Origin of the sequence: Fusobacterium perfoetens ATCC 29250 (assembly GCF_000622245.1) — a bacterium.
GTDB classification, from domain to species: Bacteria; Fusobacteriota; Fusobacteriia; order Fusobacteriales; family Fusobacteriaceae; genus Fusobacterium_B; species Fusobacterium_B perfoetens.
In genome coordinates, this window is the sequence record NZ_JHXW01000015.1 from 1 (window position 1) to 46914 (window position 46914).

The 46914-nt window shown below is 25.5% G+C and carries 44 protein-coding genes, 1 tRNA gene, 2 rRNA genes and 1 riboswitch; of the genes, 38 read left to right on the forward strand and 9 right to left on the reverse strand.

The window, feature by feature from the left end; translation table 11 throughout:
• Window positions 1-127 (forward strand): 23S ribosomal RNA (locus T364_RS0106225); the annotation flags it as partial.
• 46 nt (window positions 128-173) lie between these two features.
• A 5S ribosomal RNA gene (gene rrf, locus T364_RS0106230) occupies window positions 174-290 on the forward strand.
• A 428-nt stretch (window positions 291-718) separates the two neighbouring features.
• Here the strand turns inward: rrf and T364_RS10590 are convergent.
• Window positions 719-1057 (reverse strand): HU family DNA-binding protein, encoded by a 339-nt coding sequence (locus T364_RS10590; RefSeq protein ID WP_051532672.1) that lies wholly within the window; start codon window positions 1055-1057, stop codon window positions 719-721.
• A 172-nt stretch (window positions 1058-1229) separates the two neighbouring features.
• On the opposite strand from T364_RS10590, the gene T364_RS0106240 reads away from it, so the two are divergent.
• From T364_RS0106240 to T364_RS0106270, 7 genes are all read left to right on the forward strand, one after another.
• The gene (locus T364_RS0106240; RefSeq protein ID WP_027128817.1) at window positions 1230-1949 is read left to right on the forward strand and encodes an HAD family hydrolase; all 720 of its coding nucleotides are present in this window, start codon (window positions 1230-1232) and stop codon (window positions 1947-1949) included.
• A gap of 13 nt (window positions 1950-1962) precedes the next feature.
• On the forward strand, window positions 1963-2460 hold the full coding sequence (locus T364_RS0106245; protein ID WP_027128818.1) for an NUDIX hydrolase: 498 nt from the start codon (window positions 1963-1965) through the stop codon (window positions 2458-2460).
• Entirely contained in the window at window positions 2460-3128 is a 669-nt protein-coding gene (locus T364_RS0106250; RefSeq protein ID WP_027128819.1) for a M48 family metallopeptidase, read from the forward strand. Before T364_RS0106245 ends, T364_RS0106250 begins: the two co-directional genes overlap by 1 nt.
• A gap of 60 nt (window positions 3129-3188) precedes the next feature.
• Window positions 3189-4289, forward strand: coding sequence for a response regulator transcription factor (locus T364_RS0106255; RefSeq protein ID WP_027128820.1), 1101 nt, complete (start codon window positions 3189-3191; stop codon window positions 4287-4289).
• A 249-nt stretch (window positions 4290-4538) separates the two neighbouring features.
• Entirely contained in the window at window positions 4539-5486 is a 948-nt protein-coding gene (gene hpfH / locus T364_RS0106260; RefSeq protein ID WP_035945468.1) for a (2S)-3-sulfopropanediol dehydratase activating enzyme, read from the forward strand.
• 34 nt (window positions 5487-5520) lie between these two features.
• Window positions 5521-8040, forward strand: a complete 2520-nt coding sequence (gene hpfG, locus T364_RS0106265; RefSeq protein WP_027128822.1) for a (2S)-3-sulfopropanediol dehydratase — start codon at window positions 5521-5523, stop codon at window positions 8038-8040.
• A 24-nt stretch (window positions 8041-8064) separates the two neighbouring features.
• Entirely contained in the window at window positions 8065-9213 is a 1149-nt protein-coding gene (locus T364_RS0106270) for an iron-containing alcohol dehydrogenase (protein WP_027128823.1), read from the forward strand.
• Between the two features lie 121 nt (window positions 9214-9334).
• Here the strand turns inward: T364_RS0106270 and T364_RS0106275 are convergent, their stop codons facing one another.
• The 3 genes from T364_RS0106275 to T364_RS0106285 are packed head-to-tail and all read right to left on the reverse strand — an operon-like array spanning window position 9335 to window position 13109.
• Window positions 9335-10381, reverse strand: a complete 1047-nt coding sequence (locus T364_RS0106275) for an alanine racemase (protein ID WP_027128824.1) — start codon at window positions 10379-10381, stop codon at window positions 9335-9337.
• A 14-nt stretch (window positions 10382-10395) separates the two neighbouring features.
• Window positions 10396-11169 carry a RelA/SpoT domain-containing protein gene (locus T364_RS0106280; protein WP_027128825.1) on the reverse strand — a complete coding sequence of 258 codons (774 nt, stop codon included), beginning with the start codon at window positions 11167-11169 and terminating at the stop codon, window positions 10396-10398.
• Window positions 11169-13109 carry an SIR2 family protein gene (locus T364_RS0106285; protein WP_027128826.1) on the reverse strand — a complete coding sequence of 647 codons (1941 nt, stop codon included), beginning with the start codon at window positions 13107-13109 and terminating at the stop codon, window positions 11169-11171. Before T364_RS0106285 ends, T364_RS0106280 begins: the two co-directional genes overlap by 1 nt.
• 115 nt (window positions 13110-13224) lie before the next feature.
• Between T364_RS0106285 and cls the strand changes: the two genes are divergently transcribed.
• The 18 genes from cls (at window position 13225) to T364_RS10600 (ending at window position 28746) form a co-directional block, all read left to right on the forward strand.
• On the forward strand, window positions 13225-14670 hold the full coding sequence (cls, locus tag T364_RS0106290) for a cardiolipin synthase (RefSeq protein ID WP_027128827.1): 1446 nt from the start codon (window positions 13225-13227) through the stop codon (window positions 14668-14670).
• A gap of 13 nt (window positions 14671-14683) precedes the next feature.
• Complete coding sequence (locus T364_RS0106295; RefSeq protein WP_245596641.1) at window positions 14684-15430, forward strand: PHP domain-containing protein; 747 nt, start codon at window positions 14684-14686, stop codon at window positions 15428-15430.
• A 52-nt stretch (window positions 15431-15482) separates the two neighbouring features.
• Window positions 15483-15559, forward strand: a tRNA-Arg gene (locus T364_RS0106300).
• Window positions 15560-15805: 246 nt separating this feature from the next.
• Entirely contained in the window at window positions 15806-16369 is a 564-nt protein-coding gene (locus tag T364_RS0106305) for a hypothetical protein (protein WP_027128829.1), read from the forward strand.
• Window positions 16369-17082: a DNA repair protein RecO gene (gene recO, locus T364_RS0106310; RefSeq protein ID WP_027128830.1), complete on the forward strand. Its 714-nt coding sequence runs from the start codon at window positions 16369-16371 to the stop codon at window positions 17080-17082. Before T364_RS0106305 ends, recO begins: the two co-directional genes overlap by 1 nt.
• Window positions 17079-17552 carry a PTS sugar transporter subunit IIA gene (locus T364_RS0106315; protein WP_027128831.1) on the forward strand — a complete coding sequence of 158 codons (474 nt, stop codon included), beginning with the start codon at window positions 17079-17081 and terminating at the stop codon, window positions 17550-17552. The genes recO and T364_RS0106315 overlap by 4 nt, the downstream gene beginning before the upstream one ends.
• A 12-nt stretch (window positions 17553-17564) precedes the next feature.
• A complete protein-coding gene (gene nrdR, locus T364_RS0106320) occupies window positions 17565-18020 on the forward strand; it encodes a transcriptional regulator NrdR (protein ID WP_027128832.1) in 456 nt (151 codons plus the stop codon).
• A 17-nt stretch (window positions 18021-18037) separates the two neighbouring features.
• Window positions 18038-18970, forward strand: a complete 933-nt coding sequence (gene fmt, locus T364_RS0106325; RefSeq protein ID WP_027128833.1) for a methionyl-tRNA formyltransferase — start codon at window positions 18038-18040, stop codon at window positions 18968-18970.
• Window positions 18971-18984: 14 nt separating this feature from the next.
• Window positions 18985-19836, forward strand: coding sequence for a bifunctional methylenetetrahydrofolate dehydrogenase/methenyltetrahydrofolate cyclohydrolase FolD (gene folD / locus T364_RS0106330; RefSeq protein ID WP_027128834.1), 852 nt, complete (start codon window positions 18985-18987; stop codon window positions 19834-19836).
• 103 nt (window positions 19837-19939) lie between these two features.
• A complete protein-coding gene (locus tag T364_RS0106335; RefSeq protein WP_027128835.1) occupies window positions 19940-20410 on the forward strand; it encodes an ACT domain-containing protein in 471 nt (156 codons plus the stop codon).
• Between the two features lie 9 nt (window positions 20411-20419).
• Complete coding sequence (gene accB, locus T364_RS0106340) at window positions 20420-20866, forward strand: acetyl-CoA carboxylase biotin carboxyl carrier protein (RefSeq protein ID WP_027128836.1); 447 nt, start codon at window positions 20420-20422, stop codon at window positions 20864-20866.
• A gap of 33 nt (window positions 20867-20899) precedes the next feature.
• Complete coding sequence (locus tag T364_RS0106345) at window positions 20900-22189, forward strand: hemolysin family protein (protein ID WP_027128837.1); 1290 nt, start codon at window positions 20900-20902, stop codon at window positions 22187-22189.
• The gene (locus tag T364_RS0106350; RefSeq protein WP_027128838.1) at window positions 22183-22851 is read left to right on the forward strand and encodes a DUF502 domain-containing protein; all 669 of its coding nucleotides are present in this window, start codon (window positions 22183-22185) and stop codon (window positions 22849-22851) included. The genes T364_RS0106345 and T364_RS0106350 overlap by 7 nt, the downstream gene beginning before the upstream one ends.
• Window positions 22820-23707 (forward strand): tetratricopeptide repeat protein, encoded by an 888-nt coding sequence (locus tag T364_RS0106355; protein WP_147386031.1) that lies wholly within the window; start codon window positions 22820-22822, stop codon window positions 23705-23707. Before T364_RS0106350 ends, T364_RS0106355 begins: the two co-directional genes overlap by 32 nt.
• Window positions 23697-24212, forward strand: a complete 516-nt coding sequence (locus T364_RS0106360; RefSeq protein WP_027128840.1) for an adenine phosphoribosyltransferase — start codon at window positions 23697-23699, stop codon at window positions 24210-24212. Before T364_RS0106355 ends, T364_RS0106360 begins: the two co-directional genes overlap by 11 nt.
• A 25-nt stretch (window positions 24213-24237) precedes the next feature.
• Window positions 24238-26412, forward strand: a complete 2175-nt coding sequence (locus T364_RS0106365) for a RelA/SpoT family protein (protein WP_027128841.1) — start codon at window positions 24238-24240, stop codon at window positions 26410-26412.
• A gap of 15 nt (window positions 26413-26427) precedes the next feature.
• Window positions 26428-27582 carry a tRNA guanosine(34) transglycosylase Tgt gene (gene tgt, locus T364_RS10595; RefSeq protein ID WP_051532673.1) on the forward strand — a complete coding sequence of 385 codons (1155 nt, stop codon included), beginning with the start codon at window positions 26428-26430 and terminating at the stop codon, window positions 27580-27582.
• A 54-nt stretch (window positions 27583-27636) separates the two neighbouring features.
• The gene (locus T364_RS10600) at window positions 27637-28746 is read left to right on the forward strand and encodes a YibE/F family protein (RefSeq protein ID WP_035945471.1); all 1110 of its coding nucleotides are present in this window, start codon (window positions 27637-27639) and stop codon (window positions 28744-28746) included.
• A 162-nt stretch (window positions 28747-28908) separates the two neighbouring features.
• On the opposite strand, the gene T364_RS0106380 is transcribed toward T364_RS10600, so the two are convergent.
• Window positions 28909-31263 carry an aminotransferase class I/II-fold pyridoxal phosphate-dependent enzyme gene (locus T364_RS0106380; RefSeq protein ID WP_027128842.1) on the reverse strand — a complete coding sequence of 785 codons (2355 nt, stop codon included), beginning with the start codon at window positions 31261-31263 and terminating at the stop codon, window positions 28909-28911.
• 141 nt (window positions 31264-31404) lie between these two features.
• Between T364_RS0106380 and T364_RS0106385 the strand changes: the two genes are divergently transcribed.
• From T364_RS0106385 to nhaC, 5 genes are all read left to right on the forward strand, one after another.
• On the forward strand, window positions 31405-32001 hold the full coding sequence (locus T364_RS0106385; protein ID WP_027128843.1) for a DJ-1/PfpI family protein: 597 nt from the start codon (window positions 31405-31407) through the stop codon (window positions 31999-32001).
• A gap of 163 nt (window positions 32002-32164) precedes the next feature.
• Window positions 32165-32695, forward strand: a complete 531-nt coding sequence (locus tag T364_RS10605) for an FKBP-type peptidyl-prolyl cis-trans isomerase (protein ID WP_051532676.1) — start codon at window positions 32165-32167, stop codon at window positions 32693-32695.
• Window positions 32696-32715: 20 nt separating this feature from the next.
• On the forward strand, window positions 32716-33144 hold the full coding sequence (gene rpiB / locus T364_RS0106395; protein WP_027128844.1) for a ribose 5-phosphate isomerase B: 429 nt from the start codon (window positions 32716-32718) through the stop codon (window positions 33142-33144).
• Window positions 33145-33161: 17 nt separating this feature from the next.
• Complete coding sequence (locus T364_RS0106400; RefSeq protein WP_027128845.1) at window positions 33162-33500, forward strand: histidine triad nucleotide-binding protein; 339 nt, start codon at window positions 33162-33164, stop codon at window positions 33498-33500.
• A 326-nt stretch (window positions 33501-33826) separates the two neighbouring features.
• Window positions 33827-35293 (forward strand): Na+/H+ antiporter NhaC, encoded by a 1467-nt coding sequence (gene nhaC, locus T364_RS10610; protein WP_051532674.1) that lies wholly within the window; start codon window positions 33827-33829, stop codon window positions 35291-35293.
• Window positions 35294-35321: 28 nt separating this feature from the next.
• Here the strand turns inward: nhaC and T364_RS10615 are convergent, their stop codons facing one another.
• Window positions 35322-35972: an EAL domain-containing protein gene (locus T364_RS10615; protein ID WP_051532675.1), complete on the reverse strand. Its 651-nt coding sequence runs from the start codon at window positions 35970-35972 to the stop codon at window positions 35322-35324.
• 13 nt (window positions 35973-35985) lie between these two features.
• A complete protein-coding gene (locus tag T364_RS0106415) occupies window positions 35986-36375 on the reverse strand; it encodes a GrdX family protein (RefSeq protein WP_027128846.1) in 390 nt (129 codons plus the stop codon).
• A gap of 251 nt (window positions 36376-36626) precedes the next feature.
• Between T364_RS0106415 and T364_RS0106420 the strand changes: the two genes are divergently transcribed.
• Window positions 36627-37976, forward strand: coding sequence for an alanine/glycine:cation symporter family protein (locus tag T364_RS0106420; RefSeq protein ID WP_027128847.1), 1350 nt, complete (start codon window positions 36627-36629; stop codon window positions 37974-37976).
• A gap of 40 nt (window positions 37977-38016) precedes the next feature.
• Window positions 38017-38097: riboswitch (ZMP/ZTP riboswitch) on the forward strand.
• A 53-nt stretch (window positions 38098-38150) separates the two neighbouring features.
• Window positions 38151-39815 carry a formate--tetrahydrofolate ligase gene (locus T364_RS0106425; protein WP_027128848.1) on the forward strand — a complete coding sequence of 555 codons (1665 nt, stop codon included), beginning with the start codon at window positions 38151-38153 and terminating at the stop codon, window positions 39813-39815.
• A gap of 310 nt (window positions 39816-40125) precedes the next feature.
• On the opposite strand, the gene T364_RS0106430 is transcribed toward T364_RS0106425, so the two are convergent.
• Complete coding sequence (locus T364_RS0106430) at window positions 40126-40299, reverse strand: 4Fe-4S binding protein (RefSeq protein WP_027128849.1); 174 nt, start codon at window positions 40297-40299, stop codon at window positions 40126-40128.
• Between the two features lie 313 nt (window positions 40300-40612).
• Between T364_RS0106430 and T364_RS10620 the strand changes: the two genes are divergently transcribed.
• A complete protein-coding gene (locus tag T364_RS10620) occupies window positions 40613-41209 on the forward strand; it encodes a 3'-5' exonuclease (RefSeq protein ID WP_035945473.1) in 597 nt (198 codons plus the stop codon).
• 14 nt (window positions 41210-41223) lie between these two features.
• Complete coding sequence (gene recQ, locus T364_RS0106440; protein ID WP_027128850.1) at window positions 41224-43143, forward strand: DNA helicase RecQ; 1920 nt, start codon at window positions 41224-41226, stop codon at window positions 43141-43143.
• A gap of 125 nt (window positions 43144-43268) precedes the next feature.
• On the opposite strand, the gene mnmH is transcribed toward recQ, so the two are convergent.
• Window positions 43269-44303 carry a tRNA 2-selenouridine(34) synthase MnmH gene (gene mnmH / locus T364_RS0106445; protein WP_027128851.1) on the reverse strand — a complete coding sequence of 345 codons (1035 nt, stop codon included), beginning with the start codon at window positions 44301-44303 and terminating at the stop codon, window positions 43269-43271.
• A 319-nt stretch (window positions 44304-44622) separates the two neighbouring features.
• On the opposite strand from mnmH, the gene T364_RS0106450 reads away from it, so the two are divergent.
• Together T364_RS0106450 and T364_RS0106455 are read left to right on the forward strand one after the other, a co-directional pair.
• A complete protein-coding gene (locus tag T364_RS0106450; RefSeq protein WP_027128852.1) occupies window positions 44623-46299 on the forward strand; it encodes a phosphoenolpyruvate carboxykinase (ATP) in 1677 nt (558 codons plus the stop codon).
• A 335-nt stretch (window positions 46300-46634) separates the two neighbouring features.
• Window positions 46635-46914, forward strand: a 280-nt coding sequence (locus T364_RS0106455) for a hypothetical protein (RefSeq protein WP_027128853.1), incomplete at its 3' end; no start/stop codon positions are given.

A 46914-nucleotide genomic window follows, 5' to 3' on the forward strand; every position in this document is an offset into this window, starting at 1 on the left:
AGCGGGAAACTGACTTTAAGATAAGTACTCTATAGACAACTTCGAGACTAGGAGTTAGATAGGTTGGGAGTGTAAGTGAAGTAATTCATTAAGCGGACCAATACTAATAAGTCGGAATCTTAATCAAGAGAAATTACTATGTAGTATTGAGTGTTTAAAAACTCAAAATATAAGTTGGCAAGAAAAGCTACGAGGGTACACCTAGTAACATACCGAACCTAGCAGTTAAGCTCGTAAACGCTGAAAGTACTTGGGGGGCAGCCCTCTGGGAGGATAGGAACTTGCCAACTTTTTTTATTTTTTGAAAAAATAAAAAAAGAAAATATAAAATATTTAGAAATTAAAAAGTTATTATGAAAGAGTTATACAATAATTTATATTTTTTATTAATAGTATTTAATACAAAGTAATAAATGTAAAAATTAAAATAAGATTTAAAAAAATGAATTTATATTTTGATTGAAATATAAAAAATAGAGTAAAAGGATTTATCAAAGTTTGCTAAGTTTTAAAAAATATATAAAGTATAATATAAAAATAAAAATTTTAATATAGATTTGTGATAAAAAATTAATAAATAAAATATTTTAAAAGTAGAAAAAATTAAGATTAAGAAAAAAAAGAACTGAGTAAAACATTTTTTGAAATGTTACTCAGTTTTTTTTATAACTTTAAATTTTTTAATAAAAATTATCTAAGTTAAAGATAGAATTATATTTTATTTATTTTTTGATTTACGAGTTCTTTTTTTAGTAATTTTTTCTTGTTCTTTAGTGAAGTCATCAATTCTTTTATTGAAAGTAGAAGCTGGTTTAAAATTAATTCTATATTTTGTTTCAGTCATAATCATTTCACCAGTTTTAGGATTTCTACCTTCTCTACCTTTTAAAATTCTTTTTTCAAAATTTCCAAATTTTCTTAAAATAACAAGGTCATCTTTTTCCATAGCCACCTTCATAGTTTCCATAAATAATTCTACTTGTTGTGCTGCTACAGAAAAACTTTCAATATTTCCCAATTCTTGATAAAGAGCAACAAAATCTTTCTTTTTCATCATAATATAGTTTTCCTCCCATTAAAAAATAATAAAAAAAATCAAAAAGTATTTTTTTAGAATATAATATCATATTTTAATGAAAAAAAAAAGAGAAAAATTAAAAAAACTTTATAATCATGAGTTTATATGATAAAATAGTAAAAAATATATTCATAAGAAATGAGGAGGGTTAATGATAGGGGCTTTTTTTGATATAGATGGTACTATATGTAGAAATTCACTTTTAACAGAACACTTTAAAAAGATGATTAAATATGAATTAATTGACCCTTTAGTTTATGAAGGAAAAGTTAAAGAAACTTTTAGATTATGGACTGAGAGAGTAGGAGATTATGATGGATATTTATTAACTCTTACAGAAAGTTATGTAAATGCTATGATTGGAATTTCAGAAAAAGATAATGAGTTTGTATCAGAACAGGTAATGAAATTGAAAGGAAATAGAGTTTATAAATATACAAGAGAAAGAATAAAATGGCATAAAGAGCAAGGACATAAAGTAATTTTTATATCTGGAAGTCCTGATTTTCTAGTAAGAAGAATGGCTGAAAAATGGGGAGCTAATGATTATCAAGGTTCGATTTATCATATAAAAGATGGAAAATTTTCTGGTGAAATATCTCCTATGTGGGATTCTAAAAATAAAATTAAAAGTTTAAATAAATTTTGTGAAAAATATGATATTGATTTAGAAAAAAGTTTTGCTTATGGAGATACTAGTGGTGATTATTCAATGTTGAAATCTGTTGGGAATCCTATAGCAATTAATCCATCTAAAGAATTTTTAGATAAAATAAGAAATGATAAAGAAATTGCACAAAAGGTAAAAATAGTAATAGAAAGAAAAGATGTAATATACAAAGTTAATATAAATGTAGAAACTATAGATTAATTTGGGAGGAATAATGGAGGAATTTGTATTTTTAAAACCAAGAAAAATGAAACATCCAGTTAATGGGATGACTTTAGAATACTTAGAGAAGCAAAGTGCAATAGCAGCACTTTTAGTTTCTAATGATGGGAAAAAAGGATATTTTGTAGAACAATTTAGACCTGGCATTAAAGAAAATTCTTTAGAAGTTATAGCAGGACTTATAGATGAAGGTGAAGTACCAGAAGATGCTTTATATAGAGAAGTAAGAGAGGAAGGAGGATATTCTAGGGAAGATTATGATATTATTTATGAGGAAAAGAAACCTTTAGCAATATCTCCTGGATATACTGAAGAAAAATTGAGTTTATATATTTTAAAATTAAAAGATAAAGCAAATCAAAAAGAATTAAAGTTAGATGAAGGAGAAGATTTAACAGGAAAATGGTTTGATTTTGACGAAATTTTAGAGAAATCTCAGGATTTCAAAACTTTTTATTTAGTAAAAATATATAAATATTTAGGAAAATAATGAATAAATTAAAATTACCAGATAGTTTAAAAGATATTGAAGTAGTTATTAATAGAAAAAAAATAAAAAATATAATAATAAAAATAGATGATGAGTGTAAAATAAAAATTTCCTTACCTTTTGGAGTACCAAATAATTATGTAGAAAAAATTATTGAAAAAAGGGAAAAATGGATATTAGAAATAATTAGTCAAAAGAAAAAAATAAAAAATAATTTTGATGAAAATTTTATTTATTTAGGAAAAAGTTATCAAATACAAATAAATAATTCTATGGAAGAATTTTGTCAATTAAAAAATGGAAAATTTTATATAAATATTCAGAAAAATTCTTTTGAAAATAGAAAAAAATTAATTGATAAGTGGATATGTGAAAATTTTTATGATTTAATGATAGAGTTAACTATGACTATAGGAGAAAAAATAGGATATACTCCAATTAAAATAAAATTTAGAGATATGAAAACTAGATGGGGTTCTTGTAATTCTATGAAAAAAAGTATTACCTACAATCATCAGTTGTATAAGAAATCTATTTATTTTATAGAATATGTTGTATTACATGAGTTAGCTCATATTCCATATCCTCATCATCAAAAAACTTTTTGGGAATTTATTGAAAAAATTATGCCTGATTGGAAAGAAAGAAAAAAATTAGGAAATATTTGATAAAATTTTGTTAAAAAAATAAAAATATAATAAAATTGAAAAATTTTATTAGGAGGTTTTATGAAACCTAAAAATATGGGACAAATAAATTTTTTTACTGAAATGTCAGAACATCAAATTTCAGCACAAGAATTTTTTGGAAATGTTTTATTAGAATCAATTAAGAGAAATTTTGGGTTAAAAAAAATAGTTATTTTCTTTTTTGATGTTCAAGGAAAATTTTTATCTTTGATAAATTCAGAAGATACTAAAAAAAATGATACCAAACATCCTTATAAAGAATTTGTATTAATAGATATTATAAGACATATAATATTTCAGGATGCTGTAAGAGATAAATTAACTTATTTTGATGTAACTCCTAGAATATATAAATCAACAGACATTATAAGTAAAAGTGACTATAATAAATCTTCATATGTAGAGTTTTTGGAAAAGAATTTTAATGCACATTATAGTTTAACAGTACCTTTTGGAATAAATGCTTATATTCAAGTAAGTTTTTTTAAATCTTATGATGAGGGAGATTTTTCAGAAGAAGAAACAGAAGAATTAAAAAAGATATATGTATATATAGCAAATTCTTATAAAAATTTTAAGAAATATGAACAAGCTAAAATAATAGCTAATATTCAAAATGAAATAATAGCACGTGGAGAAAAGGCATATTTAATTACAGATGATTTTATGCATATTTTAAGTTATAATGAGCTTGCTAAGGATTATTTAAAAGATATATTTGGAGAAGCTGTTACAGAACAGATAAATAGTGAAATTCCTTGTTATTGGTTACCTTTTTTATTAGGAGATGATATGTCTAATGATGAAAAGGATATTAAGACAAGAATTATAAAAAATTGTATATTTAAAATTTATACATATAATCAAACTTACTCAAATGGAATTGTAGATAAATATCATTGGATAACTATTTCTCAAAAAATACCTATTAAAAAAGAGTTTAGTTCTTCAGAAGATAAATTAACAAAAACAGAGGAAAGAATAGTAGAATTATTACATAAAGGATTAACTTATAAAGAAATATCAAATGAATTAGTAGTAAGTTATCACACAGTGAAAAAGCACATTCAAAATATTTATACAAAATGTGGAGTAAATAGTCGTTTTGAATTATATAAATGGATAGAAGAAAGAGAATAAAAAATAAATAAAAAAGTAAAAATCCTATTAGATTTATCTAATAGGATTTTTTTGATTATTTTTTACTCAAAAAACGAATATAAATTACTCTCTAAAAAACGAATAATTAATATAAGGAATATTCCTTATATTAAAATAGTATCAATGGCTACTTGTGTGTAAAAATAATAGTTGCTAAAATATTATTGACAATGTGTTATTTTATAAAACAATATAAAATACTAGAAAAAATATTTGGGAGGAATATTTGTGCAAGAGGGAATAGTTTTTAATATCCAAAGATTTACAATACATGATGGTCCTGGATTAAGAACAGAACTTTTTTTAAAAGGTTGTCCTTTGAGATGTGATTGGTGTAGTAATCCTGAAAGTTGGAGTATTAATATACAACCAGGAGTTTATAAGAAAAAATGTATCTCTTATAAGAAATGTGCAGAATGTGAGACAGCTTGTCAAGAAAAAAATGTTCTTAAGTTTTATAGAGGAAAACTTATAGAAATAGATAGGGAAAAATGTTCTAATTGTATGAAATGTACTGATGCCTGTCCTTCAGAAGCTATAAAGCAATGGGGTAAAAAGATGTCAGTAGAAGAATGTATGGAAATAATTAGAAAAGATAAAGGATATTATGAACGTTCTGGTGGAGGAGTTACAGTTTCAGGTGGAGACCCTTTAGTTCAAAGTGATTTTGTATTAGAACTTTTTAAAAAATGTAAAGAAGAAAATATTCAGACTTGTTGTGAATCAACATTTTATTCTGATTGGAAAAATATAGAAAAACTATTACCATATACAGATTTAATAATATCAGATATAAAATTTATGGATAGAGAAAAGCATAAACAATATACAGGAGTATATAATGATTTGATTTTAGAAAATTTAAAAAAATTGTCGAAAGAAAAATCAGAAATTATATTGAGAATACCTGTAATACCAAATATAAATGATGATATGGAAAATATAAAATCAACAGCAGATTTTATTTTAAATGAAATGAACAATTCAGTTAGAACTTTACAATTATTAAGTTTTATGAGATTGGGTGAAGAAAAATATACTTCTTTAGGTATTCCTTATAAAATGGAAAATGTAAAAATAAATAGACGAAGTTTTCAAAAAAAAGTAAATGAAATAGCTAAGTATTTTAATGAACGTGGAATTCATTGTTTAGTAGGAACAAAAGAAAAAGAATAAAATAAATTTAAGATAAATAAAATGGAGGTAAATTATGGCAGAGATTCATACAACTGCAAGTGGTGTAGAAAAATTTGATCATATTTATTGTTTAGGATATCAAGTTAATCATGAAGATTGGTCTCCTTTTAAAAGAGTAAATTATTTAAGACAAACTTTTTTAGATCGTTCTTATGATGTTGATGTAGACCGTTTAAGATTAGTTACAGAAGCATATAAAAAACATGAAAAAGAATCTAAAAAATTACAATGTGCATATGCTTTTGAAAATATATTATTAAATACAAAATTATATATTTATCCAGAAGATTTAATTTTAGGGGAAATAGCAGCTCCAGCTAAAGCAGCTCCTATTTATCCAGAATTTTCTGTAGATTGGATAATAGATGAAATATTACATTCTCCTTTTGAAGAACGTGCTCATGACCAATTCTATATAAGAAATGATGAAGAAAGAAAAGAAATTGTAGAATTATGTAGATACTGGCAAGGAAAAACAGTTGAAGATATAATTAACTCAAGATTAGAAGAGGAACAAACTAAAGGGTCACAATTAGGTAAAAAAATATTTCAAACAAATGTTTATCATTATGCAGGAGTAGGACATTTAGCTATTGATTATGGAAAATTAATGAAAGTTGGATATAATGGTTTAATTAATGAAGCTAAAGAAAAATTAAATAAATTAGATAAAAAAGACCCTTATTATGGAGACAAAAGAGATTTTTACAATGCTTTAATAATTATGCATGAAGCTGCTAAAAAATATATATTAAGATATGCAAATCTATCTGAGGAATATGCTAGTAAAGAAGAAAATTTAGTTAGAAAACAAGAATTAGAACAAATGGCTAAAAATTGTTATGAAATAGCAGGAGAACCACCAAAAACTTTTTGGCAAGCTTTACAATTATTTAATATAGCAACAACATTGATTCAAATTGAAGGAAATGGACATTCAATTTCTTACGGACGTATGGACCAATGGTTATATGAATTTTACGAAAAAGATATAAATGAAAAAAGAATTACAAAAGAATTTGCTTTAGAACTTCTTGAAGTTCAATATGTAAAAATGAATAATCCAACAAAATTAAAAGATAAAGGAACAGTAGTAGTTCGTAATGGACGTGGTTTTGGAGGAGAAAGTCTTACTATAGGTGGAGTAGACCGTGATGGAAATGATGTAACAAATGATTTAACAATTTTAATGTTAGAAGCTTCTGCACATACTCGTATGATGAATCCATGGGTTTGTGTACGTATGCATGAAAATACTCCTTATGAATTAAAAGTAAAAACTGTAGAATGTATTCGTGCTGGTTATGGACATCCAAAAATTTTTAATGATACAAGTGCAATAAAAGCCATGTTACGTAAAGGAATGACTTTAGAAGAGGCTAGAGATTATTGTGTAGTGGGATGTGTTGAACCAGATTTACCAGGAAAAGAATATGGATGGCATGATGCTGCTTATGTAAATACAGCAAAAATGATGGAAATGGTAGTAAATGGAGGTCGTTGTTTAGACTGTGGACCACATTGTATGAGATGGGCTAAATGTGGTGCTTTAGGAAAACAATTAGGACCAAACACAGGTTCATTAGAAACATATAAATCTTTTGAAGAAGTATTAGAAAGTGTTGATAAACAATTTGCTTATTGGACTGACCAAATGTGTAGTAGTATGAATATTATAGATTTAGCTCATAGAGAGAGAAAACCATTACCATATGTATCAGCATTTTATGAGGACTGTATAGAGAGTGGTAAAGATTTAACAGAAGGAGGAGCTAAATACAATGGAATAGGGCCACAAGCTAGTGGAATAGCAACTTGTGCTGATAGTTTAGCAACTATTAAACAACTTATGTTCGATGAAAAACGTTTTACAGGAAAAGAATTATTACAAGCTATTAAAGATAACTGGGTAGGACATGAAAAATTATATGCTTTAGTAAATAGTTCAAAAGTTCATCACTATGGAAATGATGATGACTATGCTGATGATTTATTTAAATTTATGTTTGAATGTTATTGTTGTCATATAAGAGGAAGAAAAACTACACGAGGAGGAGAATTTAGTCCTGGAGTTTATTCAGTAAATGCTAATGTTGGAATGGGATTATTTACAAATGCTTCTTTAGATGGAAGAAAAGTAGGAGAAGCAATATCAGATAATATGGGGCCTGTTCATACTGATGGAGGTTCACATGATATAAGTGGACCTACAGCTATAGTAAACTCAGTAGCTAAGGTAGACCATAGTCTTGCAAGTAATGGAACATTATTAAATCTGAGATTCCCTCAAGAAGCAGTAGCAGGAATAGAAGGTAGAGATAACTTAATAAGTTTTATAGAAGAATATATTTCTAAAAAAGGAATGCATGTTCAATTTAATATAATGAGTTCTGCAACAATGAGAGCAGCACAAAAGAAACCAGAATTATATAAAGATATGTTAGTTCGGGTGGCTGGATACAGTGCTTACTTTGTAGAATTAGGAAAACCATTACAAAAAGATTTAATTCAACGTACAGAATTACATTTTTAATATAACTAAGGAGATGGAATATTTATGAAAGATTTTGGATTTAAAATACCTCAAAATATAGAATTTGGAATTGGAAGTTTAAAAAAACTTCCTAAGATTTTAGAAGAAAGTAGATCAAAAAATGTTTTATTAATTTCAGACAGAGGACTTGAGAAATTAGGAGTAGTAGCAAAAGTATCGAATATAATAAAAGAAGCTGGAATAAAATGTACAGAATTTTTAGATGTAGTACCTAATCCAACTGTAGATGTAGTTAATGAAGCAACAGAAATATATAAAAATGTAGAAGCAACAAGTATAATAGCTTTAGGTGGAGGAAGTCCTATGGATGTAGCTAAAGCTGTAGGAGTATTAGCAAATTTTGGTGGAAAAATTACTGATTATGAAGGAAATCATAAAGTTCCAGGAAAAGTAGTTCCAATTATAGCAATACCAACAACAGCAGGAACTGGAAGTGAAGTAACAGCTTCTGCTGTAATAACTGATGAAAGTCGTAATTATAAGTTTTCAGTATTTAGTTATGAAATTTTACCATCATATGCTGTATTAGATCCAGAATTAATAATGACAGCTCCTGCTTCAATAGCTGCTTCTTGTGGAGTAGACGCTTTAATTCATGCTATGGAGGCTTATATATCAAATAATGCTACACCTTTTTCAGATGCAATGGCTGAGAAAGCTATGGAATTAATAGGAAGAAATCTTCGTGCTTTTGTAGCTAATAGACAAAATGTAGATGCAGCATGTGCAATGATGTTAGGTTCTACATTTGCTGGAATTTCTTTTGCTTGGGCAAGATTAGGAAATGTTCATGCAATGAGTCATCCAGTAAGTGCTTATTTCCATGTACCTCATGGAGTAGCAAATTCAATATTACTTCCAACAGTATTTGAATATAATGCTTTAGCTGATAGAGGACGTTATGAAGTGATTTATAACTATATATGTGAAGGAAAAGAAAAAGTTAAAAACTTTAAACCACAAATGTTAGTTGATGAAATAAGAAAATTAAATAATGACTTAGGAATTCCTAAATCATTATCAGAAGTTGGAGTTACGGAAGATATGATACCAGCAATGGCTGAAGATGCTATGAAGAGTGGAAATATTCCAGCTAATCCTCGTCAAACTTCTCTAAAAGAAATTACTGAGTTATATAAAAAAGCTCTATAATTAAAAAGTTAAAAAGGTATATTGAAATAAAAAAGAACTACTGTTTATAAAATTAAGCAGTAGTTCTTTTTATATTGTAAGAGAATACTATTAAATTTATAGTACTTAACAATTCTTATTATTAAATTAAAATTCTAGGAATTTTATTAGATAAGATAGATAAAACTTCACACATATTCATTTTTAAATAATTTCTAGTTGAAGAAAAATCATAATAAAGTTGTACAGAATCATTTATACAAACACTATCATCAACTTCTATTAAAGTAGTATCCATCATAACAGAAATAATTTTAAATTGACGATTATTAATTAAAGCAAATGAACCTTCATTTATTTTTAAAAAACCATCACCATATCCTATTTTAATAATAGCTACTTTTGATAAAGTCATAGGTAGATTTTTTTTTAAATTGTAAGTAAGATATTTTAAAGAAGAAATATCTCTTATATTTATTATTTTTCCTTTTAAAGAAAAAACTTTTTGTAAATTATTTTCAAAAGCTCCTTCTTCATAAAAACCAAAAACAAACATACCAGGTCTTAAATGGGTAGATATTGGAATACTTCCATATCTTGTAATACCTAAACTATTTTGAAGATGTATCATTTGAAAATTATCTTTACCTAATTCTTTTACTATTTCAGTGAAGTTATTTATAATCTTTATTCCATCTTCATATTCAACAGAAAAAAGATGTGTAAAAATTCCAGAAAATTTTAAATTAGATTTAATTATTAAATTTCTTAAAACATCTATATTTTTATAAAAAATTCCGTTTCGTCCAAAACCAAAATCTATTTTTAATTGAATTTGATTTGAAGAAATTCCAGATTTTAAATATAGAGATAAATCTTCTAAAGAATTTGCTGAAATTAAAAGTTGAGAATTACTAATAATTTCTTTTAGATAATTAGATTCTATAGATTCAAAAATTAATATCTTAAAATTTTTATCATAATTTATATGTTTTAAAATTTCTAAAGCTTCAAAAATTCTAGCAACAGCACAAATATTTATTTTATATTTTAAAAGTAATTTAGATATTATTTTTATATCATGTCCATAAGCGTTAGCTTTAATAACAGGAATAATATCTTTATTATATTTAAGTTTTAATAAATTTATATTGTGGATAAAATTTTTTTCTGAAATAAAAATATTCATAATTACTCCAAAATCTATTTAAATTTATTATCAAGCTCTCTATCAGAAAAAGGACCAAACCCTTCACTAACAGTAGGTTTTAAATTTTTTATAAATGTTCCCATTTCATCAGCACTACCTACAATTCTATTAAATATACTTAAATATTCATTTAAAATGGGATTATTTAAATCATAAGGATATCTGATAATATGGTCTATTTCACTCCAAGCTTCTTCAAAAACAGTTCTAACTTGCATTTCAGTATAAACAATATCATCAATTTCTTCAATATAATTTTCTATTAAATAGTGAACAGAACGATAACCATGCTCTCTTATTATTAACTCACAGTTAAGATTAGCTAAAGTTTTCTTCAATAATTCAGTATTATAATCTCCTGGTCTAACATTTACTTGAGGTGTCTCAGCAACATCCCAATTACTTAAAATCTCTTTGTGAACTTCAATCCAATCTTCTTTAAAAAGATGAAGAACTCTGACCCCAATAAGGTCAGTAATAATTTTTTTATAGTTGTTAACATTTATATTTTTTTCATTATATTTTTTACCCTTTCTAATTATTTTTTCTATGAGATGATATGGTTTTTTAACTCTTCTTCTAACTGAATGAACAGCTTTAGAATCTATTAATTCAAAAGTAAATTCATCAGCCTTTTTTTCTAAAAAGGGAATGATTTTAATATAATCATCATAAATTTCCTCTAAATCTTTCCATTGAAGTCCAGTAGCTAAAAAAGTTTCTTCACTAATAGAAAATTCTTTCAGAAATTTATCTTTATTAAGCATTAAATTTCACCTCTTAATTTTTTTAGGTAAATAGTACAAACTTTTCTTTTACCTATAATTTTATCTTCACTAACATCTTTTTCAGAAACAGGAGATTTTAAAATAATTGTTTCTTCAATTAGATTTTTCTTATCTAAATGATGTAAACGTTTAAAAGTAACTTTATCTTGACTATGTAAATAAGATTTATCAACCTCATAATCACACCAAGTTGAAATAGATTCTTTTTTTAATAGAAGTTCAAGGTTAAGTAAATAGAAAATATTTTCTATATCTTCTAATTTATTCATTTGTATTTTTAAATTTTCTTCTTTAGCAGTAGTAAATAATGAGTAGATAGTTTTTATTTTAACAACTTCAGAAATATTATTTAAAATAATTTTTCCAGATAAATTTTTAAAAGAAAATTCCATAGGTATTCCAGAGAATAAAGACTCTAACATTTTTAAAACTACAATAGTTCTTCCAAGAGTAGTGGAAGAAGAAATTTCATAATAGAAGTAATCACTTGTAACTTTAATTGTTTCAGGAGTATCATTTACAATACTAACTCTTAACTTAAAATCTCTACTTTTAATTTCCAAAAGAGAAATATTATTTTCTTTATTAGAAAGAACTCTTATAAAACAATTACTAAAAAATTCTCCTATTTTCATCTCAGCATTTCCAACAATTCCAATATCATCAAAAGAAATATTTTCAGGTAAATTAGTAGAAATTATAGGAAATTTATTAAGAGATAGTGATGAATATTTTTTCTCTAATCCTGTCTCTAAAGAAAATTCATTATTTTCTAATATTATATCTTTAGGAATATATTTTTCTTTTTCTTCTTTTGGATTCTCACTAGAAATATTATCAAATAAAGAAAATTGAATTTCTTTATTTACTTCCTCATCAGAAGTTTCAAACTCTAGAGTATTTTCTATATTATTTTCAAATTCAGAAGTATTGTCTTTTATTTTAGTTTCGATATTTTCTTCTTTTTTTTCTTCAAAAAATAACTTATTTTTTATTTCTTCTGTGAAAGTTGGGGCTTCTACTACAGTTTTTTCAAATAAATTAGATTGAGCTTCAGGAATAATTTCTGTATTTTCTTCTTCAAGATTAATTTCAACATTATTATCTTTTGATATATTTTCAATAGTTTCTTCTTTTATTTCAGATTCTAAAGAATCATCTATATTATTAAAACAATTATAAAGTTTTTTTATAAATTTAGAAGAATCATAATTTAGAACTTTAATATTATATTTTTTTATAAAATCTAAAACTCTAGAGTTTATAATAGGTTCATCTGTAACTAAATATATATCTTTTAGTAAGTTTGGAAAATCTCCAAATATAAATTCTAGTATTTCAAAGAAATCAGAATCTCTTAAATCAAAAGCACAGATAATATTTGTTCTTAGTTTTAAATCATAACGAATACTATTAAAATAATTTTTATAGAAAGGAAGAACTTTTAATTTTTTTAAATCTTGACTTGTAATAATACAAGTATCAATAGAATCTAATTCGCCTAAAGGTTTATAAAGTTTTGTTTTTCCGATAGCAAAGGTATCTTTATCAAATGGAGAAAGTTTTTTTATTCTTTCATTATTATAAAGTAAATTATCATAGTTAATATTAAGAATTGATGAAATTCTATCTTCTTTTATAAGAGATTCAAGGTATTGAATATTCATATCTTTTTCAAAATAAAGAGATTGAATATTTTTAAATATATTTTGTTTTGTAGATACAACTTTATCTACAAAAATTTGAGATACCTCTAATAAAGAATTTTTTTCTATATCATCAATATTTGAAAAATTAAAAGTTTCTATAAGAAAATTAGATAATTCATTTCTACTAGGGTAAGAATCTAAATTTTTATAAAAATTTTCTGTTATTAAATTTATTTTTTTTTCTAGTTTTATATTTTCAAAAAAGTCCATATTTTACCTCTTAAAATTATTCTTTACATAATAAGTATATACTAATTTTCTGAAATTCTCAATTAAAATTTTGAAAAAAAGTGATATAATATAGAAAAAAAGGAGAGTAAAGAATATGTTACATATACTAGGAGAATCACTTTTTTATATAAATATTATATTTGCTCTGATAGTTATTTTCTTTGAAAGAAAGAGACCTATGTATACTTTACTGTGGATAACTCTTCTTTTATTAACTTCATATTTAGGTTTTTTAGCCTATTTATTTTTTGGATTAAAATTTTATAAAAAAAGAAAAGTTACAAAATTTTATTCAAGAACTTTTTTTAAAGAGTTATATCAAACAGATGGATATAAATTAAAACTTGTAGAAAAAAGAAATCAAATGATAAATTATATAAATAATACAGTTGGAAGTAAGGTAACTTATTATAATAATGTTTTTTTTTATAAAGAAGGAAATAGTTTTTTTAAAGATATGTTAGAAGATATAAAAAATGCTAAAGAAAGTATTAATATGGAATTTTTTATTTTTAGTGATGATGAATTTGGAAAAATTATATATGATGAATTAGAAAAAAAATCTCTTGAAGGAGTAAGTGTAAAAATTATAGTAGATGGTGTAGGAACTAGATGTCTAACAAGAGCAAGAAAAAAATCTTTAAAGAAAAATAATATAGAATTGAAAGTATTTTTTCCATCTACTTTTCCTTTTATAAAAATTGGAAATATAAGAGCTAATTATAGAGACCATAGAAAAATATGTATAATAGATAGTCTAATATCATATACAGGTGGATTTAATATAGGAAAAGAATATATAGGAAAGGGAAAATTAGGAAGTTGGAGAGATACTGGAGCTAGAATAGAAGGAGAGGCTTCAATAGATATTGAAAGAGAATTTTATATAAATTGGAGTTTTTTACAAAAAAAACATTTAGATTATGCAGAAACAGATAAAATCCTTAGAAAGAAAATAAACAAAGTTCATGAGAATTTAAAAAAATATGATGTAAATGGGGTACAATTAGTAAGTAGTGGACCGAATTATGAAACAAGAACAATTAGAGATTGTTATATTAGAATGATAATGGAAGCTAAAAGAAGTATCTATATAGAAACTCCATATTTTGTGCCAGATGATTTTCTTTTAGATTGTTTAAGAATGGCTTTAAAATCAGGAGTAGAAGTAAAAATAATTATACCTTTTTATCCAGACCACCCATTTGTACAATGGGCTAATCAGAACTTTTCAATAGAAATGTTAAAAGAGGGAGCAGAAGTATATAAATATAAGGAAGGATTTTTACATAGTAAACTTTTAATAATTGATAATGAAATTCTTTCTTTTGGTAGTGCAAATTTTGATTATAGAAGTCTTTATCAAAATTTTGAAATGAATTGTATAGTTTATGATATAGAATTGATAGGATATTTAAGAGAAGTATTTTTTGAAGATATTTCAAAAAGTGTAAGATTAACTAAAGATAAAATAAATAATAGAGGAAAAATAGAGAAAATAAAAGAAGCAATTTGTAGATTAATGTCCCCAATTATTTAGTTAGGAGGAGATTATGGAATTACAAAAATTAAATGAATTTTTTAGAGAATTTTATGTAGAAAAAAATAGTAAAGAAAAAGTTATAGATTTGCATATACACACTAATTATTCAGATGGATTTATAAGTTGTAAAGCATTAGAACATCATTTAAGAGATAAAAGTTATTTATTAGCAATAACAGATCATAATGCTATTGGTGGAAATATTATGCTTAGAAAAATGGGGATAAATGTAATTCCTGGTATAGAATTAGGTTGTGTTGATGGTTTTGAAATGTTAGTATATTTTAAAACAGAAGATGATTTAATATATTTTTATAAATCTTTTGTTGAACCAAATAAAAATAAATATAGAATGGCAAAAACTCATCAAGATATTCATTATTATTTAAGAGCATTAGAGAATTTTAAATGTTATAAATCTATACCTCATATAGCTGGTCTTGCTCAAAAAAATTTTTTAAAAAATAAGGATTATATTTATAATGTTATTGCTAGAGTTGATGCTATTGAAATACATAATCATGCTCTTCCAAATTTTAGAAATTTAATAGCTGAAGATGTACAAAAGAAATATGAAAAAGAATTAACTTTTGGTAGTGATGCTCATTTTATGGAAGAATTAATAAAATTTTCTAAACGTATAAATCATTTAGAAAAAAATAATTTATTTAGAGAATATTCATCTAAAATAAAATTAATAAGTTGGTTAGGTAGAAAACATTTAGCTTATGGGATAAAAGGAATGTTAGAAAAATAAAAATAGAGACTTGCAATTTTTTATAAATATTGTATAATAGAAAATGGAAAAAGATTCTGTAGCTCAGTTGGATAGAGCGACGCCCTCCTAAGGCGTAGGCCATGCGTTCAATTCGCATCAGAATCGCCATATAAAAAAATTAAACTGGTAGAAATACCAGTTTTTATTTTAGAAAAAATAAAAAATATAATAAAAGTATTTTTTTATAGTGAATTTTATACAAAGATAAAAATAAATAATTAATATTTTTTTAGTAAATAGTATTAAAAAATCAATATTTTTCTTTACAAATCAGCTTAAATATAATATAATTGTATATCAAATATAAATTATAAATTAGTACTAAATTTTAGTAAAAAATAAAAAGGAGAAAACATGAAAAGAGTAATCACTTTACTTTTTTTTATATTTATTTCAGTTTTTAGTTTTTCAGAAGATTATAGGGATATAAATAATATTAAAACTTTAAAAATGTTAGTTAATGAAAAAAATTTTAATAATAATAAGTCAACTGAAAAAACTTATGATATTTTATACAAGTTGCCAAATATGTTAAAGAAAACTATGTTAGAACCTAAAAGTCATAAAGGAGAAATTTTTATATATAAAGATAATAAGAAAATAGTATATTTACCAATATTTAACCAGCTAATAGAAGAAAATAATGTAGAAGAGGAAAATTATATTGTAGATACAATAACTTTTTTTCAAAAAAAATATAAAAATGATTCTGAATTTAAAAAAATATATAATACTAAAAATAAATTTCAAGTGAAAAAAGAAAATTTAAATTTAAATATTTTAAAAATGGAAAACATAGAAGGATATAGATTACCTGTTGAGATAAAAATTTATGATAAAGATATTTTAATAGCTCATTTAAAATTATCAAATATAACAATAAATAAAAATATTTCTGAAAGTGAGTTTAAAATTTAATGACAGAATTTATAAAGGTAGAAGGAATAATTATTAAAAAGAAAGATATAAATGATTCAGATAGATTACTTACAGTATTCACTAACTCATTAGGAAAACAAAATATTATTTATAAGGGAATAAACAAAAGTAAAAAAAGGGATAAAAATGCTTCAGATATTTTAAGCTATTCTAAATTTATTCTCTATAAAAAAGGTGAAAATTATATTGGGAGTAATATAGACTTAATAGAAAATTTTGAAAATATCAAAAAAGATATGGAAAAAATAGGAATTTCATTATATATATGTTTTATTTTAATAGAAGTTTTAAGATTTGGAGAAAGAAATAGTAAGCTTTATGATTTGTCTTTAAATAGTTTAAAATATATTAATAAGGAAACTGAGAAAGAAAAATACTATTTATTGCTAGTATATTATCTTTATAAAATTTTAGTAGAAGAAGGATTAAATTTTAATTTAGAAGAAGGTAAATATTTTTCTATTAAAGAGGCTTATTTTGGAAAAAAATTAAAAGAGGATAGTATTTTTTTAAATGATTTTCAAGTAAATATAATTCAAAAAATTTATTATGGAAAAATTAAAGAATTATTAAAAGAAAAATTGAAAGTAGAAGATATAAAGAGTGTACTTGAATTATTTGAAAATTATTTTAATTATCATTTGGAAGAAAATTTAAATTTTAAGAGATATATTTGGGAGGAAAAAGAATGATAGATATAGTTAGAATAACAGACTATATGAAAGAAGATTTAATTGAACTTCAATTAAAAGGGAAAACCAAAGACAGCATATTAGATGAACTAGCAAGTTTATTAACAAAATCACCAAATATTACTACAGATAAAGAAAATATAAAAAAAGCTTTATTTGAAAGAGAAGAGCTTGGTAGTACAGGGATAGGCAAAGGAATAGCTATTCCTCATGCAAAAACTGAAAATGCTGAGCATTTAACAATTGCTTTTGGAATTAGTAAAGAGAAAATAGACTATAATGCTATTGATGAAGAACCTGTAAGAATATTTTTTACTTTTGCTTCCCCTTTAAAAGACAATAGAATATATTTAAAAGTTTTAGCAAGAATTTCAAGATTAATAAGGAGTGAAAATTTTAGAACTAAATTATTAAATTGCAAAACTCCGACAGAAGTAATAAAATGCATCTCAGAAGAAGAAGCTATTTAAAAGGAGGATTATATGAAATGTCCATTTTGTAATAGTGGTGATACAAAAGTTGTAGATAGTAGGGAATTTATAAATGGAAATTCTATCAAAAGAAGAAGAGAGTGTTTGGTTTGTAAAAAAAGATTTACAACTTATGAAAAAATAGAAGAGAGAGCTCTTTATGTAATAAAAAAAGATAATAGTAGGGAAAAATTTGATAGAAATAAAATAATAAGAGGATTGACTATAGCAACAAGTAAGAGAAATATTAGTAGAGATGAAATAGAAGAATTTGTTTTAAAAATTGAGAGAAAATTACAAAATTCTTTAGAAAGTGAAATTAGTACTAAGTATGTAGGTGAACTTGTAATGGAAGAATTAAAAAAATTAGATGAAGTTGCCTATGTAAGATTTGTATCTGTATATAAAGAATTTAAGAACATAAAGGATTTTATAGAAATAATAGAAGATATTAAAGGAAATAAATAGGAGGTAAATAAAAATATATGAGAATCTTATTTATGGGAACTCCAGAATTTGCAGTACCAAGTTTGGATGTTTTAGTAAAGTATCATGAAGTAATAGGAATTTTTACTAAAGTTGATAAAATAAATAAAAGAGGAAAAAAAATAGAATACTTACCTGTAAAACAATATGCAATAGATAAAAATATTCCTATATATCAACCAGAATCTTTAAAAACAAAAGAAATTCAAAATATTATAAAGGAACTAAATCCAGAATTAATTGTAGTAGTGGCTTATGGAAAAATAATTCCAAAAGAGATAATAGAAATTCCTAAATATGGAATTATAAATGTTCATTCTTCTTTACTTCCAAAATTTAGAGGAGCAGCCCCTATAAATGCTGCTTTAATAGAAGGAGAAGAAAAATCAGGAGTAACTATAATGTATATTGCTGAAGGATTAGATACAGGAGATATTATATTATCAAAAGCAACAGAAATTACAGAAGAAGATGACTTTTTATCTTTGCATGATAGATTAAAAGAGATAGGAGCTGAAGTTTTAAAAGAGGCTGTAGATTTAATAGGAAAAGGTCAAAATGAAAGAATACCTCAAGATGAGGAAAAAGCGACTTTTGTAAAACCATTCAAAAAAGAAGATTTAAAAATAGATTGGAATAATTCAAAAGAAAAAATATTTAATTTTGTAAGGGGGCTTAGTCCTATTCCTTGTTCATGGACTTACCATGAAGATAAAATATTAAAAGTATATCAAGTAAAAAAACAAGATAAAATTTATGAAAATGGAGAAATAGGGGAAGTAGTAGATAAAGTAAAAGGAAAAGGACCAGTTGTAAAAGTAAAAAATGGTTCTATAATAATTACAAGTGCAAAACCTGAAAGTAAAAAAATATTATCAGGAGCTGACCTTTTAAATGGTAATTTTGTAAAAATAGGCGATATATTAAAATAGGAGTTGACTTATTTATGACTATACTAGATGGAAAAAAACACTCAGAAGAAATATTAAATGATATAAAAAATCAAGTTGAAGAGTTAGAAAAAATAGGAAAAAGAAAGCCAGGACTTGCTGTAATAATAGTTGGAGAAAATCCTGCTTCAAAAATATATGTAAATTCAAAAGTAAAAGCTTGTGAAAAAGTTGGGATATATAGTGAAAAAATCACTTTACCAGAAAATATTACACAAGAAGAAATTTTAAAAGAGATAGATAAATTAAATAATAGTGAGAAAATAGACGGTATTTTAGTACAATTACCTTTACCAAAACATTTAGACGAAGAGAAAATTTGTAATGCTATATCTACAAAAAAAGATGTAGATGGCTTTAAGGCAGAAAATTTAGGGAAATTAGTTTTAGGAAAAGAAGAAGGATTAGTTCCTTGTACTCCACAAGGTATTATGTATCTTTTAGACACTATTAAAGACATAAATTTATATGGAATGAATGCTGTAGTTATAGGAAGAAGTAACATAGTTGGAAAACCTATAGCATCTTTTCTTATAAATAGAGGGGCAACAACAGTAGTTTGTAATAGTAAAACTAAAAATATAGAAGAAATTATAAAAGAAGCAGATATTATTATTGCTGCTTTGGGTAAAGCAAAATTTGTAACAGAAAATATGGTAAAAGAGGGTGCTATTGTTATAGATGTAGGAATTAATAGAATAGACGGAAAATTATATGGAGATGTAGATTTTGAAAATGTTTCAAAAAAATCTTCATATATAACTCCTGTACCAGGTGGAGTAGGGCCAATGACTATAGCAATGCTTTTAAATAATACTATAAAAGCTTATAAAGGAAAGGGGGTATAAAATGGCTAGACCAGGAAGACCAAAAAAAAATCAAACTATTGAAGAAAAAAATATTGAAATAAGAGAAAATAAAAAAAATAAATTAAATAAAAAAGAAAAAAGTATTGATGAAAAAATAAAAGAAGTTCAAAAAGCTGATAAGAAAGAATATTATATAGTTGATAAAAGAATATTACCAAGTTCTATAAAGAATGTACTTTTAGTAAATGATTTAGTACAAAATGAAAAAATGTCAAAATATGAAGCTATAAAAAAAGTAGGGCTTAGTAGAAGTACTTATTATAAATATAAAGATTATATAAAACCATTCTTTGAGGGGGGACAAGAAAAAGTCTTTAGTATTCATTTAGCTTTAAGAGATGAACCAGGGATACTTGCTAGAATTTTAGATGTAATAGCAAGTCATGATATGAATATATTAACAATAATCCAAAATATTTCTATTGATGGTATTGGAAGAGCTACCATATCTGTTCAAACTAATCAAGATACTTTAAGAAAAGTTGAGGGAGTATTAGAATTAATAAGTGAAATAGATGGAGTAAAAGAATTAAGAATAATAGGAAGTAATTAAGGAGATATAATGGAAAATATAAGTTTAGAATTAATAGAAATGTTGGCAAAAAAAATGAATGAAAGAGAATTAAATGAAATTACTTTAGAAAAAGGTGATGAAAAAATTACTTTAAAAAAAGAAATAAAATATATAACTAAAGAAGTTATAAATGATAAACCAATTTCTAAAGAAAAAAAGGGAAATGTTGTTTCAACAAAAACTTCTGAAGAAAAAGCAAAAGGAAATATAGTAATAGCTCCAATGTCAGGAACATTTTATAGATCACCAGCTCCTGGAGAGCCTCATTTCGTACAAGAAGGAGATGAAGTAAATAGTGGTGATGTTGTATGTATTATAGAGGCTATGAAAATGATGAATGATGTAATTTGTAAGTATTCAGGAAAAGTAGTAAAAATTTTAGTAGAAAATGGAGAGATTGTACAAAAAGGAGATAAACTTTTTGTTATAGAATAGCTCTAAATTAATTTTAAGGAAGGTGTAGATATATTGGACACGTATCGGGATTTGATTTTATTAGCAATTTTAATTATGTTATCAGGTTTTTTTTCTGCTTCAGAAACAGCTTTAACAGCTTTTTCTAGTATTTATTTAGAAGATATTGTTGAAAAAAGCCCTAAAAAAGGGGAGTTATTAAAAAGGTGGTTAAAAAAACCAACAGATATTTTAACTGCATTATTATTAGGGAATAATATAGTAAATATTTTTTCAACATCATTAGCAACAGCTTTAATAACTAAATTTTTAACTAATAGAGGAACAGAATCACAAGGAAGAGCAGTTTTAATTTCTACATTAGTAATGACTTTAGTTATATTAATATTTGGAGAAATAACTCCAAAAATAATAGCTAAAAATCATTCTACTTTAATTTCTAAAAAAGTTATTGTTCCAATACATATAATGACAAAAGTATTTAAGCCTTTTATTATTATATTAACTTCAATTTCTAAACTTTTAAGTAGATTAATGGGAATTGAAATAAAAGATAATGCAGTAACAATAACTGAACAAGATATTATTTCATATGTAAATGTTGGAAAAGCTGAAGGTGTAATAGAAAACGAAGAAAAAGATATGATAGAATCAATTGTAACTTTTGGAGATACTTTAGCAAGAGAAGTTATGACACCTCGGACAGCTGTTTATGCTTTTGATGGTGAAGAAAGAGTAGAAGATATATTAGATAAAGTTATAGAAAAAGGATTTTCAAGAATACCTGTTTATAATGAAGGAATAGATGATATTATAGGTATTTTATATGCTAAAGATTTATTAGTAGCTATGAAAGAAGGAAAGAAAGATTCAAAGGTTAAAGAATTTGTCAGAAAAGCTTTTTTTATTCCAGAAACAAAATCTGTTTTGAGTATACTTGAAGATTTCAAAAAAGACCATGTTCATATGGCTATAGTTGTAGATGAATATGGAGGAACAGTTGGAGTAGTTACTATAGAAGATGTGATAGAAGAAATTTTTGGTGATATAAGAGATGAGTATGATTTAAATGAAAAAGATACAATAAAACAAATATCAGAAAATACATATGAAGTGGACGGAATGATAGATGTAGAAGAATTAAATAAAGAGTTGAATATAAATCTTCCAGAATCTGATGATTATGACAGTTTAGGTGGTCTTATTTTAAATGAATTAAATGAAATTGCCAAAAAAGATGATATTATAAAAATAGAAAATATAGAATTAAAAGTTTTAGAAGTAGATAAAGTAAGAATTTCTAAAGTATTATTACATATAGGAGGAAAGGAAGAGGAATGTTAAAAGTTATAAGAACCTATTTTTATGCTGGAATGATAGTACTATTGCCTATATTTTTTACTATATATATTATAAATTGGCTTATAAATATAGTAATAGGATTAACTTTAGATTCTTTTATGGTATCAATTATAAATAATATTATTAAAACTTTAGGAGTAGAACAAAATGATAGAATAGTTTTAGTGATATATTTGGTATATTTATTAATGATTTTAGTTTTTATACTTTTAATTGGATTAATAACAAAAAATATAGTAGGAAAAAGACTAAAAAAGAGAATGGATGATTTAATTTGTAAACTTCCTATAATAAAACAAGTCTATTCTACAATGTTGCAAATAGTTGCATTAGTATCATCAAATAAAAATTCAGGATATAAAAAAGTTGTTTCAGTAGAATATCCTAAAAAGGGAATATATAGTATTGGATTTTTAACTGCTGAAAAAAATGAAGCAATTACTAAATGTTATGGAAAAGAAGTTTATAATGTTTTTATTCCAACATCACCAAATCCTACTTCTGGAATGTTTATTTGTGTACCAATAGAAGATGTACATGAATTAGATATGAGTGTAGAAGATGGTGTAAAATTAATTGTTTCTGGAGGAGTTATAGCTCCAGGGATAGAATATGATTTGGACGAAAATGATGATGAGAAATAAAATTATTTGTATATTAACTTTAATTACTTTAGGGTGTAGTTCATATAATAAAAGAGAAAATATAAATAATAATCTAGAAAAACCTGAGTATGTTCTCTTAAAAGGGATAAATTTAAAACAAAAAGGAGAGTATTCAGAAGCTTTAGTAATTTTTGAAGAAATTTTAAAAGAAGATTCTAAGAATAAAGTTCTTTTAGAAGAAATAGCAGAATCATACATAAAATTGGGAGATTATAAAAAAGCTGTATTTTATTATGAAGAAGCTATGAGATACAGTGAGAGGGATGTTAGATTAATAAAAAATTTAGCATATACTTATTATTTAGATAAAAATTATAAAAAATCTTTAGAATATTTAGAAAAGCTATATGAAAAAGAAAATGATATAGAAACTAAAAAATTAAAAGTTTTTCTTTTGACAAAAAATAATTTTGAGATTTCAAAAGAATACTTTAAGGAAATAGAAAATCAAATAGAAAGTTTTGATATCGATTTTTATAATATGTATATAAAATTTTTGGATGAAAATAATTTAGATAAGGAAATCCAAAATATATTAAATAGTTTTCCAGAAAGATTTTATTCAGATTCAAAAGCTATGGATTTTTATTTTCAATTAAAATATAAATATTCTAATAATTATAATGAACTTGAAAAAGAATTAAAAAAATATATAGTTATAAATAATAATAGAGAAATTGGAGATAATATTTATATCTTATTAGGGGAGATAGAATATAAATTAAAAAATTATAATGAATCAAAAAATATTCTTAAGTTTGTTTCTAAAGATGGGAAACAAGATAAGAAATATTTAGAGCTAATAAGGAGTTTAAATAATGAAAATAGATTATAAAAAATATGTTACAGCTATAGAAAATTTTCCAATAGAGGGAGTTACTTTTAGAGACATAACATCATTTATACAAAATGGAGAAGCTTTTAAAAATGCAATAGAGGAATTTTCTGATTTTGCAAAAAAAAAGAAAGCTGATATAATAGTTGGACCAGAGTCAAGAGGATTTATGTTTGGATGCCCAGTAGCTTTTAATTTGGGAATAGGTTTTGTACCTGTAAGAAAACCTGGAAAATTACCAAGAGAAGTTATTTCTTTTGATTATGATTTAGAGTATGGAAAAAATACTTTAGAAATGCATAGAGATGCTATAAAAAAAGGACAAAAAGTTATAATAATAGATGACTTATTAGCAACAGGAGGAACTACATTAGCTACTATAAAATTAGTGGAAGAATTAGGTGGAGAAGTAGTTGGAATTTGTTATTTGATAGAATTAAAAGAAGAATTTAATAGTAGAAAAAAATTAGAGGGATATGATGTATTTACTTTAATAGAATACTAATTTTTTTCTATGAAAGAGGGTAAATATGGATTATTTGAAGGAACTTCTAGAAGAAATAGAAAAACAAAAACTTGATGTAGACATAGAAAAAATAAAACTTGCTTTTTCATTGGCTGAAGAAGCTCATATTGGGCAATTTAGACAGTCTGGAGAAAATTATATATTACACCCTGTACAAGTTGCCAAAATAATTATTAGAATGAGAATGGATACAGATTCAATTATAGCTGGAATTTTACATGATATAGTTGAAGATACTCTTATTACTTTAGCTGATATAGAATATAGTTTTGGAAAAAGTGTGGCCAATTTAGTAGATGGTGTTACTAAATTAAAAAAATTACCTAATGGAACAAAACAACAAGATGAAAGTATCAGAAAAATGATTCTAGCTATGTCTAAAGACATAAGAGTTATTATTATAAAATTAGCTGATAGATTACATAATATGAAAACTTTAAATTTTGTGCCAGAGGAAAAACAACTTAGAGTATCTAAGGAAACTTTAGCTATATATGCTCCATTAGCTCATAGATTAGGAATGGCTAAAATAAAATCTGAATTGGAAGATTTATGTTTCTTATATATCTATCCTGATAAATATGTAAAAGTAAGAGATTTTGTTAACTCTAAAAAAGAAGAGAGAGATGAATATATAAAAGGTGTAGAAAATACAATAAAAGAACTATTAGATAAATCGGGGATAGAAGGAAATATAAAAGGAAGATTTAAACATTTTTATAGTATTTATAAGAAAGTTTATGAAAAAAATAGAAGTTACGAAGATTTATATGATTTGATGGGGATAAGAATTATTGTTAAAGATGTAACCACTTGTTATCATACTTTAGGAGTAATTCATGAAAAATTTAGTCCTGTTCCTGGAAGATTTAAAGATTATATAGCAGTTCCAAAATCTAATAACTATCAATCCATTCATACAACAATAGTTGGGCCAGAAGGAAAATTCGTTGAAATACAAATAAGAACAGAAGAAATGGATAGGATAGCAGAAGAGGGAGTTGCTGCTCACTGGAGTTATAAAGAAAAAGTAAAAGTTGGAAAAAAAGACAAAGTTTATTCATGGCTTAGGGATATAATCGAATTAAACAAAGAAGCTGATAGTGCTGAAGATTTTGTTACTTCTATAACAGGGGATATTATAGAGGAAACTATATTTACATTTTCTCCAAGAGGGGATATTTTAGAATTAAAAACAGGTTCTACTCCAATAGATTTTGCTTTTGCTATTCACTCTGAAGTTGGATGTAAATGTATAGGTGCTAAGGTAAATGGTGATATAGTACCACTTGATTATAAATTAAAAAGTGGTGATAGAGTAGAAATAATCACATCTAAAAATGCTAAAGGTCCTGGAAATGACTGGCTTGATATAGTTGTTACACAAGGAGCTAAAAGTAAGATTAGAAAATGGTTAAAAGATAAAAAATGGGAAGAAAATATAAAATTAGGTAAGGATGTTTTAGAAAAAGAAGGGGCTAAATTACCTGTTCCTATGACTTTAAAAGAGATAGAGGAATCTCCTGTAACTAAAAAACATATGGAAAAACATAATATAGCAACATTAGATGATTTTTATTTTATTATGGGAGAAAAAAGAAGTAAGGCAGAAATTTTTGTTGATAAGTTAAAAGATTATATAGAAAATATAAAAGAGAAAGAAATATTAACAAAAAATGTAGTTCCTACTCAAATTAAAAATTCTAGAAAGAAAAATGATTATGGAATTATAATAGAGGGAATAGAAAATACTCTTATAAGATTTGCAAAATGTTGTACTCCTTTACCAGGTGATGAAATAGGAGGATATATAACAAAACTTACAGGAATAGCTATTCATAGGAAAGATTGTAAAAATTTCCAAAATATGATAGAACTTGAGCCAGAAAGACAAATAAATGTTAAATGGGATACAGATGTCATTGATAAGAAAATGAATAAATATCAATTTAAATTTTCAATAATAGCTGAAGATAATAAAAGTCTTGTAATGGAAGTTGTAAATTTAATAGGAAATCATAAAATAGTTCTTACAGATATAAACTCTATGAATATTTCTAAAAATAGTAAAAAATATTTAAAAATAAAAGTTGCTGTAGAAATTTCTAATAAAAAAGATTACAGTATGCTTATTGAAAATATTAAGAAAATTAAATATGTAATAGAGGTTGAAAGATAGAGATTGGAAGGAAAAATGAAAAAATTACCAGTAACTTATGAATTGATAAAAAAGAATGGAAATGCGAGAGCAGGAATAATAACAACTCCACATGGAAAAATTGAAACTCCTGTTTTTATGCCAGTTGGAACTCAAGGAAGTGTTAAGGGAATGACCAAAGAAGAGTTACTAGAATTAGGAACTCAAATAATTCTAGGGAATACTTATCATCTTCATTTAAGACCCTCTGATGAATTAATAAAAAAATTTGGAGGACTTCATGAGTTTAGTAATTGGGATAGACCAATATTAACAGATAGTGGAGGATTTCAAGTATTTAGTTTAGGACATTTGAGAAAAATAACAGAAGAGGGAGTTGGTTTTTCTTCTCATATAGATGGTTCAAAAAGATTTTTATCTCCTGAAAAATCTATAGAGATACAAAATAATTTAGGTTCAGATATAGTTATGTTATTTGATGAATGTCCTCCAGGAGCTTCTTCAAGAGAATATTTAATACCATCAATAGAACGTACAACTAGATGGGCTAAAAGATGTGTTGAAGCTCATAAAAAACCTGATGAGCAAGGGTTATTTGCCATTGTTCAAGGTGGAATATATGAAGATTTAAGAGAAAAAAGTTTAAAAGAATTAAAAGAGTTAGATGAATTTATATCAGGATATGCTTTAGGTGGATTAGCTGTTGGAGAAGCTAAAGAGGATATGTATAGAATTTTAAAAAATGTAACTCCAATTTTACCAGATGAGAAACCTAGATATTTAATGGGAGTAGGAGAGCCTCTTGATATGTTAGAAGCTGTTGAACATGGAATAGATATGATGGATTGTGTTCACCCTACTAGAATAGCAAGACATGGAACTGTATTTACAAAATATGGTAGACTTGTTGTAAAAAATTCAATTTATGCTGAAGATGATAGACCTTTAGATGAAGATTGTGATTGTTATGTTTGTAGAAATTATAAAAGAGGATATATAAGACATCTTTTAAAAGCAGGAGAAATTTTAGGGCAAAGATTAACTACATATCATAATTTATATTTTTTAGTGAATCTTATGAAAAAAGCAAGACAAGCAATACTAGAGGATAGATATTTAGAATTTAAAGAAGAATTTATAAAAAATTATACAATGGGAAATAAATCTTCTTGGATTCAAGAAAAAAAATAATTTTATAAAAAGTGGCTGGTTATCCAGTCACTTATTTTTAAAAGAGGTATATTTATGAAAAAAATATTTTTAATATTATTTTTTATTTTTTCTTTAATTTCTTTTGGAAAAGAAGAGTATTTTAGAGGTAAAGTTTTAGAAAGAGTAGGGAGTAAAATGGAAAATTCCTTAACAACTAATATAGAAGTAGATGGAGAAGAAATAAAAGATGTTGAATTATTTAAAGTGAGAATAAAGAATAAAGAGTATATAATTGAATCTCCTATTTATGTTGAAGAGGCTTACAATATAAATATTTCAAAAGGGGATTGTGTTGTTGTTTATAAAAATGATAGTGATGGAAAATTATATATTTCAGATATAGATAAAAGATTTAGTTACTTTTGGATGATTGGAATATTTTGTGGATTGGCGTTATTACTAGCTCGTAAAAAAGGTTTAAAATCTTTAATGGCTTTAGGAGCAACAGTTTATATGATATTTTATTATTTCATTCCATCAATAGTTAAAGGAGAATCTCCAATAATTATTTCAGTTATTATTGCACTATTATCTTCTTGTATAACCATTTTTTTAGTTGCTGGTTTTACTCATAAAGGAGTTGTTGCAATAATAGGAAGTATAGGGGGAACTATTTTTTCTGGAATTTTATCTTATATTTTTGTTAATAAAATGAGTTTTAGTGGATATCCTACATTAGATGCTATTACATATGTAGATATTTTAAAAAATATTAAAGTTAAAGAATTAATATCTTCGGGAATAATATTAGGAAGTATGGGAGCTATAATGGATGTTTCTATGTCTATTTCATCAGCTATAACAGAATTGAGAGAAAATAGTATAAATTTAGGTTCTAAAGAGTTATTTAAATCTGGAATTAATATAGGAAAAGATATGGTAGGAACAATGATAAATACTTTAATATTAGCATATATAGGAAGTTCATTGTTTGATATGATTATTATATATAAAAATCTTGAAAATTTACCGCTTACTAGATTATTAAATTATGAATTTATAGCAGTAGAAATTTTAAAATCTTTTACAGGAAGTATTGGAATACTTATTTCAATTCCCATAACAGCTTATTTAGGAGCTCATTTACATAAAAGATATAGAGATGTAAAAACTTTAAAAGAAAAATTTTTCCTAAAGAAATAAAAAATATGATAAACTTAGTTTACTTCAATGAGATTAAAAATAAAGAAAAATAATTAAATCTAGTAATAAAAAATAAGTTTATAAGTGAAAAGTTAGAAAAAATGAAATAAAATAATAATATAAATTGAAATAAAAAAAACGGCAATAAAGCCGTTTTTTATTTTAATAAATAGGGTTAATCATATATTCTGTAATATCTCTTACAATAGCTGCAGTTTTTAAACTCTTATCATAAACTGGGTTATACTCAACAATATCAACAGAAGTTATAAAGTAATTTTTGAATAGATATTTAAATGTTTTGAAAATATCATCTTCATCAAATCCATTTTTTACAGGAGTACTTACTCCAGGAGCAAATTTAGGATTTAAAGAGTCTACGTCAAAACTTATATGAATATCAGAAACCTTTAAATAATCTCCAATTTCGTCAAGTACAGCATCTATTCCTTTACGCATAACATCATCATAAGGAATAACTTTTACTCCAAGTTTTTCAATAACATCATATTCTCTAACATCAATATCTCTAGCACCTAAAATAATAACATTTTCAGGTTTTATTTTAGCTCCTTCAAAGTAACAGTTAACCATATCAGTATCTCCCTCACCTTGTAAGAAAGCTAAAGGCATTCCATGAATATTTCCACTGATAGTAGTCTCTTCTGTATTCATATCAGCATGAGCATCTATCCAAACAACTCCAAGATTAGGGTTAGATTTAGCAACTCCAGATATAGTTCCTAAAGCAATTGAATGGTCTCCTCCAATTGTTATTGGTCTATATCCATCTTCTATAGATTCATCTACAAGTTTTGCTATTTTTTCACAAGTATTTAATATAGTATTTTTATATTTCATCATAGGAACATTGAAATCTTCTCTTTGTTTTTCAATATCAACCATTTCAATTTCATCAAATGTATCAGAGAAGTTTTCTACAAGAACATCTATACCAAATTCAATACCAGACCTATCAGCTCCTAAATTTAAAGGAACTCCAAATATTCTGTTTTTCATTTTCTCTGTATATAAATACATAGCATCTTCATCTTCAATGATATTTATATATTCAAGATTAGGGTCTTCCATACCTTGTAAATGTGTTTTTTGTTCACGAAGTTCTTCTATATAATTGATAACTTCTTTACTAATTCTTTCTCCAGGAATGATAATAGGGATACCAGGTGGATATGCCATTATCATTTCAGCACAAATTTTTCCTAAACTTTCAGAGAAAGGAACTTTTGAAGTTTCACTATAAAAAGCTTCCCTTGGGATAAGTTCTTGTTCAGGAATAGCAGGTATTCTTGAATTTCTTATTTTTTTAATTTCTTTTGTATTGAAATATCTATCACTGATATCTTGTAAAGCTTTTATTAAAGTATCAACACTTTCTTTTGTATCTCCAATTGTAATAAGTCCTAAAACATTATAGAAATCAGAAAGTTCAACTTGAATATTATATTCATCTGTTAATATAGTTTCTAAGTCAAATCCAGTTATTCCTAAAGCTTTTGCAGATACAGTTAATTTAGTAGGGTCAAAGGCAAATATTCCCTCTTTTCCAACTATCTCTTCTCCAAAAGAATACATTCCAGGAATTTTATTTATTTCAGCTCTAGCATAGTTAGCTAGTTCAATAGTTCTAGATAAAAGTTCTCTTCCATGAATAGCTATTTGTCTTCTAGCACAGTCTAAAGAAGCCATTAATGGATAAGATGGTGATGTTGTATGAAGTAAACTTAAAATTTGTTGAACTCTTGTAGGGTCAACTCTATCAGAATTAACATGTAATAAAGACATTTGAGTCATTGCTCCAAGAATTTTATGAGTGCTTTGACAACAAATATCAGCTCCAGCATCAACAGCTGACATTGGTAAATCTTCATGGAAATGAAGATGAGGACCATGAGCTTCATCAACTATTAAAGGAATATCATGTCTGTGTACAATAGCAGCTATTTTTTGAATATCAGTAGCTACACCATAGTAAGTAGGGTTAATAATAAGTACAGCTTTTGCATCAGGATGTAATTCTAACATTTTTTCAACAGTACTAGGTCTAACTCCATGAGCTATTCCTAAATCATTGTCTATAACAGGATTCATGTATACAGGTATTGCTCCAGCTAAAATAATTCCAGCAGAAACTGATTTATGAACATTTCTAGGAATTAATATCTTTTCTCCAGCTTTTACAACTGAAAGAATCATGGCCTGAATAGCACCAGATGTTCCATTTACAGCAAAGAAACTCTTTTTAACTCCATAGGCATCAGCAGCTAATTCTTGAGCTTCTTTAATACAACTTTTAGGATGGTGTAAACCATCAACCATTTTAAAAATAGTTACATCAATTTTTAAAGGATTTTCTCCAATAAAATTTAAAAATTCTTCATCCATTCCTTTACCTTGTTTGTGTCCAGGTACATGGAAAGGTGTGATATTTCTTTTAGCATATACATCTTTCAGTACAGTAAATAATGGTGTCAAATTTTGGTCTAATTTAGCCATTCTTTTCTTTCTTACCTCCATATTTTAATTTTTTTATTTTTATGTTATAATTTTATTACATTACGATATTTTATGTTTTTTTTAAAATTTAGTCAATCTTTTTTTTATTTTTTTTTAAATTTGTTTCAAAGGAGTATAATCTTGAAAAAAATTTTAATTTTTTTATCAAATGGAATTGAGATATTAGAAGTAGCTCCCTTTATAGATATTTTTGGTTGGAATTCAGTAGTTGGAGATAAAAAAGAAAAAATTAAAGTAGAAACTATGTCTTTTGGAAAAATAAAAAGTACATGGAATTTATCAATAGAAACAGAACTAAATTTTGAAACTAAAGAAATAAATATAGAAGAATACAATGCTTTAGTTATTCCTGGAGGTTTTGGAATGGCTGGTTTTTTTATAGATGGAAAAAAAGAAAAAATTCAAAATTTGATTAGAGAATTTTATAAAAAAAATAAAATGATAATAGGAATATGTACAGGCGCTATAATATTAGGAGAAGCAGGAATATTAAAGAATAAAAAAGCTACTACATATTTTTTAGATAATAAAAGATATTTTAATCAATTAAAAAAATTTGGAGCTATAGAAATAGAAAAGGATATAGTGAGAGATGAAAATATTATTACATCAGCTAATCCAAAATCAGCTTTAGAAGTGGCTTTTTATCTTTTAGAAATATTGACTTCTAAAGAAAATAGTCAGATAGTAAAATATAATATGGGATATAAATTTTAAAAAATAATGAGAAAATTAAAAAAAGTATGGTATACTATAACATATAAATAAAATAAAACGAGGTGTAAAAATGACTAAAGATTTAGAAAAAGAATGTTGCTGTGGTGAGCATGACCATCATCATGAAGATGGATGTTGTTGTGGACATACAGACGAAAAAAAAATACAAGAACTTAGAGAAAAATTAGCTCAAGAAAGAGCTAAGGGAAATACAAATAGTGTTTCTGAAGGAAAAGTAGTAACTGTAGAGTTTAAAGTTTATGATAATGATACAAATGAATTATTAGAAGATACTAGAGAAGTTGGACCTTTCTTCTATATTCAAGGAATGGGAGCTTTTGTTCCTAAAATAGAAGAAGCATTAACAGGAAAAAAAGCAGGATATAAAGATACAATTACTTTAACTGTTGAAGAGGGATATGGAGAGCGTGACGAAGAGTTAGTAGTAGAGATGGATAGAAAAGACTTTGTAGAATTTGAAGATATCTATATAGGTCTTGATTTTATAGCTGACTTAGAAGATGGTTCTGAACAATCTTTTGTTATTACTAAAATAGAAGATGATGTAGTAACTGCTGATGGAAATCATCCATTTGCTGGAAGAAATGTAAGATTTGAATTAGAATTAATAGGTGTTAGAGAAGCAACAGAAAAAGAATTAGAATTTGGAGAGCCTTTATTTGAAGGATTTTAATTAAGAAAAAGGAGAGAAAAATGAAAATAGCCTTAGGTTGTGACCATGGTGGATATGAGTTAAAAGAAACTGTAAAAAAACATTTATTAGAAAAAGGATATAAAGTTTTAGATTTAGGATGTCATTCTACAGAATCCGTAAATTATCCTATATATGGAAAAGCTGTGGGAGAAGCTGTAGTTAAAAAAGAGGCTGATTATGGAATTGTAATTTGTGGTACAGGAATTGGAATTTCAATAGCAGCTAATAAAGTAAAAGGAGTAAGAGCTGCTCTTTGTATGAATACAACAATGGCTAGACTTACAAGAGAGCATAATAATGCTAATGTTCTAGCTTTTGGGGCAAGAATGGTTGGAGATGTATTAGCTCTTGAAATGGTAGATACATTTTTAACTACAGATTTTGCTGGAGGAAGACATACAGCAAGAGTTGAAATGTTAGAAGATTAATAATTTAGGAGGAAATTATGGCTACAATTTTTACTAAAATAATTAATAGAGAAATACCAGCAAATATAGTTTATGAAAATGAAAAGGTTATAGCTTTTAAAGATATAAATCCACAGGCTCCTGTTCATATATTAGTTGTTCCTAAAAAAGAGATACCAACTATAAATGATATTACAGAGGAAGATAAAGAGTTAATAGGAGAAATGTATTTAGCTATAGGAAAAATAGCAAAAGAATTAGGAATAGCAGAAGAGGGATACAGAGTAATTACAAATTGTAATGAGTTTGGTGGACAAGAAGTGTTTCATATACATTTTCATCTTTTAGGTGGAAAAAAATTAGGAACATTAGTATAAAAAATAAAAAAAAGTATTGACATATGTATTTTTTAGTGTATAATACTGATTGAAATAAAGAATAGCAAAAATAAAGATCGCTTAGTTTTATTTATAATTGTTAGTTTTAAATTATAATTAAGAAAAAAGCGAGGGACCCATTTATTCGGTTTGTGCCGTAGCTAACCTCGTCATCAATAGACAGAGGGAAAATGGTTTGTCCAGTATAATTGTGTGTTATATGCCATTAGTCCTAATCTAATGGCATTTTTTATTTAATAAAATTAAAAAACGAGGTGATATTTGAAATTTTAATGAAAATTAAAATTCTAAATTAAGGAGGAAAAATGAAAAAAGAAACAACATCAAAAGTAGTCAAAGAAACAAAATTTATTCATGCACTAATACCATTGGTATTCTTAATAATATCTTTAGGATATACAATAAGGTATACTAATGCAGCTCCCCATATTCCAATTATAATTTCTGGGATGTTAGCCGCTTGTATAGCTATGTTCTTTTTAAATTATAGGTGGGAAGTAATACTTGAAGGAATATTAGAAACAATAAAATCTTCAATGGAAGCAGCTTTAATATTGTTAATAATAGGAATGGTAGTAGGAAGTTGGATTATATCTGGTGTTGTTCCTACAATGATTTTTTATGGATTAAAAATAATGTCTCCAAGTATATTTTTACCAGCAACTCTTTTACTTTCTTTGATTGTGGCAATAGCTACAGGAAGTTCTTGGAGTACGGCAGCCACAATAGGAATTGCTTTAATGGGAGTTGGAGCTGGTTTAGGAATACCGTCTCCTATAACAGCTGGAGCGATAATTTCAGGAGCATATATGGGGGATAAATTATCACCATTATCTGATACAACAAACTTAGCTCCAGCAATGGCAGGTTCAGATTTATTTGACCATATAAAAGCTATGTTATTTACAACAATACCAGCTTTTGTGATTACAATAATTTTATTTTCTATAATAGGAATGAAATATTCTCAAATAGAGGTAGATGCCTCAGTATTAAATTCAATTTTAATAACTTTAGATGAACAATTTTATATAAGTCCTATATTATTTGTTGTTCCATTAATAACAATAGGATTGGTAGTAAAAAAAGTTCCAGCTATTCCAGGACTTTTATTTGGAAGTATAATAGGAGGAATAGCAGCTGTTGTTTTTCAAAAAGTTCCATTAAAAGATTTTATAACAAGTTTACAAGTTGGATATGTTTCTAATTCAGGAAATGAAATGGTAGATGCGTTATTAACTCGTGGTGGAATGAATAGTATGATGTGGACAGTAGCTTTGATAGTGTGTGCTCTTTTCTTAGGTGGAGTAATGGAAAAAACAGGAATGTTAAATGTTTTAGCTATGAAAATTTTGAGTATAGCAAATTCAACAGGAAGTCTAATATTAGCTACTTTATTAACAGCTTTAGCTGTAAATATTTTGGCAGCAGAACAGTATCTTTCAATAGTAATAACAGGAAGAATATTTAAAGATGTATATAAGGAAAAAAATTTACATCCAGTAACTTTATCAAGAGCATTAGAAGATTCAGGAACAATGACTTCTCCACTTATTCCTTGGAATAGTTGTGGAGCTTATATGATAGCAACTTTAGGAATAGCTCCTTGGACATATGTTCCCTATTGTTTTATGAATATTATTAGCCCAATTATTTCATGTATTTATGGATATACAGGATTTACAATAAAATATCTTAATAAAGAGGAAAAAAGAGAAAAAAATAATTTAAAGCAAAGAGTAGCAACTATAATAGGAGCTGTAACTAAATAGAGAAAAAAGCTGATTAGAAATTTTCTAGTCAGCTTTCTTTTTTGTGAAGATAAATAAAATCAATTCCTTTATTTAAAAAATCAGAATTATCTAAATTACTTTCATCTATTGTTTTAAAAATAATTTTACTTTTAATATTTGTATTATTTTTTATTTTTTTTAAAGTTTCAAAAGAAGAAATTTCAATAAATTCAGGGTCTAAATTTTCAATAATATTAAAATTTAATGGATTATGTTTATCCTCTTTAAAAATTAGAGGAATATTATCATCAAAATAATTAAGAAAATCACTAATTGAATCCCATCCTTCAATTCCTTTGATTTCAAAAATTAAATTTTCTAATTTTATATTAAAATTTGAAATTAAATTTTTTACACTTTCAAAGAAAAAATCAGGGTCATCTATATAATTAACATGTAAAGTATAAAATAATTTTTTCTTATTATAATTTTTTTCAAAAGCAATTTTATAAGATTTTTCTTGTAATTTAAAAGTAAAAAATTCAAAAAGCCCATTTTTAGAAGCCAATTTGTAAACAGCCTCACTATCTTCAAAGCCAGTATTTGAAAAATCTTTAATAATTTTATAACCATAAATTTCTTTAGTTTTTATATCAATAACAGGAATAAAATGAAAGGAAACTTTTTCTAAAATTTTTTTAAAGTTTATATTAATCATAAAACACCTCTATTTATAAATTTAAATTTTTTAATTCTTTGATTCCATTTATAAGTAAGTTTAAATCTATAAATTTATATTCTTCTAAAGATTCTTTAGATAGCTCTTTTATTGAAATATTTGGTAACTTTTTAGATATATTGAGAGCTCCTTTAATTAAATTTAATGAAGCTATATTTTCTGTAGTAAAATTTTTAGAAACTATAATTGATTTAAAGGGATTATTTGAATTTTCAATATTTGATATGATAGGGTCACTAAGAAGTTTATGCCCTTTTAATATACATTTATATGTTTCTAATAAAACTCTTTCTATACTTTCATTTTCTAATAATACTACTTCATCAGTTTCTTTATAAAAATTAAAAACTTTTTTATTGTTAGTAACTATTGTAAAAGACATTTTATCCTCCTTAAAAAAATATATGTACATTATAGTATACCACATAAAATACAATATAGTATAAAAAAAATAAAAAAGTATTATAAAAAATAAAAAAATTTTTCCTTTGTATTAATATTGTATGTATAATATTAAAATGGCATATTTTAAAAAATAATAAATAAAAAATATAAAAAAAACAAAAAAAGTATTCCAAAAAATAAATATATGTGGTATCATTTAGTAAATTTTTTTTATTTTGGAGGAGAAGAATGGAAAACTTAAATTTATTGGTACAGAATGTTAGTGGATTTGTTTGGAATAAGATTTTAATTTTATTACTTATTGGAACAGGGGTATTTTTCACAATAGTGTTAAAATTTATACAGGTTAGAAAATTTGGAGAGGGTTATAAGAGAGCTGTAAGAGGAGCTAATTTGAATGGAGAAAGTGCAGGAGCTGATGGAATGAGTTCATTCCAATCTTTAGCTACAGCAATAGCAGCTCAAGTAGGAACAGGAAATCTTGCCGGAGCAGCTACAGCAATAGCTTCAGGGGGACCAGGAGCTATATTTTGGATGTGGGTCAGTGCATTTTTTGGAATGGCCACTGTATATGCTGAGGCTGTGTTAGGACAATTATATAAGAAAAGAGTTGAAGGGGAGATTATAGGAGGACCAGCTTATTATATAAGTGAGGGATTAGGAAATAATAAATTTAGTAAAGGATTGGCTGTATTTTTTGCTTTATCATGTGTATTAGCTTTATCATTTATGGGGAATGCTGTACAAGCCAATTCAATAGCTTCAGCTTTTAGTAATGTATTTGAAGTAAAACCTATGTATATAGGATTACTTGTAGCAGTAGTTTCAGGATTTATTTTTTGGGGAGGAACACAAAGAATAGCTTCTTTCACAGAAAAAATAGTTCCTTTAATGGCTGGACTTTATGTGGGAGCTTCAATATTAATAATGATTTTTAATTTTTCAGAAATTATTCCTGCTTTTAAAATGATAATAATGGGAGCTTTTAATCCTTCATCAGTTTTAGGAGGAGCTGCTGGAATAACAGTAAAAGAAGCTGTAAGATATGGAGTAGCTAGAGGATTATTTTCAAATGAAGCTGGAATGGGTTCAACACCTCATGCTCATGCTGTGGCTAAAGTAGATGACCCTAGTCATCAAGGAGCTGTAGCTATAATAACAGTATTTATAGATACATTTGTTGTATTAAACTGTACAGCTTTTGTAATTATAATGACAGGTGGAGTAGGAAGTGGACTTACTGGAATAACATTGACACAATCTGCTTTTAATAAAGTATTAGGAAGTTGGGGAGGAGTCTTCATAGCTGTTTGTTTATTCTTCTTTGCTCTATCAACTATAATAGGATGGTACTATTTTGGAGTGGCAAATATAAAATATCTTTTTGGAGAAAAAGGTATGAATCCATATAAAATAATAGTATTATTGTTTATAATATTAGGTTCAATGGCTAAAGTAGACTTAGTTTGGAATTTATCAGATTTATTTAATGGATTAATGGCTTTACCAAACTTAGTTGCTTTAATTGCTCTATATAAACTTGTAAAAAATGTGGCTATTGAAAATAAAAATAAGTAAAAAATAAATAGACAAAATAAAAAAAATATGATAACATTAAAACAAGTTATACAACTGACGGAAGTGGAACTGACCACAGGGAGTATAACTATTAATTAAGCCGACCGTCTGGGCAAAATAAGCCTAGTCTGTCGGATTTTTTATTTAAATTAATAATTTTAGGAGGAAGTGATTATGAAAACAGATATCCAAATAGCTCAAGAAGCGAATCTTTTACCAATTAGTAAAATAGCTGAAAAAATAGGACTTACTGAAGATGATTATGAATTATATGGAAAATATAAAGCAAAAATAGATTTTAATTTATTACACAAATTAGAAAAAAAAGAAAATGGAAAATTAGTTTTAGTTACAGCTATTACTCCAACTCCAGCTGGTGAAGGAAAATCAACAGTAACAGTTGGACTTACTCAAGCTTTAAATAGAATGGGATATAATTCTATGGCAGCTCTTAGAGAGCCGTCTCTTGGACCTGTATTTGGAATAAAAGGAGGAGCTACAGGTGGAGGATATTCTCAAGTTGTTCCAATGGAAGATATAAATCTTCATTTTACAGGAGATTTACACGCTATAGGAGTGGCTCATAATTTAGTTTCAGCTGTAATAGATAATCATATAAAATTTGGAAATAAATTAAATATAGATATAACAAAAATAACTTGGAAAAGAGTTGTTGATATGAATGATAGAGCTTTAAGAAATACTGTGATAGGACTAGGGGGGGCTGCTTCAGGAATTCCTAGAGAAAATTCTTTCCAAATAACAGTTGCTTCTGAAATAATGGCTTCTCTTTGTTTAGCAAACTCTTTAAAAGATTTAAAAGAAAAAATTTCTAGAATAATATTTGGATATGATTTATCAGGAAAACCTCTTACAATAAATGATTTGAATATAACAGGAGCTGTAACAGCTTTATTAAAAGATGCTATAAAACCAAATTTAGTTCAAACTTTAGAAAATACTCCTGTATTAATTCATGGAGGACCTTTTGCTAATATAGCTCATGGATGTAACTCATTAATAGCTACAAAATTAGCTTTAAAATTAAGTGATTATACAATAACAGAGGCTGGTTTTGCTGCTGATTTAGGAGCTGAAAAATTCTTAGATATAAAATGTAGACAAGGAAATTTATCTCCTAATTGTGTAGTAATAGTGGCTACAGTAAGAGCTTTAAAACATCACGGGGGAGCAAAAGAATTAAATGTTGAAAATTTAGAAGCTTTATCAAAAGGACTTGAAAATTTAGATAAACATATAGAAAATATGAAAAAATATAATCTTCCAGTAGTAGTAGCTATGAATAGATTTTTAACAGATACAGAAGCTGAGTTTGATTTAATAAGAGAAAGATGTAAGGCTCAAAATGTTCCAGTAGCTCTTTGTGATGTGTGGGCTAATGGAGGAGCTGGAGGAGAAGAATTAGCAAAATTAGTTATAGAGGAAATTGAAAAAAATAAAGGGGAGTATAAACCACTTTATGAACTTTCAAAATCTCCAAAAGAAAAAATTGAAACAATAGTTAAAGAGATATATGGTGGAAGTGGAGTTACATTCTCAGCAAAAGCTAAGAAAATGTTATCTCTTATAGAAGAAAATGGATATAATGAATTACCTATTTGTATGTCAAAAACTCAAAAATCTTTATCTGATAAAGCTAATTTATTAGGAAGACCAACAGGATTTACAGTAGAGATAAATGAAATTAAAATAGCAGCAGGAGCTGGATTTATAATAGCAATGGCTGGAGATATTATAGATATGCCTGGATTACCAAAAGTACCAGCAGCTGAAACTATAGATATTGATGAATTTGGAAAAATCTCTGGATTATTTTAAAATTTTCTAAAAAACAAAAATAAAAAAACTGATTAGAGTAATTTCTAATCAGTTTTTTATATATAAAATAATATAATAGATTTTTATAAATTTATAATTATAAAAAATAAAAATTAAATAAATAAAAAGTTAAGTAAAAATTATTACTTTTCAATAATTTTTTATTTATAAATTTTGAAAATATTTTTAAAAAATAAAATTATTTTAAATTTTTTTGTTGATAAATTTTATTATGTATAATAATCTATAAAATTAAAAATTTAGAAAATAAAAAAGGTTCAGTATTTACTGAACCTTTAGTGATATTCGATTACTCTCCTGCAGATATAGCGCTAACTGGACATCCACCAGCACAAGCTCCACAATCAATACAAGTATCTCCTATAGTGAATTTTCCATTGTCGTTAGCTGATATTGCTCCAACTGGGCAAGTTCCTTCACAAGCTCCGCATCCAACACAAGTTTCTTGATCTATTACGTGCATTTTCAATCCTCCTATTTTCTTTTAAAAAATTTTATTATTATTTCTAGTGACATGTTTAGTATACATTAACTTTTGGATTTTGTCAAGATATTTTTTCTAAAATGTTTTAATATGAAACAAGAAAATTTTGGTTATCAAAATATTATAAAACTGTGAATCTTTAAGGAAAAAAATATATATTTTGAATATTAAAATTTATGGTGAAAGATATTTTTACGAAAAACGAACATAAAAAATATCTTTTTAGTTTGATATATTCTAATATTTATTATATAATAAATATAAGTAATTTTATAAAAACCTAAGGAGAAAAATGAAAAATAAGATAGTTCCATTGATAATTTTTGATACAGAAACAAATGGGTTAACTAAAAATGATTCTGTTTTATCAATATCAGCTGTAAAAGTTTTTTATGATATTGAAAATGAAAAATTTTTAAAAGATTATGAGGAATATGATAGATATTATTTTATAAAAGATGGAGAAGAAGAAAATAAAGAGGCCATAAATGTAAATGGACTAACTAGAAATGAAATAGAAAAAAGAAGAGGGGATAATGCTTATCCTAAATTTTTCTATGAGGATATAGAAAGTTTTAAAAAGTTTTGTGCTGGGGTAAATCATTTTATAGGTCATAATATTAATTTTGATTTAAAATATATAAATGACTATATAGAGGTTAAATATACTTTTGATACTATGTTTTCAAATAGATATATAATGAAAATACCTTGTAGTTATGGATATAAAAATCCAAGATTATCAGAAGCAGCAGAATTTTATCAAATAGATGTAAATCAATATAGTTTTCACTCTAGTTTAGATGATGTGAAAATAACAGCGAAAGTCTTTAGAAAAATGTGTAAAAATAGAGAAAAATCAGCTATAACTTTTATTAATAAAAATTAGAAGGATTTTATGTAATGAAAAAAGAAGCAATAGTTTTATTGAAAAAAATATATGGATATGATTCTTTTAGAAAAGGACAAGATTATATAGTAAATAGTATTTTAAATAGGAGAGATACAATAGGAATAATGGCAACAGGGGGAGGGAAATCTATTTGTTATCAAATTCCCTCTTTGATTTTTGATGGGGTAGGAATTGTAATTTCTCCACTTATTTCATTGATGAAAGACCAAGTAGATGCTTTGAAAGTTTTAGGGATAAAAGCTATATATATAAATTCTACTTTAACGAAAGAGGAATTTATAAAAGCTATCAATGAATTGAGATACAATAATGTAAAACTTTTATATCTAGCTCCTGAAAGAATAACTAATGAGAAATTTATAAAATTGATAAGAGAGATAAATATCTCGTTTATAGCAGTAGATGAAGCACATTGTATTTCACAATGGGGACATGATTTTAGAAAAAGTTATTTGGAAATTCCTAAATTTATAAAGGCTATGAATAAAAAACTTCCAATATTAGCTTTGACAGCTACAGCAACTCCAAGAGTTGTAGAAGATATTGAAAAATTTTTAGAGATGGAAAATCCTTTTAAATATATAAGTGGATTTGATAGAGAAAATATATTTTTTAAGGTTGAAAAATCTGTAATTGCTGATGCCTATATAAGTAAATATATTAGAAGTCATAAAAATATGTCGGGAATAATTTATGCCAATACAAGAAAAGAGGTAGAAGGACTATATCAATATTTAAAAGAGGTAAAAGGGTATAATGTAGGAAAATATCATGCTGGTCTTTCTAAAGAAGAGAGAAGTGAAATGCAAGAGGCTTTTTTAAAAGATGATATAGAGATAATGGTAGCTACTAATGCTTTTGGAATGGGGATAGATAAATCTAATATAAGATATGTTATCCATAAAAATATTCCTAGAGATTTGGAAAGTTATTATCAAGAAGCTGGAAGGGCTGGAAGAGATGGACTTCCAAGTGAGGCTATTTTAATTTTTAATGAGGAAGATATAGCAACACAAGAATTTTTTATAGAAGCTAACGAAGAAACAAGTGATGAGCAAAGAAAAATTAAAAGAAGAAAACTTGATGAAATGGTAAGATATGCTAATTTAACAAGTTGTTATAGAGAATTTATATTAAAATATTTTGGAGATAAGAGAATAAAAAATTATTGTGGAAATTGTGGAAACTGTAGAAATATAAAAGATGTAGAAGATTTAACAATTGAAGCAAAAAAAGTAATATCTTGTATAGGTAGAGCTAAAGAAAAAATAGGAACTTCTACTTTGATTAATATTTTATTAGGAAAAGCTGATACAAAAATTGAAAGAAAAAAATTAAATGAAATAACAACCTTTGGATTGATGAAAGAAAAAAGTCAAGAGTGGCTTGAAGAATTTGTAAATTTTCTGATAGCAGAAAATTATATAGAGCTTACTGCTGGTAGTTTTCCAATAGTTCAATTAAATAAAAATTCTTTTGATATTTTAAAAAATTTAAAAACTATAAAAAGAAAAGTAAATGAAGTAATATCTTTTGATTATTATGAAGATACTTTATTTAAAGAGTTAAATTTTTTAAGAAAAAAAATAAGTGAAAAAGAAGAGGTTGCTCCTTATATAATATTTTCTGATACTTCTTTATTGGAAATGGCTGAAAAAAAACCTAAAAATAGATGGGAGATGTTGAAAATTAAAGGAGTAGGAAATCAAAAATTTAAAAATTATGGTGAAGAATTTTTAAAAACTATAAATAAATTTACAGATGAAGATATAAAAAAAATAAAAATAGAAAATTTTATTGATGAAAAGTATTTAGATATAGAGAAAATAGAAAATCTTAAAAAAGATTTAAACTTGAAAATAGATACAGAATTATTAAAAGATATATTAATAAAAAATTTATTTTTATAAAAAATAAACTTTTTTGCAAAAAAACTGTCTAAATGGCATAACGATATAAATATTGTTATATAAATTTCTCTCCCCAAAAAGAAATAAATAAAAATCCACTTCGAAAGAGGTGGATTTTTATTTTATTATTCATTTTCATATCCTTTTTCTTTTAAAAATTCAATTACTTTATCAACTGCCTCATCAATATTAGAATAATTGATTTCTAAATCGTAAGTATGTTTATCTATTCCTTTATCATAAAGAGGGTCATAATATTCTTTCATAAGAATTTCACTAAGTTCAGCTAATTTATTTTCTATTAATAGTGAATGATATCTATTATATCTTTCTTTACTTATATATCTAGCTACTTTTAATAAACATTCTTCTAATTCAGGGATAGAAGCTTTTGAATAATCTTCTAAAATAATTTTTACTCTATTTTCCATAGATGTACTTATAAAAATATGAGTACCAGTTAATATAGAATTATATATAGGTTCTGGTACATAAAGGTCGCCAATTCTTTTACTTTCACTTTCAACTAAGAAATATCCTTTTTTATTATTGACTAAATAATTAAAAATTTCTCCGTCAAATCTTTTTTGACTTTGTTTTTTTTCCTCACAAAGTCCACCAAAGAAAGAACCTTTATGGTCAGCTAATCTTTCTAAATTTAAAACTGAATAACCTTTTTCTTCTAATTTTTCTAAAATCTTAGTTTTTCCCTCTCCAGTTCTTCCATGAAGTACAATATATTTTATATTTTCATTTTTATTTGCTATATTATTTAAAATATATTGACGATAAGCTTTATATCCACCTTCTAATTTAAGAGTTTTATAACCAAGACTATTAAAAAGAACTTCTAAAGTAGTACTTCTCATTCCACCTCTAGCACAATAAAAAATAAGTTTATCGTATTTTTTAGAAAGTTCATTGATTTCTTTAAAAATTAAAGGTAATCTTTTTGAAATTTTTTCTATTCCTATTTCTTTTGCTCTTTCCTTTGAAATTCTAACATAGGCAGTACCTACTTCAGCTCTTTCATCATCTAAAAGAGATGGAATATTAATAGCTCCTGGAATAAGTTCTTCGCTATATTCCTTTGGACTTCTTACGTCTATTAAAATATAATTTTTTAATTTTAAAACATCTTCGAAAGAAATTTCTCTCATTTTAAAACCACCTTAAATAAAAAAATTCTTAATTGATATTATAAACTAAAAAAGAAATAATATCAATTAATAAAATAACTATTGCCAAACTCTATTTTATAAGCTATAATGTAGAGTGGAGTAAAAATAATTAAAATGTAAAGATATTAAAAGATTATGATTATTTTCGTAAAAAATAAATAAAAATATAAAAAAAGAAAATAAAAATAGACTAAAAATAAAAAAAACAGTATAATATTTTTATAAAAAATATTATTTTTTACACAAAAATAGATTAAAAAATAATCTAAAATTACAGAAATTATGAGGAGGTTACACTATGGCTACAAAAACATACTATAAGACAGAGGAAATAGGAGCAAATAAACCAGGATTTTCTAGAACTCGTTCTATAATAGAAGCGGCTTTTTATGGGAACAATGTAACAAAAGTTACAACAGTAAAAGAAGCTTATAAATTAGCAAAGGCATCTCCTGGAACAATAGTAACAGATTTACCTGTTTATAAAGGTGAAGAATTTGGATTAGAACCTGATACAAAAGTTTTGTTATTTAATGATGGACCAATTACAGGACGTTTTGCTGCAGCTAGAAGAATAGTAGGAGACCCAGATATTGATAAGGAAAGATTAGATAAAACTTTAATGAATGCTGTTTATTATACAAGATTTAAAAAACTTTATCATGCTGAAGCATATATAGGATTAAATCCTGAATTTATGGTAAAAGCTCACTTATTAATACCTGAAGGTGAAGAAAACATAATGTATTCATGGATGTTAAACTTCCAATATTTATCAACTGAATATTTAAAAATGTATAAAAATTCGAGAGTTCTTCCAAAAGAATCTGATATATATATTTTCTCAGACCCATTCTGGAAAGGAACTAGATATGTAGAAGCTGCTGACCCAGAATATTTAACATACTTTGACCCTGAAAATAACTGTGCTGCTATACTTGGAATGAAATATTTTGGAGAATTTAAAAAAGGAACTTTAACTTTAGCTTGGGCTATAGCTAATCGTCAAGGATATGTATCTTGTCATGGTGGACAAAAAAGATATAAATTACCAAATGGAGAATCATATGTTGCTTCATTCTTTGGATTATCAGGAACAGGAAAATCTACATTGACTCATGCTAAACATAATGGAAAATATGATGTAACAATTTTACATGATGACGCTTTTATTATTAATACTGAAACTTGTTCATCAATAGCTTTAGAGCCAACATATTTTGATAAAACAAATGACTATCCAGCTGGAAGTCCAGACAATAAATATCTATTAACAGTTCAAAACTGTTCAGCTACTTTAGATGAAGATGGAAGAGTAGTTATAGTAACAGAAGATATAAGAAATGGAAATGGTAGAGCTATAAAATCTAAATTATGGTCACCAAATCGTGTAGATAAAATAGATGAGCCTGTAAATGCTATATTCTGGTTAATGAAAGACCCTACATTACCACCAGTTATAAAATTAAAAGGGGCTTCTCTAGCTTCTGTAATGGGAGCAACTCTTGCTACTAAGAGAAGTAATGCTGAAAGATTAGCTCATGGAGTAGACCCTAACGCACTAGTAGTTGAACCTTATGCAAACCCATTTAGAACTCATCCATTATCAGATGACTATAATAAATTTAAAAAATTAGTTGGAGATAAAAATGTAGATTGCTATATTTTAAATACAGGAGAGTTTATGGGTAAAAAAGTAAAAGCTCAAGATACTCTTGGAATATTAGAAAAAATAGTTGATAAAGAAGCTGTATTTAAACCTTGGGGACCATTCTCTGATATAGAAATATTTGAATGGGAAGGATTTGTACCTAATTTAGAAGATGAAAACTATCTAAGTGCTTTAAAGGCTAGAATGAATGATAGATTAGAATTTGTAAAATCTAGAGAAACATTTAAAGGTGGAAGAGATAGACTTCCTGAAGATGCTTTAGAAGCTATAGAAAAAGTTGTAAAAGAAATAAATTCTATTTAGTAAAAAGTAAAAAAAATAAAAATAAAAATAAAAAGCCACTGTGTAAAAACAGTGGTTTTTTATTTTTTTATAAAAGAAAATTATAATAAAATCTCAATTTTTAGTTTTATAAAATATTATATTATAGTTTTAAAGCTTCCATATCAAAATAAAGATAATATTAAATTAATAAAAAGGGGATTGATTTTTTTTTTTTTTTTGAGATATACTTTTATTAAGAAATAGATACAATGACTGCAATTTAAGAAGATATAAAAAAAACGAGAGTTTTTATATATCTGTTTTAGATTGCTTTTTTTTTACAAAAAATTTATTTGTTATTATGGAGGTGTACTATGAAAGATAATATTAAAAAAAGTTTAAAAAGATTGCTAAAAAGAAAAGTAAAAATAACTTTAGGAATAATAATTGCTTTTATGATAACAGGAGTAGTAAGTTATTCTAATGATGATGTAATAAGTGAAAGTGTAACTGTAAAAATTAATTCAAATGGAATATATAATGAAGGAGTAATAGAAAGTTTAGAAAACTTTGAAATAATAGTAGGAAGTAATAATGGAATATATAATAATCAAGGTGGAACAATAGGAAGTCTAGAAAACTTTGGAATAATAG

Coding starts and splice junctions, on each gene's coding strand:
- T364_RS0106380 (WP_027128842.1), bottom strand. CDS start 31,263: ATGGCTAAATTAGACCAAAATTTGACACCATTATTTACTGTACTGAAA.
- T364_RS0106305 (WP_027128829.1), top strand. CDS start 15,806: ATGAAAAGAGTAATCACTTTACTTTTTTTTATATTTATTTCAGTTTTT.
- T364_RS0106285 (WP_027128826.1), bottom strand. CDS start 13,109: ATGGACTTTTTTGAAAATATAAAACTAGAAAAAAAAATAAATTTAATA.
- T364_RS0106420 (WP_027128847.1), top strand. CDS start 36,627: ATGGAAAACTTAAATTTATTGGTACAGAATGTTAGTGGATTTGTTTGG.
- cls (WP_027128827.1), top strand. CDS start 13,225: ATGTTACATATACTAGGAGAATCACTTTTTTATATAAATATTATATTT.
- T364_RS0106400 (WP_027128845.1), top strand. CDS start 33,162: ATGGCTACAATTTTTACTAAAATAATTAATAGAGAAATACCAGCAAAT.
- T364_RS0106270 (WP_027128823.1), top strand. CDS start 8,065: ATGAAAGATTTTGGATTTAAAATACCTCAAAATATAGAATTTGGAATT.
- tgt (WP_051532673.1), top strand. CDS start 26,428: ATGAAAAAATTACCAGTAACTTATGAATTGATAAAAAAGAATGGAAAT.
- T364_RS10590 (WP_051532672.1), bottom strand. CDS start 1,057: ATGATGAAAAAGAAAGATTTTGTTGCTCTTTATCAAGAATTGGGAAAT.
- fmt (WP_027128833.1), top strand. CDS start 18,038: ATGAGAATCTTATTTATGGGAACTCCAGAATTTGCAGTACCAAGTTTG.
- T364_RS0106430 (WP_027128849.1), bottom strand. CDS start 40,299: ATGCACGTAATAGATCAAGAAACTTGTGTTGGATGCGGAGCTTGTGAA.
- T364_RS0106315 (WP_027128831.1), top strand. CDS start 17,079: ATGATAGATATAGTTAGAATAACAGACTATATGAAAGAAGATTTAATT.
- T364_RS0106280 (WP_027128825.1), bottom strand. CDS start 11,169: ATGCTTAATAAAGATAAATTTCTGAAAGAATTTTCTATTAGTGAAGAA.
- nhaC (WP_051532674.1), top strand. CDS start 33,827: ATGAAAAAAGAAACAACATCAAAAGTAGTCAAAGAAACAAAATTTATT.
- mnmH (WP_027128851.1), bottom strand. CDS start 44,303: ATGAGAGAAATTTCTTTCGAAGATGTTTTAAAATTAAAAAATTATATT.
- recQ (WP_027128850.1), top strand. CDS start 41,224: ATGAAAAAAGAAGCAATAGTTTTATTGAAAAAAATATATGGATATGAT.
- T364_RS0106450 (WP_027128852.1), top strand. CDS start 44,623: ATGGCTACAAAAACATACTATAAGACAGAGGAAATAGGAGCAAATAAA.
- recO (WP_027128830.1), top strand. CDS start 16,369: ATGACAGAATTTATAAAGGTAGAAGGAATAATTATTAAAAAGAAAGAT.
- T364_RS0106365 (WP_027128841.1), top strand. CDS start 24,238: ATGGATTATTTGAAGGAACTTCTAGAAGAAATAGAAAAACAAAAACTT.
- T364_RS0106355 (WP_147386031.1), top strand. CDS start 22,820: ATGATTTGGACGAAAATGATGATGAGAAATAAAATTATTTGTATATTA.
- rpiB (WP_027128844.1), top strand. CDS start 32,716: ATGAAAATAGCCTTAGGTTGTGACCATGGTGGATATGAGTTAAAAGAA.
- folD (WP_027128834.1), top strand. CDS start 18,985: ATGACTATACTAGATGGAAAAAAACACTCAGAAGAAATATTAAATGAT.
- T364_RS10615 (WP_051532675.1), bottom strand. CDS start 35,972: ATGATTAATATAAACTTTAAAAAAATTTTAGAAAAAGTTTCCTTTCAT.
- nrdR (WP_027128832.1), top strand. CDS start 17,565: ATGAAATGTCCATTTTGTAATAGTGGTGATACAAAAGTTGTAGATAGT.
- T364_RS0106255 (WP_027128820.1), top strand. CDS start 3,189: ATGAAACCTAAAAATATGGGACAAATAAATTTTTTTACTGAAATGTCA.
- T364_RS0106275 (WP_027128824.1), bottom strand. CDS start 10,381: ATGAATATTTTTATTTCAGAAAAAAATTTTATCCACAATATAAATTTA.
- T364_RS0106295 (WP_245596641.1), top strand. CDS start 14,684: ATGGAATTACAAAAATTAAATGAATTTTTTAGAGAATTTTATGTAGAA.
- T364_RS0106240 (WP_027128817.1), top strand. CDS start 1,230: ATGATAGGGGCTTTTTTTGATATAGATGGTACTATATGTAGAAATTCA.
- accB (WP_027128836.1), top strand. CDS start 20,420: ATGGAAAATATAAGTTTAGAATTAATAGAAATGTTGGCAAAAAAAATG.
- T364_RS0106250 (WP_027128819.1), top strand. CDS start 2,460: ATGAATAAATTAAAATTACCAGATAGTTTAAAAGATATTGAAGTAGTT.
- T364_RS0106245 (WP_027128818.1), top strand. CDS start 1,963: ATGGAGGAATTTGTATTTTTAAAACCAAGAAAAATGAAACATCCAGTT.
- T364_RS10600 (WP_035945471.1), top strand. CDS start 27,637: ATGAAAAAAATATTTTTAATATTATTTTTTATTTTTTCTTTAATTTCT.
- T364_RS10620 (WP_035945473.1), top strand. CDS start 40,613: ATGAAAAATAAGATAGTTCCATTGATAATTTTTGATACAGAAACAAAT.
- T364_RS0106425 (WP_027128848.1), top strand. CDS start 38,151: ATGAAAACAGATATCCAAATAGCTCAAGAAGCGAATCTTTTACCAATT.
- hpfG (WP_027128822.1), top strand. CDS start 5,521: ATGGCAGAGATTCATACAACTGCAAGTGGTGTAGAAAAATTTGATCAT.
- T364_RS0106350 (WP_027128838.1), top strand. CDS start 22,183: ATGTTAAAAGTTATAAGAACCTATTTTTATGCTGGAATGATAGTACTA.
- T364_RS0106415 (WP_027128846.1), bottom strand. CDS start 36,375: ATGTCTTTTACAATAGTTACTAACAATAAAAAAGTTTTTAATTTTTAT.